The 55,716-nt window shown below is 64.4% G+C and carries 60 protein-coding genes and 1 tRNA gene (2 of these 61 running past the window's edge); 38 read left to right on the top strand and 23 right to left on the bottom strand.

Going from position 1 to position 55,716, the window contains the following annotated elements:
• The 6 genes from AC1DZT_RS05580 to AC1DZT_RS05555 all read left to right on the top strand — a co-directional run.
• Positions 1-868, top strand: partial view of a hypothetical protein gene (locus tag AC1DZT_RS05580; protein WP_478005623.1) — the 3' portion only. It extends 35 nt beyond the left edge of the window; only the last 868 of its 903 coding nucleotides appear in the window; its start codon lies beyond the left edge, outside the window; it ends in the stop codon at positions 866-868.
• 72 nt (positions 869-940) lie between these two features.
• A complete protein-coding gene (locus AC1DZT_RS05575) occupies positions 941-1,783 on the top strand; it encodes a flagellar motor protein MotB (protein WP_478005622.1) in 843 nt (280 codons plus the stop codon).
• A gap of 90 nt (positions 1,784-1,873) precedes the next feature.
• Entirely contained in the window at positions 1,874-3,178 is a 1,305-nt protein-coding gene (locus AC1DZT_RS05570; RefSeq protein ID WP_478005621.1) for a flagellar hook protein FlgE, read from the top strand.
• Between the two features lie 9 nt (positions 3,179-3,187).
• Complete coding sequence (flgK, locus tag AC1DZT_RS05565) at positions 3,188-4,645, top strand: flagellar hook-associated protein FlgK (protein WP_478005620.1); 1,458 nt, start codon at positions 3,188-3,190, stop codon at positions 4,643-4,645.
• A gap of 1 nt (position 4,646) precedes the next feature.
• Positions 4,647-5,654: a flagellin gene (locus AC1DZT_RS05560; protein ID WP_478005619.1), complete on the top strand. Its 1,008-nt coding sequence runs from the start codon at positions 4,647-4,649 to the stop codon at positions 5,652-5,654.
• Positions 5,654-6,754, top strand: a complete 1,101-nt coding sequence (locus AC1DZT_RS05555; RefSeq protein WP_478005912.1) for a flagellar basal body P-ring protein FlgI — start codon at positions 5,654-5,656, stop codon at positions 6,752-6,754. The genes AC1DZT_RS05560 and AC1DZT_RS05555 overlap by 1 nt, the downstream gene beginning before the upstream one ends.
• A gap of 67 nt (positions 6,755-6,821) precedes the next feature.
• Here the strand turns inward: AC1DZT_RS05555 and fliP are convergent, their stop codons facing one another.
• From fliP to fliF, 4 genes are read right to left on the bottom strand one after another with little or no spacing between them, the layout of a single operon-like run.
• Positions 6,822-7,547, bottom strand: a complete 726-nt coding sequence (gene fliP / locus AC1DZT_RS05550) for a flagellar type III secretion system pore protein FliP (protein ID WP_478005618.1) — start codon at positions 7,545-7,547, stop codon at positions 6,822-6,824.
• A complete protein-coding gene (locus tag AC1DZT_RS05545) occupies positions 7,544-7,813 on the bottom strand; it encodes a FliM/FliN family flagellar motor switch protein (protein WP_478005617.1) in 270 nt (89 codons plus the stop codon). Before AC1DZT_RS05545 ends, fliP begins: the two co-directional genes overlap by 4 nt.
• On the bottom strand, positions 7,806-8,405 hold the full coding sequence (locus AC1DZT_RS05540) for a FliH/SctL family protein (protein ID WP_478005616.1): 600 nt from the start codon (positions 8,403-8,405) through the stop codon (positions 7,806-7,808). Before AC1DZT_RS05540 ends, AC1DZT_RS05545 begins: the two co-directional genes overlap by 8 nt.
• On the bottom strand, positions 8,402-10,009 hold the full coding sequence (gene fliF, locus AC1DZT_RS05535) for a flagellar basal-body MS-ring/collar protein FliF (RefSeq protein WP_478005615.1): 1,608 nt from the start codon (positions 10,007-10,009) through the stop codon (positions 8,402-8,404). Before fliF ends, AC1DZT_RS05540 begins: the two co-directional genes overlap by 4 nt.
• 112 nt (positions 10,010-10,121) lie before the next feature.
• On the opposite strand from fliF, the gene AC1DZT_RS05530 reads away from it, so the two are divergent.
• The 10 genes from AC1DZT_RS05530 (at position 10,122) to AC1DZT_RS05485 (ending at position 19,765) form a co-directional block, all read left to right on the top strand.
• Positions 10,122-10,604: a flagellar basal body-associated FliL family protein gene (locus AC1DZT_RS05530; RefSeq protein ID WP_478005614.1), complete on the top strand. Its 483-nt coding sequence runs from the start codon at positions 10,122-10,124 to the stop codon at positions 10,602-10,604.
• A gap of 9 nt (positions 10,605-10,613) precedes the next feature.
• Positions 10,614-11,003, top strand: a complete 390-nt coding sequence (locus tag AC1DZT_RS05525) for a hypothetical protein (RefSeq protein WP_478005613.1) — start codon at positions 10,614-10,616, stop codon at positions 11,001-11,003.
• Positions 11,000-11,560, top strand: a complete 561-nt coding sequence (locus AC1DZT_RS05520) for a MotE family protein (protein WP_478005612.1) — start codon at positions 11,000-11,002, stop codon at positions 11,558-11,560. The genes AC1DZT_RS05525 and AC1DZT_RS05520 overlap by 4 nt, the downstream gene beginning before the upstream one ends.
• Before the next feature lie 64 nt (positions 11,561-11,624).
• Positions 11,625-12,497 (top strand): flagellar motor stator protein MotA, encoded by an 873-nt coding sequence (gene motA / locus AC1DZT_RS05515; RefSeq protein ID WP_478005611.1) that lies wholly within the window; start codon positions 11,625-11,627, stop codon positions 12,495-12,497.
• A complete protein-coding gene (locus tag AC1DZT_RS05510; protein ID WP_478005610.1) occupies positions 12,494-14,725 on the top strand; it encodes a hypothetical protein in 2,232 nt (743 codons plus the stop codon). Before motA ends, AC1DZT_RS05510 begins: the two co-directional genes overlap by 4 nt.
• A 79-nt stretch (positions 14,726-14,804) precedes the next feature.
• Entirely contained in the window at positions 14,805-15,494 is a 690-nt protein-coding gene (locus AC1DZT_RS05505; RefSeq protein ID WP_478005609.1) for a lytic transglycosylase domain-containing protein, read from the top strand.
• Positions 15,494-17,572 (top strand): flagellar biosynthesis protein FlhA, encoded by a 2,079-nt coding sequence (flhA, locus tag AC1DZT_RS05500; protein WP_478005608.1) that lies wholly within the window; start codon positions 15,494-15,496, stop codon positions 17,570-17,572. Before AC1DZT_RS05505 ends, flhA begins: the two co-directional genes overlap by 1 nt.
• Positions 17,569-18,345 (top strand): flagellar biosynthetic protein FliR, encoded by a 777-nt coding sequence (locus AC1DZT_RS05495; RefSeq protein ID WP_478005607.1) that lies wholly within the window; start codon positions 17,569-17,571, stop codon positions 18,343-18,345. The genes flhA and AC1DZT_RS05495 overlap by 4 nt, the downstream gene beginning before the upstream one ends.
• Positions 18,342-19,427 carry an EscU/YscU/HrcU family type III secretion system export apparatus switch protein gene (locus AC1DZT_RS05490; protein ID WP_478005606.1) on the top strand — a complete coding sequence of 362 codons (1,086 nt, stop codon included), beginning with the start codon at positions 18,342-18,344 and terminating at the stop codon, positions 19,425-19,427. The genes AC1DZT_RS05495 and AC1DZT_RS05490 overlap by 4 nt, the downstream gene beginning before the upstream one ends.
• Entirely contained in the window at positions 19,424-19,765 is a 342-nt protein-coding gene (locus AC1DZT_RS05485; RefSeq protein ID WP_478005605.1) for a hypothetical protein, read from the top strand. The genes AC1DZT_RS05490 and AC1DZT_RS05485 overlap by 4 nt, the downstream gene beginning before the upstream one ends.
• Here the strand turns inward: AC1DZT_RS05485 and AC1DZT_RS05480 are convergent.
• Genes AC1DZT_RS05480 through AC1DZT_RS05440 form a run of 9 tightly spaced genes read right to left on the bottom strand, consistent with a single transcriptional unit; the run spans position 19,753 to position 24,229 of the window.
• Positions 19,753-20,235, bottom strand: a complete 483-nt coding sequence (locus tag AC1DZT_RS05480) for a flagellar basal body-associated FliL family protein (RefSeq protein WP_478005604.1) — start codon at positions 20,233-20,235, stop codon at positions 19,753-19,755. The two genes, AC1DZT_RS05485 and AC1DZT_RS05480, sit on opposite strands and share 13 nt — an antisense overlap.
• Before the next feature lie 5 nt (positions 20,236-20,240).
• On the bottom strand, positions 20,241-20,957 hold the full coding sequence (gene flgH / locus AC1DZT_RS05475; RefSeq protein WP_478005603.1) for a flagellar basal body L-ring protein FlgH: 717 nt from the start codon (positions 20,955-20,957) through the stop codon (positions 20,241-20,243).
• A 5-nt stretch (positions 20,958-20,962) separates the two neighbouring features.
• On the bottom strand, positions 20,963-21,394 hold the full coding sequence (gene flgA / locus AC1DZT_RS05470) for a flagellar basal body P-ring formation chaperone FlgA (protein WP_478005602.1): 432 nt from the start codon (positions 21,392-21,394) through the stop codon (positions 20,963-20,965).
• Positions 21,394-22,179 (bottom strand): flagellar basal-body rod protein FlgG, encoded by a 786-nt coding sequence (flgG, locus tag AC1DZT_RS05465; RefSeq protein ID WP_478005601.1) that lies wholly within the window; start codon positions 22,177-22,179, stop codon positions 21,394-21,396. The genes flgA and flgG overlap by 1 nt, the downstream gene beginning before the upstream one ends.
• A gap of 9 nt (positions 22,180-22,188) precedes the next feature.
• Positions 22,189-22,899, bottom strand: coding sequence for a flagellar hook-basal body complex protein (locus AC1DZT_RS05460; protein WP_478005600.1), 711 nt, complete (start codon positions 22,897-22,899; stop codon positions 22,189-22,191).
• A 2-nt stretch (positions 22,900-22,901) separates the two neighbouring features.
• Positions 22,902-23,168, bottom strand: coding sequence for a flagellar biosynthetic protein FliQ (locus tag AC1DZT_RS05455; RefSeq protein WP_478005599.1), 267 nt, complete (start codon positions 23,166-23,168; stop codon positions 22,902-22,904).
• Complete coding sequence (gene fliE / locus AC1DZT_RS05450) at positions 23,165-23,455, bottom strand: flagellar hook-basal body complex protein FliE (protein ID WP_478005598.1); 291 nt, start codon at positions 23,453-23,455, stop codon at positions 23,165-23,167. Before fliE ends, AC1DZT_RS05455 begins: the two co-directional genes overlap by 4 nt.
• 6 nt (positions 23,456-23,461) lie before the next feature.
• Entirely contained in the window at positions 23,462-23,842 is a 381-nt protein-coding gene (flgC, locus tag AC1DZT_RS05445) for a flagellar basal body rod protein FlgC (RefSeq protein ID WP_478005597.1), read from the bottom strand.
• A 3-nt stretch (positions 23,843-23,845) separates the two neighbouring features.
• Positions 23,846-24,229: a FlgB family protein gene (locus AC1DZT_RS05440; RefSeq protein WP_478005596.1), complete on the bottom strand. Its 384-nt coding sequence runs from the start codon at positions 24,227-24,229 to the stop codon at positions 23,846-23,848.
• 85 nt (positions 24,230-24,314) lie between these two features.
• On the opposite strand from AC1DZT_RS05440, the gene AC1DZT_RS05435 reads away from it, so the two are divergent.
• Positions 24,315-25,622: a FliI/YscN family ATPase gene (locus AC1DZT_RS05435; protein ID WP_478005595.1), complete on the top strand. Its 1,308-nt coding sequence runs from the start codon at positions 24,315-24,317 to the stop codon at positions 25,620-25,622.
• Here the strand turns inward: AC1DZT_RS05435 and AC1DZT_RS05430 are convergent, their stop codons facing one another.
• From AC1DZT_RS05430 to AC1DZT_RS05405, 6 genes are all read right to left on the bottom strand, one after another.
• Positions 25,623-26,426 (bottom strand): DUF1217 domain-containing protein, encoded by an 804-nt coding sequence (locus tag AC1DZT_RS05430; protein WP_478005594.1) that lies wholly within the window; start codon positions 26,424-26,426, stop codon positions 25,623-25,625.
• Positions 26,423-26,827, bottom strand: a complete 405-nt coding sequence (flbT, locus tag AC1DZT_RS05425; RefSeq protein WP_478005593.1) for a flagellar biosynthesis repressor FlbT — start codon at positions 26,825-26,827, stop codon at positions 26,423-26,425. Before flbT ends, AC1DZT_RS05430 begins: the two co-directional genes overlap by 4 nt.
• Positions 26,824-27,204: a flagellar biosynthesis regulator FlaF gene (gene flaF, locus AC1DZT_RS05420; RefSeq protein WP_478005592.1), complete on the bottom strand. Its 381-nt coding sequence runs from the start codon at positions 27,202-27,204 to the stop codon at positions 26,824-26,826. The genes flbT and flaF overlap by 4 nt, the downstream gene beginning before the upstream one ends.
• Positions 27,205-27,278: 74 nt before the next feature.
• On the bottom strand, positions 27,279-28,484 hold the full coding sequence (locus AC1DZT_RS05415; protein WP_478005591.1) for a flagellin N-terminal helical domain-containing protein: 1,206 nt from the start codon (positions 28,482-28,484) through the stop codon (positions 27,279-27,281).
• A gap of 202 nt (positions 28,485-28,686) precedes the next feature.
• Complete coding sequence (locus AC1DZT_RS05410) at positions 28,687-29,019, bottom strand: hypothetical protein (RefSeq protein WP_478005590.1); 333 nt, start codon at positions 29,017-29,019, stop codon at positions 28,687-28,689.
• Complete coding sequence (locus tag AC1DZT_RS05405) at positions 29,006-29,431, bottom strand: rod-binding protein (protein WP_478005589.1); 426 nt, start codon at positions 29,429-29,431, stop codon at positions 29,006-29,008. The genes AC1DZT_RS05410 and AC1DZT_RS05405 overlap by 14 nt, the downstream gene beginning before the upstream one ends.
• A 3,147-nt stretch (positions 29,432-32,578) precedes the next feature.
• Here AC1DZT_RS05405 and fliK point away from each other — a divergent pair.
• From fliK to AC1DZT_RS05345, 12 genes are all read left to right on the top strand, one after another.
• On the top strand, positions 32,579-32,977 hold the full coding sequence (gene fliK, locus AC1DZT_RS05400) for a flagellar hook-length control protein FliK (protein WP_478005588.1): 399 nt from the start codon (positions 32,579-32,581) through the stop codon (positions 32,975-32,977).
• Positions 32,978-32,988: 11 nt separating this feature from the next.
• A complete protein-coding gene (locus AC1DZT_RS05395; protein ID WP_478005587.1) occupies positions 32,989-33,654 on the top strand; it encodes a flagellar hook capping FlgD N-terminal domain-containing protein in 666 nt (221 codons plus the stop codon).
• Positions 33,655-33,750: 96 nt separating this feature from the next.
• On the top strand, positions 33,751-34,731 hold the full coding sequence (locus AC1DZT_RS05390) for an XdhC family protein (protein ID WP_478005585.1): 981 nt from the start codon (positions 33,751-33,753) through the stop codon (positions 34,729-34,731).
• Positions 34,732-34,760: 29 nt separating this feature from the next.
• A complete protein-coding gene (locus AC1DZT_RS05385; protein ID WP_478005584.1) occupies positions 34,761-36,665 on the top strand; it encodes a glycosyltransferase family 2 protein in 1,905 nt (634 codons plus the stop codon).
• Positions 36,658-37,185, top strand: a complete 528-nt coding sequence (locus AC1DZT_RS05380) for a hypothetical protein (RefSeq protein ID WP_478005583.1) — start codon at positions 36,658-36,660, stop codon at positions 37,183-37,185. The genes AC1DZT_RS05385 and AC1DZT_RS05380 overlap by 8 nt, the downstream gene beginning before the upstream one ends.
• A gap of 153 nt (positions 37,186-37,338) precedes the next feature.
• Positions 37,339-37,953: a ribonuclease D gene (locus tag AC1DZT_RS05375; RefSeq protein ID WP_478005582.1), complete on the top strand. Its 615-nt coding sequence runs from the start codon at positions 37,339-37,341 to the stop codon at positions 37,951-37,953.
• Positions 37,934-38,908, top strand: coding sequence for a KpsF/GutQ family sugar-phosphate isomerase (locus AC1DZT_RS05370; protein WP_478005581.1), 975 nt, complete (start codon positions 37,934-37,936; stop codon positions 38,906-38,908). Before AC1DZT_RS05375 ends, AC1DZT_RS05370 begins: the two co-directional genes overlap by 20 nt.
• On the top strand, positions 38,908-39,525 hold the full coding sequence (gene lptC, locus AC1DZT_RS05365; RefSeq protein WP_478005580.1) for an LPS export ABC transporter periplasmic protein LptC: 618 nt from the start codon (positions 38,908-38,910) through the stop codon (positions 39,523-39,525). Before AC1DZT_RS05370 ends, lptC begins: the two co-directional genes overlap by 1 nt.
• Positions 39,525-40,019, top strand: coding sequence for a lipopolysaccharide transport periplasmic protein LptA (lptA, locus tag AC1DZT_RS05360; RefSeq protein ID WP_478005579.1), 495 nt, complete (start codon positions 39,525-39,527; stop codon positions 40,017-40,019). Before lptC ends, lptA begins: the two co-directional genes overlap by 1 nt.
• Positions 40,019-40,771, top strand: a complete 753-nt coding sequence (lptB, locus tag AC1DZT_RS05355; protein ID WP_478005578.1) for an LPS export ABC transporter ATP-binding protein — start codon at positions 40,019-40,021, stop codon at positions 40,769-40,771. Before lptA ends, lptB begins: the two co-directional genes overlap by 1 nt.
• A gap of 218 nt (positions 40,772-40,989) precedes the next feature.
• Complete coding sequence (hpf, locus tag AC1DZT_RS05350) at positions 40,990-41,565, top strand: ribosome hibernation-promoting factor, HPF/YfiA family (RefSeq protein ID WP_478005577.1); 576 nt, start codon at positions 40,990-40,992, stop codon at positions 41,563-41,565.
• A 39-nt stretch (positions 41,566-41,604) separates the two neighbouring features.
• Positions 41,605-42,069, top strand: a complete 465-nt coding sequence (locus AC1DZT_RS05345; protein ID WP_478005576.1) for a PTS sugar transporter subunit IIA — start codon at positions 41,605-41,607, stop codon at positions 42,067-42,069.
• Positions 42,070-42,108: 39 nt separating this feature from the next.
• Here the strand turns inward: AC1DZT_RS05345 and ubiB are convergent, their stop codons facing one another.
• Entirely contained in the window at positions 42,109-43,641 is a 1,533-nt protein-coding gene (gene ubiB / locus AC1DZT_RS05340) for a 2-polyprenylphenol 6-hydroxylase (protein WP_478005575.1), read from the bottom strand.
• The gene (ubiE, locus tag AC1DZT_RS05335) at positions 43,641-44,387 is read right to left on the bottom strand and encodes a bifunctional demethylmenaquinone methyltransferase/2-methoxy-6-polyprenyl-1,4-benzoquinol methylase UbiE (RefSeq protein ID WP_478005574.1); all 747 of its coding nucleotides are present in this window, start codon (positions 44,385-44,387) and stop codon (positions 43,641-43,643) included. Before ubiE ends, ubiB begins: the two co-directional genes overlap by 1 nt.
• 90 nt (positions 44,388-44,477) lie before the next feature.
• Between ubiE and mutM the strand changes: the two genes are divergently transcribed.
• From mutM to gyrB, 8 genes are all read left to right on the top strand, one after another.
• Positions 44,478-45,323 carry a bifunctional DNA-formamidopyrimidine glycosylase/DNA-(apurinic or apyrimidinic site) lyase gene (gene mutM, locus AC1DZT_RS05330; protein ID WP_478005573.1) on the top strand — a complete coding sequence of 282 codons (846 nt, stop codon included), beginning with the start codon at positions 44,478-44,480 and terminating at the stop codon, positions 45,321-45,323.
• Between the two features lie 3 nt (positions 45,324-45,326).
• Complete coding sequence (locus AC1DZT_RS05325; protein WP_478005572.1) at positions 45,327-46,097, top strand: enoyl-CoA hydratase-related protein; 771 nt, start codon at positions 45,327-45,329, stop codon at positions 46,095-46,097.
• Positions 46,098-46,181: 84 nt separating this feature from the next.
• On the top strand, positions 46,182-46,460 hold the full coding sequence (rpsT, locus tag AC1DZT_RS05320) for a 30S ribosomal protein S20 (protein WP_477998811.1): 279 nt from the start codon (positions 46,182-46,184) through the stop codon (positions 46,458-46,460).
• A gap of 522 nt (positions 46,461-46,982) precedes the next feature.
• Positions 46,983-48,353 carry a chromosomal replication initiator protein DnaA gene (gene dnaA, locus AC1DZT_RS05315; RefSeq protein ID WP_478005571.1) on the top strand — a complete coding sequence of 457 codons (1,371 nt, stop codon included), beginning with the start codon at positions 46,983-46,985 and terminating at the stop codon, positions 48,351-48,353.
• 152 nt (positions 48,354-48,505) lie between these two features.
• On the top strand, positions 48,506-49,624 hold the full coding sequence (gene dnaN / locus AC1DZT_RS05310) for a DNA polymerase III subunit beta (RefSeq protein ID WP_478005570.1): 1,119 nt from the start codon (positions 48,506-48,508) through the stop codon (positions 49,622-49,624).
• Between the two features lie 66 nt (positions 49,625-49,690).
• Positions 49,691-50,779, top strand: coding sequence for a DNA replication/repair protein RecF (recF, locus tag AC1DZT_RS05305; protein ID WP_478005569.1), 1,089 nt, complete (start codon positions 49,691-49,693; stop codon positions 50,777-50,779).
• Positions 50,780-50,869: 90 nt separating this feature from the next.
• Complete coding sequence (locus AC1DZT_RS05300) at positions 50,870-51,493, top strand: LysE family translocator (RefSeq protein ID WP_478005568.1); 624 nt, start codon at positions 50,870-50,872, stop codon at positions 51,491-51,493.
• Between the two features lie 80 nt (positions 51,494-51,573).
• Positions 51,574-54,024 carry a DNA topoisomerase (ATP-hydrolyzing) subunit B gene (gene gyrB / locus AC1DZT_RS05295; RefSeq protein WP_478005567.1) on the top strand — a complete coding sequence of 817 codons (2,451 nt, stop codon included), beginning with the start codon at positions 51,574-51,576 and terminating at the stop codon, positions 54,022-54,024.
• A 40-nt stretch (positions 54,025-54,064) separates the two neighbouring features.
• On the opposite strand, the gene AC1DZT_RS05290 is transcribed toward gyrB, so the two are convergent.
• Positions 54,065-54,140: transfer RNA gene (locus AC1DZT_RS05290), tRNA-Arg, on the bottom strand.
• A gap of 261 nt (positions 54,141-54,401) precedes the next feature.
• Here AC1DZT_RS05290 and AC1DZT_RS05285 point away from each other — a divergent pair.
• Positions 54,402-55,436: a LacI family DNA-binding transcriptional regulator gene (locus tag AC1DZT_RS05285; protein ID WP_478005566.1), complete on the top strand. Its 1,035-nt coding sequence runs from the start codon at positions 54,402-54,404 to the stop codon at positions 55,434-55,436.
• A gap of 5 nt (positions 55,437-55,441) precedes the next feature.
• Here the strand turns inward: AC1DZT_RS05285 and mtaB are convergent, their stop codons facing one another.
• Positions 55,442-55,716, bottom strand: the end of a protein-coding gene (gene mtaB, locus AC1DZT_RS05280; protein WP_478005911.1) for a tRNA (N(6)-L-threonylcarbamoyladenosine(37)-C(2))-methylthiotransferase MtaB. 994 nt of this gene lie beyond the right edge of the window; 275 of the gene's 1,269 nt are visible here — the last part of the coding sequence; the start codon falls outside the window, past its right edge — the gene reads right to left on this strand; it ends in the stop codon at positions 55,442-55,444.

The raw sequence follows: 55,716 nt of genomic DNA, 5'->3' as shown, positions 1-55,716 counted from the left end.
GGTTGCCTTTTTCGCGCCCTGCGAAGCGGCGGGACTTGCCGCAGGAACGCTTGCGCTGCACCTTGGGGTGACGAGGGCTTCGGCGGAAAGCCTGCTTGTCGGTGGCGGTGGCGTCGTCGTGGCGCGCAGCCGGGCGGCCTCGGTCCGGGCGGCCCTGCCGGTGCTGGCCGCCCTCGGGGTGCAGATGGCGCTGCGGCCGGCGCATCAGGCGGTGGAGCCGGAGATCTGCGATCTGTCGCTGCATCTGAAGGCCGGTCTGACGCCCGCTGCGGCCGGGATCGCGCGTCTGGATCTGACGCTTCCCCTGCAGGATCTGAAAAATCACGGGCCCTCGGGATGGCTGATCGAGGGCCTGCCCCGCCCCCGGGCCGAAGAGATGGCCGCGGTCCTGCGCAGCATTCCCGGCGCCTTGGTGACCGTGGCGGCGCAGATCGGCGCCCGCTATGACCTTTTTGCCGCGGGCACGGTCATCGGGCCGGCGATGACGGCGCTACGCCAGCACCTTGCCATGCTGGGCTGTGTGGCACATGGCCCCTCGCGCGCGCTGGCGACGGGTCTGGACCGGCGCACGCTCAACCACATCCTGGGGCGCTTCGTGCATCTGGGTCTGGTCGGCGTGAACCAGGCTTTCCAGCGGTATCAACTGGTTCTGACCGGCTCCGGCAGCCTGACGCCGACCGAACTGCGCGATTTCCTGACGACCCGCGGCGCTTGCTGGACTGCCGCCTGCGAAGCCATCGCATCGGGGCAAGGCTGGCGGATCGAGGGTGGCCTGTCGCGCGCCGCGGCACGGCAATTCCTGTCGGATTACGCCATGATCGGCCTTCCCGCCCGCGCCGATCTGATGGGCCTGCAAGAATACCGCTAAAATGCAGATGCTTAAGCCCGGATTCACCCTGCGCATCTAAGGTCGGCCTTGGGTGTTAAGTGGGGTGAATGGATGGCCGGGCAAACCAATGCCGCGCCAGTCATCATCAAGCGCAAGAAGGTTGTCGGCGGGGGTGGCCACCACGGGGGTGCGTGGAAGGTTGCCTATGCAGACTTTGTGACGGCCATGATGGCCTTCTTCATGCTGATGTGGCTTTTGGGTGCAACGACGGAAAAGCAGCGCAAGGGCATTGCGGATTACTTCAATCCGACAATTCCGATCAACCGCATTTCGGGCGGCGGGGACGGCGCCTTTGGCGGCGACTCGATCTTCACCGACCAGACCTCGGCGCGCAACGGCACCGGGCAGTCGGCCGCCACGCCGGGCGAGGCGGACAAATCGGGCGGCGTCGGCGGCGATGCCGCGGGCGAGGACAGTGCCGCCCAGGCCGATCAGCTCAAGCGCCTGCAAAGCTTGCTGGAGGGCAAGGGCGGCGAAAGCCAGACCATGCAGAGCCTGCTCAGCCATGTCGTGACCAAAGTCACCGATGAGGGGCTCGTCGTCGAAATCTTCGATCTGGAGGGCACCCCGCTCTTCGATCAGGACACGGCCGGCCCGACCGAAACCCTGCGTTCCATCGCCTCGCTGTTGTCGGATGTTCTGGTTCAGACGAAAAACAAGATCTCGGTGGAGGGCTATGTCCGTTCCTATCCGGTCATGCTGGCGCGCAACCCGGTCTGGGATCTGTCGGCCTCGCGGGCGCAGGTGGTGCGCCAACTGCTTGAAAACGCTGGCATGCCGGATGAGAGGATCGTGCGCGTCACCGGCCATGCCGACCGCAAGCCCGCCACCGCAGACCCCTCGGCCCTGCGCAACAACCGGATCGAGGTGATCCTTTTGCGAAAGAATCGCTGACGCAAGCTTTGGATTTTATCTGTTAGCCGAATCTTAAGTCGAAGCGGTCAGCTTGTGCCTATCAGGTCGAGCTGCAGAAAGGCGCTATCGATGACGATTTCCTCTTCGCTGAATGCGGGGGTGGCAGGGTTGAATGCGAATGCCAACCGTCTGGCAACCATTTCGGACAATATCGCAAACTCCTCCACCTATGGGTATAAAAGGGCACAGTCCGATTTCTACTCCGTCGTCGTGCATGGCGACCTGAGTACGGCCTATTCGGCCGGTGGCGTGCGGTCCACCAGCTATCGGCTGATCGACGAACACGGGCCGCTGATCGGCACCTCCAACGCCACCGACCTTGCCATCGACGGGCGCGGCTTCATGGCCGTGACCACGATCGACGCGGTCAACAGCGGTACGGCGAATCTCCCCATCTCTCTGGCGACGACAGGGTCATTCAAGGCCGATGCCAATGGTGTCCTGCGCAATTCGACCGGCCAGGTCCTGATGGGCTGGCCTGCCAATCCGGACGGGACTCTCGGCAATTACCCGCGCGACACGATGAAGGCGATGATCCCGGTCAAGCTCGACACCAACCAATATGTGTCGAACCCGACGACGAAGATGACCCTCGGCGCGAACCTGCCCGCCACGGCGACCCAGGCCGGGGCCAATGGCCTGACATACGAAATGTCGGTGCAATATACCGGCAACCTCGGAACGCAGGAGACGTTGCATTACGTCTTCACGCCCACGGTGCCGGCCAGCGGGGCCTCCAACACCTGGAACATGACCATCGCCGATTCGGCCTCGGACGATGCGATCATCGGGGAATACACGATCACCTTCGACAGCAGCCAGTCGGCCGGCGGCACGCTCGCCTCGGTCACGACCATCACCGGCGCCGATTATGACCCTTCGACGGGTGTCATCCCCCTCGCGGTCGGTGGCGGCAATGTCGCGATGGATATCGGCGCCATCGGCGTCACCGGCGGCATGACCCAGCTTTCCGAAAGCTTCGCCCCGATCGGCAAGGCCACCAACGGCACCCCGGTTGCGCGCCTGGTGGGGGTGGAGATTGACGACAATGGCTATCTGCACGCCAACTATGACCAGGGCTTTTCCAAGGTGATCTACCAGATCCCGGTGGTGGATGTGCCCAACCCCAATGGCCTCGCCTCGCATTCCGATCAGACCTACCAGGTTTCGGCGGATTCCGGCCCCTTCTACCTGTGGGATTCCGGCGACGGCCCGACCGGCAAGCTGGTCGGCTATTCGCAGGAACAATCCACCACCGATGTGACATCGGAGCTGACCAATCTGATCACCACGCAGCGGGCCTATTCCTCGAATGTGAAGGTGATCCAGACGGTGGACGAAATGCTGCAGGAAACCGCCAATCTCAAGCGATAGGAGGCTTAGGTGACGATTGCGGGCACCCTCTCCAGCGCCCTTTCGGGTCTGACGGCCGCCGCCAAGGCTGCCGAGCTGGTCTCCTCCAACATCGCGAATGCGAGCACGCCCGGCTATGCCCGGCGCGAGCTGCAGCTGACCTCGCGTGTGGTGGGATCGACGGGGCAGGGGGTCAAGATCGTGGGGGTCAGCCGTGCCGTCGATCTTCCGCTGATCGGCGACCGGCGTCTGGCCCAGGCAGAACAGGGCGGCGCCGATACCCGCACCGCCTTCTTTCAGCGGATCGAAACCTTGATGGGCACGCCGGACCAGGCCTTTTCGCTCAACGGCAGGATCGCCGCCTTCGACTCCGCCTTGACCGAGGCCGCCTCTCACCCCGAGTCCGAACCGCGGTTGAGCACGGTCGCCACCAGCGCCAAGGCGATCATCAGCAGCATCGCGGTGATCGGCAAGGACATCCAGGCCGCGCGCACCGCTGCCGATACCGAGATCGGCTCGCAGGTGGAAAAGCTGAACGCCGCCCTGCAACAGGCCTCCAAGCTGAATGTGCAGATTGTCAGGGCCTTTGGCACCGGTCAGGACACTTCGGCCCTGCAGGACCAGCGCCAACAGGCCATCGACCAGATCGCCGGCATGGTCCCCCTGAGGGAGATCCAGCAGAAGGACGGTTCGGTCTCGCTGTTCACCACCGGGGGCGGCGTCCTGCTGGATGGCATCCCCTCGGTCTTCGGTTTTCACACCACGGCGGCCATTTCACCCGCCATGACCTTGCAAGCGGGCGGCCTGTCGGGATTGACGCTGAACGGGAAGCCGACCGCCACTGCCGGCGAGTCTTCCGTCATCCTCGGCGGCTCCCTTGCCGCCAATTTCGCGGTTCGCGACGAGCTTGGGGTCCAGGCGCAGGCGCAGATCGACGGGGTCGCGCGCGATCTGGTCGAAAGGTTCCAGGACAGCACGGTCGATGCCAGCCTCGCGCCGGGCGATGCCGGGCTTTTCACCGATGCGGGCGCTGCCTTCGATCCGATCAACGAGGTGGGCCTGGCGCAAAGGCTGTCTCTCAACGCCGCGGTCGATCCGGCGCGCGGCGGCGCGCTCTGGCGTCTGCGCGATGGCCTGGGCGCCACCACACAGGGCTCGGTCGGCACCACCACGCTTCTGACCGCGCTGCGCGGGGCCCTGACGGCAGAGCGCACCCCGGTTTCGGGCGGCTTCATGGCCGGCGCACGCAGCTTTTCCGTCCTCGCCAGCAATCTCGTCTCGATCACCGCCTCCAGCAAGCTCTCGGCGCAAGGCAATTCCGCCTATGCCTCGGCCCGGCTGGACACCTTCACCTCGCTCGAGGCGCAGGGCGCCGTCGACACCGATCAGGAAATGCAATCGCTTTTGCAGATCGAGCAAAGCTACGCCGCCAATGCCAAGGTCATCAAAACCGTCGATGACATGATTCACACCTTGTTGGATTTGTAAGATGTCAAACCTCAGCATCGGCGATCTTGCGCAATCTCTGGTCTTCAGCCGTCAGGGCACGGGCCTCAAAACCGCCATGCAGCAGCTCTCGACCGAGGTGACCACCGGCCTCGTCTCGGACCAGACCGAGCGTTTGAAGGGCAATTACGTGCCCATCGCCGGGATCGAGGCGAGCCTGACCCAGCTTGACGCTTACCATACGGTGACCTCCGAAACCCAGGTGATCGCGGATCTGATGCAGACGACCCTGGGTACGATCGGCGATCAGACATCCTCGCTCGGCACCGCGCTTCTCGCCGGCGCGTCCAGCAATGCGCCGTTGCAAATCAACACCCTGGGCACCGATGCGGCGAACCGGCTGGCCACCGTCATGTCGGCCTTGAACGTCAAGATCGGTGAAAGGTCCCTTTTTTCCGGTCAGGCCACCGACAAGGCGGCGGTGGCCAGCGCCGACACGCTTCTGACCGCCTTGCAGGACGCGGTGACGGCCTCGGGCGCCATTTCCTCGGCGGATGTGGAGACGGCGGTCAATGCCTGGTTCGACGACCCCAACGGCTTTGTCGCGACGATCTACCAAGGCGGGGAGGCGCTTTTGCCGGTGCCGATCGGCCGGGATCAAACCGCGCAGATCGACGTGACCGCCCAGGACCCGGCGATCATCCAGACGTTGAAGGGATTCGCGATGGGGGCCCTGCTGTCCCGCGGCGTTCTGGCGGGCAGTGACGTGGCCCGCTCGGATCTGGCGCGGCGCGCGGGCGAAAAGCTCGCCGGGAGCCATTCCACCATCGTCCAACTCGCGGCGCGTCTGGGCACCACGGAAGCCACAATCCAGAACACGGCGACCCGCAATGATGCCGAGAAAGACGCCCTGCAGACGGCGCGACTGAACCTTCTGTCCGTCGACCCCTACGAGACGGCCACCAAACTTCAGCAGGTTCAGAGCCAGCTGGAGACGCTTTACACTTTGACCGCGCGCGCGTCGCGCCTCAGCCTGGTGAATTTCCTGTGATCCTGCGCGCCGCACTCCTTTCTGTCGCCAGCCTTTTCGCGCAAACCGCCAGTGCGGAGGCCATCCGCATCAAGGACCTGGTGGAATTCGACGGTGTGCGCGGCAATGACCTGGTCGGGTACGGCCTGGTCGTGGGTCTGAACGGCACCGGCGACGGGCTGCGCAACTCTCCCTTCACCGAAGAGATCATGTCCAACCTCTTGGAACGGCTTGGCGTCAATGTGACGGGCGAACAGTTTCAACCCAAGAACGTGGCGGCTGTCTTCGTGACGGCAACCTTGCCCCCGTTTTCCCGGGCTGGCGGCCGGATCGACGTGACCGTTTCGGCCATCGGGGACGCCAAGAGCCTGCTCGGCGGCACCCTGGTGATGACGCCGCTGAACGGTGCCGATGGGCAGATCTACGCCGTGGCTCAGGGGGCGATCATTGCCGGCGGCATCACGGCGCAGGGACAGGCCGCCAAGGTGACGCAAGGCGTTCCCACCGCAGGGACGATCCCCTCGGGCGCCCATGTCGAAAGAGAGGTCCAGTTCGACTTCAGCCAGATGCACTCGGTCCGGCTGGCATTGCGCGCGCCGGATTTCACCACGGCCTCCCGGATCGAGGCGGTGATCAACAAGGCCTTCGGGCGCAATGTCGCGCTGATGCAGGATGCCGGGACGGTGTCGCTCAACATCGATGCGACGCGGATGGACTCGCCGGCGCATGCCATTGCCAAACTTGAAAATTTGACGGTGGAGCCGCAGGGTCGTGCCCGCGTCGTCGTCGACCAGCGCAGCGGCACGATCGTGATGGATGACGATGTGCGCATCAGCCATGTCGCCATCGCGCAGGGCAATCTCACCCTGCGGGTCGATGAAATGCCCCAGGTCGTGCAACCCAACCCCTTTGCCGAGGGCGAGACCATCGTCGTGCCGCGCAGCAGTGTCGACATCCAGAATGCGCCGGGCACCGGCCTCGCCGAGGTGCAAGGGGGGACCAGTCTTTCGCAGGTCGTGGCCGGGCTCAACGCCCTGGGGGTGGCGCCACATGACATGATCGACATTCTGAAAAGCATCAATGCGGCCGGTGCGCTGCATGCCGAGTTCCTCGTCAACTGAAGCCAGCCCACAGACCCAAGGCCCCGCAATCCCGGCGGGGCCTTGGCATTCCGGAGGGCGGGGAAGATCAGCCGCCTGTGTAGCTGCGCACCAGGGCGCCGGAGACTAGGGTCCAGCCATTGGCAACCACGAAGAAGGCCAGTTTGAACGGCAGGGAGACGACCGCCGGCGGCACCATCATCATCCCCATCGACATCAGGATTGCGGCTGTTACCAAGTCGATGATCAGGAAGGGCAGGTAGATCAGAAAGCCGATCTGGAAGGCGCGGGAAATCTCCGACAGCATGAAGGAGGGCACCAGCAGCGAAAACGGCGCATCGGCGAGTTTTGCGGTCTCCCCCGGGCGCAAAGCCTCCAGCGCGGCGAAGGTCTCGGGACTCGTGCGCGCGGCCATGAAGCCGCGAAAGGGCGCCATGATCAGCGGGATCGCCTCTTGCACCTCGATCTGGCCCGAGGTCAGCGGCTGGACGCCTTTCGTCCAGGCCTCCATGAACACCGGGTCCATCACGAACCAGGTCAGGAACAGGGCGAGGCTGACGATCACCATGTTGGGCGGCGATTGCTGCAGGCCGAGCGCCTGGCGCAGGATGGACAGCACCGTGACGATGAAGGGAAAGCAGGTCACCATGACCGCCAGCCCCGGCACCAGGCTGAGCAGCGTGACCAGAAGGATGATCTCCACCGATCTGGTGGCGAGCGAGCCATTGTCGCCGAAGTTCAGCGAGACCGATTGCGCCGCGACCGGATGGGCGGCGAGCGCCAGAAGAACCGCCAGGCACAGGATGCGTGTCACAAACCGCCCCGCAGATTGGCGACCTCGGTCAGCCGCACCGCCAGCTGCCCGGCCTGGTCGCCTTCCAGCTCCTGCAACTCGCCGCGCGCGATCAGGCGGTCGCCGACGTAAAGCTCCACCGGGTCATCGACCCGGCGGTCCAGGGGCAGGATGGCATCCCGGCTGAGGCGCAGCAGATCCTTGACCAGGGGCCGCGCCTTGCCGACCGAAATCGTCACCTCGATCGGCACCTGGGCGAAAGGGTTGCTGTCTGTCGGGTCATCCATTGGGTCGGTCCTTTCCGGGAAGGTCGAAGAATCCGCGCACGGCGGCAGAGATATCGGCAGTCGCCTTGTCGAGATCGACCTGGGTTTCGACCGTGCCGAGGCGGATATAGACCTGGCCCTCGCCCAGCGTCGGCTCTTCCTCGATGGTCAGGGGCAATCCCGTCGCCTGATCCAGAAGCGCCTCCACGGCGGGACGGGCCGCCGGGTTCAGGACCAGCGTCACCGGCGCGTCACCCAGCGATTCCGCCAGCGGCATCAAGGTATCCAGCACGAAGGGCGCGAGGGTTTCGCGGGCGATCTCTGGCAAGAGCTGTCCCACGATCTGCAGCAGCAGCGGTTCCAGGGCCTTGAGCAAATGGCTGCGCGCCTCATGGTAGGTGAAGCTGAGCGCCTGTAGATTGCGCGCCAGATCGTCGCGGATCCGCGTCTGATCCCCGCTCATCGCGGCGCTGGCATCGTCCCAACCGGCCTTGTAGCCGGTCTCGTAGGCGGCGAGCTTCTCGTCCTCCAATGCGACACGGTCGAGGACGACGGTATGGGTCTTGGCGGGCTTGGGATCGGCGTCAAAGACTTCAAGTTTGAGTGGCATCATGCGGTCTCCTCGTCATGTTCCATCCAGGCTCTCAGAATTTCGATCGACTCGGCCTGACGCTCTTCGATCAGGCGGCGCAGGCGGGCGACGGGGTCGGTCTCCACGCCGGTCATCGCGGCCTCCTGTTCGGAGAAATCGGCGACCTGCGGGAAGATCCCGCCATCGTCGATCTCGCCGTTCAGCACCGTTTCCGCCGGCGCGCCGATGCCGCCCGGCAGGGCAAGCGGCGCCAAGGGGCTGGGCAGCTGTGCCGAGGATTGGCCGGCCGAGGCCAGGATCGGGCGGATCACGAAGAGCCCCAGGATCAAGGCGACGACGGCCAGAACTGCCAGTTGGATCAATGACATGACGTTGAAGGGGCCAAGCGCGTTCAACATTCCGGCTTCGGCGAGGACGCCCTCTGCCGCCTGCTGCTGAAAGGGCAGGGACTTCAGCGTCAACACATCGCCACGCCCGGTGTCGAGGCCCACGGCGGAGGCCACAAGCTCCTTCAAGGTTGCCAGTTCGGCGTCCGTCCTCGGTTGAAAGGTGACCGTCCCGTCGCTGCCGACCACCTTTTCCTGATCCACCAGAACCGCCACCGACAGTTTGGCCACGGCGCCCGGAATCTTGATCAGCTGGCGGTTCGTCTCGGAAACCTCGTAATTGACGCGCTCCGTCTTGTCGGAGCTTTGGCTCTGGTTGGAGCCACCTGCGCCCGCCGCACCCGAGGGCAGGTTGGAGGCGACGGTCACATTGCCATCGTTTCCGCTGGAGGTGCCGGATTTGTCCTGGGTCTCGCTCGAGATGGCGACCTTGCCCTGAGGGTCGAGGGTGCGCTGGTTGACCTCCTCACGGTCGGTGACGACATCGACATTCACTTCGACCACCGCCTTGCCGGGGCCGACCCTTGCGGCCAGCAGGCGTTCGACATTCTGCTTGATCTCCGCCGCCTTGGTGTCACCCATCGCATTGGGGCTTTCGGCATCGCGGTCCGAAGCGATCAGCCCGGCCACCGAATCGATCACCTCCACATCGTCGGGCTGCATGCCAGAGACGGCGCCTGCCACCAGATGGCGGATGGCGCGCGCCTGTTCGGCCGAAATCGGGCCCGCGCGTGTGCTGACGGTGACACTGGCCGTCGGGCGGTTCTTGTCCTGAAAGAGTTGCGAGGGCGCTTCGGCAATGTGCACCCGCGCGGATTTGATCTGCGGCATGGCCAGCAGGGTCCGCGCCAGCTCTCCCTCCTTCGCGCGCCAGTAGGCGGCATCGAACATCTGCGATGTCGTGCCAAATCCTGAGAGGGAATCAAGCAGTTCATAGCCCGTCCCTCCCGTTGCGGGCAGCCCCTGGGCGGCCAGGGTCATGCGCAGGCTGTCGCGCTGGGCCTGATCGACATAGATCGCATCGCCCCGGATCTCGTATTTGACGCCGGACTGATCCAGCGCGGTGACCACGGCACCGGCAGAGGCGGAATCCAGGCCGGAATAAAGCAGGGCCAGATTGGCCTGCCCGGCCAGCCGCGCCAGCCCCAGAATGGCAAGAAACATGGCCAGCGTCGCCCCGACGACGATGGCCCGCCGCCGGTTGCTCAAATTGGCCCAAAGCGAAAGCAGATTCTGCACGGTGGTCTCCGATCAGGGCTTCTGCCCCTCGGACCAGTTTGAAGAGTCGGTCTTAACAATCGGTTAGTAGGAATGGGTCTATCTTCACTCCATAGCGTGGATGGAGGTCCCTTTGGCCGAAGCCGAAGTGCCGCAGGATGCGGCCCCCAAGAAGAAGTCGAAACTGCCGCTGATCATCGGGCTGGTGCTGTTCCTTGTGCTGGGGGGCGGTGGGTTTTATGCCGTCTATTCCGGTCTGATCCTGGCGCCGGGGCACGAGGCCAAACCCAAGGAGGCCGAGGGTGGCGATACGGCAGAGATTGCCTTCGTCCCGGTCGAACCCGTCACGATTTCCCTGGGCAAGGCGGCCGAGAATCATCACCTGCGTTTCACCGCCCAGCTCGAGGTCGCGAAGGAAAAGCAGATCGAGGTGGAAGAACTCGCGCCGCGTATCCTTGATGTGCTGAACGGCTATCTCCGGGCGGTTGCGGTGTCCGAACTGGAGGATCCCGACGCGCTGGTGCGGCTGCGCTCGCAAATGCTGCGCCGCATCCAGATCGTGACCGGCGAGGGGCGTGTGCGTGACCTGCTCATCACTGAATTCGTGCTGGATTGAGAGGGCAAGATGAACCTGATTTCGGATATTCTCCTCGCTTCGGGTGCCTTCGGCGCCGCGATCTACTGTTATGTCTTATCGGCGCGTCTGAAGAAATTCACCACTCTGGAAACCGGCATGGGCGGTGCCATTGCCGTTCTGTCTGCCCAGGTCGATGACATGACAAAGGCGCTGGACAAGGCGCGCGGGGCGGCCACGGGCTCTGCGGCCAGCCTTGAAAGCCTGACGGTCAGGGCCGAGGCCGTGGCGACGCGGATCGAACTGCTGCTGGCCTCGATGCATGATCTGCCCGATCCCGCCCCGCCCCGCCCGCCGGCAGAGGGCGAAGACGAGGCAGACCGCAAATTGCGCTTCATCCGCCGACGACCGACCCGCAACGAGATGGAGGCGGCAGAATGAAGCCGCGCAGACCCAAGTCAGGGCGCAGCGTCCTGATGCTGCTCGCCGTGATTCTTGCTTCGGCGGGCGCCTTGCGGCTCGGCTCCGGCATCGGCGCGGCCTTGGCGAATTCGGCAGCCGAAACGCCGGCGGCCCCGATGAACTGCCCGACGCCGCCCGCGGCCCTTGCCGCGGCCCTGGCCGGGCGGGAGGCGCAGGTCAAATCGCAGGAAGCGGCGATGGCAGAGCGGATGTCGGCCCTGACCCTCGCCAACGAGGCCATCACCAAGCGGATGGGGGAACTTCAGGCCGCCGAAGAAGAGCTCAAGAAGACCCTCGCGATCGCCGATGGCGCCTCCGAGAAGGATCTGTCGCAGTTGACCGCCGTCTATGAGGCGATGAAGCCCGCCGATGCCGCAACCCTGTTCCAGACCATGGCGCCGGAATTTGCCGCCGGGTTTCTCGGGCGGATGCAGCCCGCCTCAGCCGCGGCGATCATGACCGGGATGAAGCCGGACAAGGCCTATCAGGTCTCGGTGCTGCTTGCGGGGCGGAATGCCCTGGCGCCGAAGAACTAGGCTCAGGGTTTCTTAACAGGATCATGTCATTGATGGCTTGGGCATATAAAGGTGGGATCAGGCCATGTTAGCGATTGTCGGTATCATCATGATCTTCGTCATGGTCTTCGGCGGCTATATCGAAGCCGGCGGCAAGATGGAGATCATTCTCGAGGCGCTGCCGCACGAGATGATCGTGATCGGCGGGGCGGCGATCGGTGCCTTTCTGCTGGGAAATGATCTCGCCACGGTCAAACAGGCCATGAAGGACCTTGGGAAGGTGTTCAAGGGCAGCAAATGGAAGCCCGGTGATTACCGCGACCTGCTGGCCTTGCTGTTCGACCTCGTCCGCATCGCGCGCTCCAACCCCGTCGCCCTGGAAGAGCATGTCGAGAATCCGGAAGGCTCATCGATCTTTGGGCGCTATCCGAAAATTCAACATGATCATGAGGTTGTGGAGCTGATCTGCGACACGCTGCGTGCCGCCTCGATGAACTATGACGACCCTCACCAGGTGGAAGAGGTTCTCGACAAGCGGATGGAAGAGGCGCATCACCATGCCTTGCACGGCAGCCACGCCTGGCAATCCATGGCCGACGCCATGCCTGCCATCGGGATCGTCGCCGCCGTTCTGGGGGTGATCAAGACCATGGGTTCGATCGATCAGCCCCCCGAAATTCTGGGCGGCATGATCGGCGGCGCCCTGGTCGGGACCTTCATGGGCGTCTTTCTGGCCTATGGCTTCATCGGCCCGATGGCCTCGCGGATCAAGGCCGTGGTGGATGAGGACAATTACTTCCACATGCTCATCCGTGAAGTGCTGATCGCCAATCTTCACCGCCACCCGCCGAATATCTGCATCGAGGTGGGCCGGCAGAACACGCCCCACCATGTCCGCCCGAGTTTTTCCGATGTCGAGGCGGTTCTGCGCGGGTTGAAACAGGACAATGCTGCATGACGTTATGGCATGTGCTGAGGGGGTTTCTGACTTTCACCCTGCTCGCCCTGGGGCTGCGGGCTGCCGAGGCCGGACCCGCTATCATCACGTCGGGCGAACATCCCGATTTCACGCGACTGGTGGTGCAATTCGACCGCCCTCTAGATTGGCAAATGGGGCGGACCCTTGACGGCTATGCTCTGCGGCTGAAGGAGGAGCGTCCGGCCTATGACATGACCAAGGCCTTCGATCTGATCGGAAAAAGCCGGCTGGCCGCCCTTTGGGTCGATAGCAAGACCGGCGATCTGCATCTGGGCATTGCCTGCAGTTGCTATGTCGTGCCTTTCGAGTTTCGCCCGGGCATCGTCGTCATTGATCTGCATGACGGGGCACCGCCGAAAGGCTCCTCCTTTGAACAGCCGATCGACAGCCCGGTCCCCGCTCCCGGGCCACCGGAAGAGCCCGTGCCCGCGGCGCCCGAGGCCATGGCAGCCTCGGCCTACAACTGGACGGATCTTGCCCTGCAGCGGGATGGCCTGGCGTCCGGCGACAACGCGCCGTCCAATCCGGCCAAGACCTATTTCCAATCCCCGCTTGTGGTGGATCACGCGCTGGAACCCTTGCGCCAGTCGCTGATCGAGGAGATGGCGCGCGGCGCCTCGCAGGGGATCGTCGATATGGAAAAGCCGAAGAAAGTGGCTGAAGAGCCTTCCGATCCGGGCGATCCTTCCGTGCAGATCCATCTGGGAGAGACGCCCGACCTGATGATCCACCAGAAAGGGGCAGAGCGTGCGCCGCTGACGGCAAAGGGCGCGCTGTGCATCACCGATGCGCAGTTGGATATCCCGGCCTGGGGCTCCAGCCGACCCATTGCAGAGCAGATCGGCCCGGAGCGCGAGGGCCTCACGGTGGAGTTCGACCAGCCCGAAGCGGATGCCGTCACCCGCGCTATCCGGTTTCAGCTTTACATGGGCTTCGGGGCAGAGGCGCGCAGTCTGGCCCGCGCCTTCCCCACCGCTTTGCCCGACAGGCCCGTCTGGGACAGCATGGCGCGTATCTTGGATGACGAGCCGGACCCCAGCCCGGTTTTTGCAGGAATGCAGGATTGCGACACTGCCGCGGCGCTCTGGGCCGCTCTTGGCGAGCCCGAGGCTTTGCCGATGAACGACGTGGGCAAGGCCGCAATCCTGCGCAATTTCTCGGCCCTGCCGGCGCATCTGCGGCGCCATCTCGGCCCGCGGCTGATCAATCGTTTTCTCGCGACAGAGGATATCCCTGTGGCTACCGGATTGCGCGATGCGATCCTGCGCGCGCCGGGCGATCCGGGGCCGGAAATCGTCCTGATGCAGGCGGCGATGGCGCGCGCGCTTGGGAGCCCCGCGGAAGCCGAACAGCATCTGGAACCCTTGGCGGCCGGGCCCGGCCCGTCCTCTTCGGATGCCCTGGTTGATCTGGTGGAACAAAGGGCAAAGCTGGGGCAATCCGTTGATTTTGAACAGGTCCAGGCCTTGGAAGAGGCCCTGAAGGAGAGAGAGGGCAGTGCCGAAGCCCCGCGGTATCGCTCCGCCCTCGTGCTGGCCCGCGCCGCCTCCGGGGATTTCGACAAGGCTTTCGCCGAGGCCGCTGAATCTCCGGATACTCTGCCGACCCTTTGGGCTTTGCTGGCGCAAGCCGGGCCGGATTCATCCCTGTTGAACCATGCCACGCTGTCCCCGGATCAGGACCCGCCGATGGAGGCGCGCTCTGCGGCCGCGACCATCGCAGCCCGCATGCTGGATCTTGGCCTTGCGGACCAGGCATCGGCATGGCTTCGCCTGGATCCCCAGGCGCCGAACCTCCTTGCCGCACGCATCGCGCTGGCACAGGGGCAAGCGCAAGAGGCGCTGTCACGCTTGCAAACCGACACCTCGCCCGCCGCCTTGAACGTGAAGGCCGCCGCGCTGCAAGCGATGAAGGATGAAAAGGGCGCCGCCGATGTCTATGCCCAACTGGGCATGCCAGAGGCGCAATGGGCAGCGGTGGGCCGGTCGCAAGCCTGGGATGTCCTGGCACATGAGGGGCCCGACCCCTGGAAAAACGTCGCCGCTGTCGTGGCGCCCGTGGCCGAGGACCCAGCGGCCGCCGGGCCAACGGGGGCGGACGGACCTTTGACCCGCAACAAGGCCCTGGTCGCGGAAAGTGCCGCGACCCGCGAAGCGATCTCTGCCTTGCTGGATGCGGTCAAATCGCCGGCGGCGGCTTCGCAATAGGGCCGTGCTTACCGATCAGTAAGGATTGGACGCTAGGCTCATGTCAGGCACGCAACAGGGGCCGGACAGGGTGAAACCCGTGATTCTCAGACCACTTTCCCGGATCGGCGATTTACTTCTGACGCTGGTCTCATGCGTCTGGGCGGACCTGGTCCTTGCCGCCGCCGACCCTTCGATGCTGTGCGATCGAGCGACCTCTCAGGCTTCGGCAACGACGGGCGTTCCCATCGATATCCTTCTGGCCATTTCGCGGGTCGAAACGGGCCGCCGTCGGGATGGCGCCCTGACGCCTTGGCCCTGGACGATCAATGCCGATGGCAAAGGCGCCTTTTACGACAGCGAAGCCGAGGCCATCGCTGCCGCCCAGATCCACGAGACCGACGGCACAGGCACCTTCGACATCGGATGCTTTCAGCTGAACATCCGTTGGCATGGCGAAGGCTTCTCGACCTATGAAGAGATGTTTGATCCGGTCAGGAATGCGACCTATGCCGCGAGGTTCCTGCAGTCGCTTTATCAGGAGAAAGGCAACTGGACGGATGCAGTGGCAGCATACCATTCGCGCACGCCGGACCTTGCCCAGGCCTATGTAGACCAGGTCAAAGCGGTTCTGCATTCGCCCGAAAAACCGCACATCGCCGCCATTTCCGAGGTGCGGCCACCGCGCGTCAACAATTTTCCCCTGCTGCAGGCCGGCGCTCTGGGGGGCATGGGCTCGATCGTTCCGGTGACCGGCGCGAGCGCCCCCCTGATCGGAGGCAATTCGTGATGGCGGGCTTCAAGATCGATGCCGCAACGCTGTTCCGTCCGACGATCCTTCTGGCGCTGGCCTTGATGGGCGTGATCCTGATGATGGTCCTGCCGGTGCCGGCGTGGGTCCTCGATATCGGGCTGGCCCTGTCCTTTGCCTTGGCGATCCTGATGCTGACGGTCACCCTTTTCATTGAACGGCCGCTGGAATTTTCCGCCTTTCCGACCATCCTTCTGGCCTCGCTCATGCTGCGGCTTTCGTTGAACGTATCCTCGACCAAGTTGATCATCGGGAAGGGTCATACCGGCACGGCCGCCGCAGGTCACGTCATTCAGGGCTTTGCCGAGTTCATCATGGGCGGCAACCTATTGTTGGGGTTGGTCATTTTCCTGGTCCTGCTGATCGTGAACTTCGTTGTGATCACAAAGGGCGCCGGGCGTATGGCAGAGGTGGGCGCCCGTTTTGCCCTGGATGGTATGCCGGGCAAGCAGCTTGCCATCGACGCCGACATGGCGGCCGGCGCCATCACCCATACCGAGGCCAAGGCCCGCCGCGAAAAAGAGCTGGCAGAGACCAACTTTTTCGGCTCGCTTGATGGCGCGTCGAAATTCGTCAAGGGTGATGCCGTGGCAGGCCTGATGATCACCGCGCTCAACATCGTCATGGGTCTGATCATGGGCGTCTTTGTCCACGGCATGCCCGTGTCGAAAGCCTTTGAAACCTATGCCATCCTCACCGTCGGCGATGGCCTGGTCAGCCAGATTCCGGCCGTGATCATCTCGGTCGGTGCAGCCCTTTTGCTGGCACGGGGCGGGGCAGTCGGGGCGACCGACATCTCCTTCTTTGCGCAGCTCGGTCGCTATCCCGGGGCCTTGGGGACGGTCGCCCTGCTGATGGCGCTGATCGCACTTGTGCCCGGCATGCCATTTTTCCCTTTCATGACAGGCGCTTGTGCGCTAATTGCCGCGGCATGGCGCGCCCATCGGCGCAACATGGCGCCTGCGAAAGAGGTTGAAACCCTCGCCGCGGCGCCGCCCCGGAAATCGATCGGCGATGTGCTCGACTTTGACGAGATCCATATCGAGTTTGCGCCCAACCTCGTGGCGATGGTCCTGGACCCGGCCACCGGACTGGACGCCCGCATCGCAAACATGCGCAATCATGTCGCCGCACAATTCGGTCTGATCCTGCCGGAAATCCGGCTGACCGATGAGGCAGCGCTGAACCCGGGCACCTATGCGATCCGCTTGCAGGGGGTTGAGAAGGTGCGCGACAAGCTGCTCCCAGACCGCGTGCTCGTTCTGTTGGGAGAGGGGATTTCCGCGCCGGATGGGATCGATGTCCGCGAGCCGGTCTATGGGGCCCCGGCGCGCTGGATCCTGCCGGACGCCCATGAAGATGCCGTCTTCGCCGGGCTGACGGTCGTCTCGCCACCCGAAGTCCTCGCCACGCATCTTTTGGAGGTGATCAAGGCCAATCTGGCGCGGCTTTTGTCGCTGCGCGGCTTGCGTCGCCTGATGGACGAATTCACCAAGGTCAGCGATCCCGCACGCGCCGATCAGAACAAGCGCCTGCTGGAGGAATTGGTGCCGGACAAGGTGCCGGTGGATACCCTGCTGACCGTCCTGCGCCTGCTGTTGGAGGAGCGCGTCTCGATCCGCAACCTGCCCTTGATCCTCGAGGCGGCGGCCGAGGCGCGGGGTCTCGGCACGCCGGAGGCAATTTGCGAACATGTCCGGCAGCGGCTCGGCTTCCAGCTGGTGGCCGAGTTGCGCCGTCCGGATGGTACGATCCCGCTGATCCAGCTGTCTCCGGAATGGGAGAAGACCTTCGCGACCCACCAGATCGAAGGCGACCGGGGGCAGCGGGACGTGGCGCTGCCGCCCGACCAATTCAGCAGGCTCGCCAATGGCTTGGCCGAGAAGCTGAACAAGGCCGCCGAAAGCGGCACCTTTCCGGCCCTTGTCACCTCAACCATGCGGCGGCGGTTCCTGCGCAACGTCATGGGGGCCAAGGGGCTTTCGGCGCCGGTCCTCTCCTATGAGGAAATCGGTGTGGAGGCGCGACCGGCGCTGGTGGGCGTGGTGCCGGTATGAACGACCTCATCACGCAGATGATGCAGGCCGCCGGCATCAGCGAGGCCTGGCTTTGGCAGGCGGTACTGGTGTTTCTGCGGGTCGGCGCCTGCGTCTTCCTGATGCCGGGGTTTGGCGAACAATCGGTGCCGCAAAGGGTGCGCCTCGTGCTGGCGTTGATGCTCACCGCCGTTGTCTTGCCGCCCGTATCCGCGCAGCTTGCAGGCTTGGAATCGATCCCGCGCGCCGCGGCGGTCGAGGTTCTCGCCGGTCTGGTCATCGGCATCGGTCTGCGCCTCTTCATCCTGGCCTTGCAGATGGCGGCCTCGATCGTGGCGCAGACGACATCGCTGTCCCAGCTTTTCGGGGGCACGACGCCGGAGCCGCAACCGGCCATCGGCAATCTCTTGACGATGGCAAGCCTCGCGCTCGCCTTCCGCGCCGGCCTGCATGTGAAAGCCGCCAGCCTGCTGATCCTGTCCTACGAGATGTTCCCGGCCGGCCGCCTGCCTGCCGTGGCGGATCTGGCCGACTGGGGCCTGCAGCGCGTGGAGCAGGCGACCGTTCTGGCCTTTGCCCTCGCGGCGCCCTTCGTGATCGCCTCGGTCGTCTACAACCTTGCGCTTGGCATCATCAACCGCGCCATGCCGCAGATGCCGGTCTCGCTCGTCGGCGCGCCGGTTCTGACGGCCGGCGCCTTGATCCTGATGGCGGTCATGGTGCCCCTGATGCTGATGGTCTGGGGGGAGGGGCTTGAGGCCTTTCTCGTCAATCCCCTCCGGCTGCAGCCATGAGTAGTGGCAGTGACGATGGCGAAAAGTCGCACGAGCCATCGCAGCGGCGGCTTGACGAGGCGCGAAAGCGCGGCGACGTGCCGCGCTCGGCAGACCTGCCGACCGCTGCCATCTATGGCGGAACGGCACTGGCCACCACGATCAGCGGAAGTTTCCTGCTCAACAGGTTTGGCAGCGCCGCCGTCACGATGATCGCGCAGTCCGACCAGCTCTCGCAAGCGATGGTCACCTCCGGACGGGCCCCGACCCTGGGATTGTTCGGCGCGTTCATGCTGCCGGTTCTGCCGATACTACTGATACCGATGGCGCTTGCCCTGGGGGCAATCGCGGTTCAGCGCGGATTTGTCATCGCCCCGGACCGGATCGTGCCGAAGTGGTCGCGGATCTCTCCCTTGGCGGCCCTTGATCACAAATTCGGGCGCGAGGGGCTCTTTGCCTTCGGCAAGAGCCTGGTGAAGCTGGTGACCGTTTGTGTGCTGCTCCTCGTTATCGTGCCGCACTATGCCGATGCCCTGATGATGAGCCCGCGCTTTTCGGCGGGGCAGACCGCGATGCTGCTGATGCGGATCCTCCTGCATTTCCTCTTCCTCGCCTTTCTGGCCACGCTGGTCTTCGGCGCGGCGGACTATGGCTGGCAATGGCTGCAGCACCGCAGGCGCAACATGATGACCCGGCAAGAGACGGTGGAAGAGCACAAGGACAGCGAGGGCGACCCCCACACCAAGGGGCAACGGCGGCAAAAGGGCCGCGAGATTGCCCTGACCCAGATGCTTCAGGATGTGGCCAAGGCCGATGTCATCGTCGTCAACCCGACCCATTACGCCGTAGCACTGAAATGGCGCCGCGGCGACAAGAGCGCACCAATCTGCCTGGCCAAGGGGGTCGACGACATCGCTGCACGCATCCGCGAAAAGGCCGCAGAGGCCGGCGTGCCGATCCATCGCGACCCGCCCACGGCCCGCGCGATCTATGCCAGCGTCGAGGTGGGCCAGCCGATCCGCCCCGAACATTACAAGCCTGTCGCCGCCGCGATCCGCTTTGCCGAGGCGATGCGGAAGCGGACGAAAGGAAGAAAGACATGAGCGACCGTGAAAAGCTGAAACGGCTGGGTGAGGTCAGCGCCCTGCTGCGGGATACCCGGATGATGGCGCTGGAAAAGGCAGCGAGGGCGCGGCAGAACAGCCTTGACCTTCTGGCCGACCTCGACCGGCCCGCCACTCCGACCGATCTGCCCCCGGTTCTGGCGGGCGAGGTTGCCATGCGCTACGCGCTTTGGGCCGATCAGCGCCGCAGCGAGATCAATCTGATCCTCGCCCGACAAACCGTGGAATGGGTCGAAGCCCGGCAGGAGGCTGCTCGGGCCTTCGGACGCGATCAGGTCTTGCAGAAGATCCGCCAGCGGCGGGGTCAGCTGTCCTGACGGATGATATCGGTGATCAGTACATCCTTGACCTTGTCGCCCAGGACGGTCTTTGCGGCCTCTTCCAGCGCCGCGCGCAAGACAACCAGGTTCGACCCATCAGTGTAGGAGCCGCTGAAGCCGCCGGAATTGGCGTGATCGAACATCACCTGCAGGAACAGGTCGCGCAGCTTCGGTTCGGCATTGTAGACATCGGTCGAGCTGTCCTTGGTCACTTCCAGACTGAGAGAGATGATCACCATGGCCGCGATCTTGCCCTTTTGCACGATCGGCACGATGAACTGGTTGGAAAGCTTCGCGTATTCGGGCGCATGCTCCGGATCGGGCGGCTCGGCTTTCGCGGCTTCCTCGGCCTTGGCAATTTCCGCTTCTGTCGGTGGCGGCGGGGCGGGGCGCAGAAAAAACCCGGCGCCCGCGCCGATCAGAAGCCCGACAAGTCCCAGCAGCAGGGGGAGGATCTTGCGGATCATGATGATCAGAAGGGCGAGATGCTGTCGACGACCTGCTGACCCCAGGCCGGTTGCTGGACATCGCTGATCTGCCCGCGCCCGCCATAAGAGATCTGGGCATCGGCGATCTTGTCATATGTGATTTCATTCTGGCGCGAGATGTCGTCGGGCCGCACATAGCCGCTCACCAGCAGATCGCGCATTTCATTGTTGACGCGCACCTGCTGTTGCCCCTCGATCCGCAGGACGCCATTGGGCAGCTCTTCCACCACGGTGGCGGCCAGCCGCAGCGTGACTTTTTCGTTGCGCGCGACATTCCCCGTGCCCGCGAAGGTCGAGGAGGAGTTGGTGGAGACCAGGCTGGCCGAGGTGGCACCATTGGGCAGGGCCGCATCCAGACGCTGCGGGATGCCGAACAGCGAGGGCATCCCCATCTTGGTGGTTCCCGTCCGGCTGCGGCCGGTGGAATCGTTGATCGTGGCCTGGTCGTTGATCTGCACGACCACGGTCAGAATATCGCCACGGGTGCTGGCGCGGTGATCGCCCAGCAGCGAATTGCGCTGCGCGGTCCAGAGCGAGGATTGCTCGGTCGGCCCGCGGTCATCGACGCTGGCCGGCAGCGAGGAATACATCGCGTTATGTTCGGTATTGCCCTCGAGGGGAGAGAACTCTGGCGCGCGGCCGACATGGTTGAGATTGCCGCAGCCTGCCAGAAAGACACATGGTATCAAATATTTGCGCATAAGGCTCAATCCTTGCTGTTTGGCCCGACGCTGACACTGCCATCGGGGGCGACAAGGCCCGAGATGGTCAGGCGCGAGGCCAGGTTCATGACGTGAATGAGGTCGCCTTCCGCCCCACGCTCCAGGGCGCGTCCGTCGGTGCGGATGGTCAGCCCGGCGTTGCGAAAGACCAGGGTGACCATCTGGTTGCGCTTGACCAAGGCCGGCGCGCCGATGTCGCCACCAAGGACGGGGCGGCCGGCGTAAAGCGTCACCTTGGCCTCTTGCCCGACAGCCTCCTGCGTGGTGGTGAGGGCGCCGGGGATCTCTGCATCGACGAGGGTAATATCCTCGGGCTGGATGACGGTCTGGGCCCGGATCGTGCGGGTGGCGATCACACTCTCGGCCAGGGCGGGCGAGGCGATCATCAGGCACAGAAGGACCAGAACGCGGCGCATCATTTCACCTGCGTCGTGGTGGACATCATCTCGTCCACGGCGGTGATGACCTTGGCGTTCAGTTCATAGCCGCGCTGGGCCTTGATCAGTTCGGTGATCTCGTGGACGGCGTCGACCGAGCTGTCCTCCAGATAGCCTTGCCGCAAAAGGCCGAAGCCCGCGCTGCCCGGTGTCCCCTCGATCGCGGGGCCCGAGGCCGGGCTTTCGAGGAAGAGGTTCGAACCCGTCGCCTCCAGCCCCTTTTCATTGGTGAAGGTGGCAAGGCTGAACTGCCCGAGCAGTGTGGGGTTAATCTGCCCCTCGAAATAGGCATAGACCTCGCCATTGGGGTTGATCGCGATGTTGGTGGCATCCGATGGGATCGTGATTCCCGGGTTCACCTGATAGCCGTCCGAGGTCACGATCAAGCCATCCGCCGTCCGCTTCAGCGCGCCATCGCGGGTATAGGCGATGGCACCGGAGGGCAGGGTGACCTCCAGGTAACCCTTGCCATCGACCGCCAGATCCAGATCGCCGCCGGTCTGCCCCAGCGTGCCCTGCTGCAGGATGACCGACACCGAGGAGGGCCGCACCCCCATGCCCATCTGCACGCCGGTCGGCAGCATGGTGCCGTTTTCGGACGAGATCGTGCCCGGTTTTTGCACCTGCTGGTACATCAGATCGGCGAAATCGGCGCGGCGGGCGTTGTAGCCGGTGGTCGACATGTTGGCGAGATTGTTGGAGACAACATCGACCTTCATCTGCTGGGCGCTCATCCCCGAGGCTGCGATCTGCAGGGCGTTCATGGCGTGCTCCTATCGGCCGAGGGTCTGGATGACGGTGCGGCTGCGGTCGTCCTCGCGGTCGAGAAAGCTTTGCCCCAGCTCATAGGCGCGCTGGACGCTGATCATGCTGGCGACCTCGGTCACCGGATCGACATTGCTGTCCTCGAGCGCGCCCTGGACGAGGCGGGCGCCATCGGCGGGCTCATAGCCGCTGGCGGAGAAGAGCGTGCCCTGCTGATGGGTCAGGGTCAGCGGATCGCTGGGCTTCCACAGGCCAAGCTTGGACAGCGGGGCGCCATCGGCCGACAGCGTGCCATCCTGGGCAAGGCCGATGTTGCGGGCATCGGGCGGAATGAAGATCGTGGAGCCTGACCCATCCAGCACCGGGTAGCCATCCGCCGTCTGCAAGGTGCCGTCAGCGCCCGGGGTGAAACTGCCGGCCCGGGTCAGCATCTGGCCCTGCGGTGTATCGACGAGGAAAAAGCCCTCGCCCTCCACCGCGAAATCGAGGCTGCCGCCCGTCGTGGTCAGCCCGGCCTGCTGCAGGTCCACCACCCGCGTGTTGCCAAAGCCGATGGACAGGGACGGGCCATCCCCCGTGCGCGCGACATATTCCGAAAACACCGTCCCCTCGCGCTTGAACCCCGTGGTGGTGGAGTTTGCGATGTTGTTGGCGATCGCCTCCATCTGGTGCAGAAGACCGGTCTGGCGCGAGAGGGTGACATAGCCCGAAGCGTCCATCTCTATCTCTCCGCGATCATCGGCACGATGGTGGCCGTGAAAAAGGTCAGCAAAGTCGAGGTCATGAAGCTCATCGAGACCCAGAAGACCAGAAGCATCGCGGCCACCTTGGGCACGAAGGTCAGGGTGTTTTCCTGCACCGAGGTCAGGGCCTGAAACAGGCCGATGACCAGGCCCACGACCAGCCCCACGGTCAGAAGCGGCATCGACATCTTCACCGTGATCCACAGGGCCTGGCGCAGGACGTCAAACAGGATCGTGTCGCTCATATCGGCATCCTCAGGATTTCCTGATAGGCCTCGACCACCTTGTCGCGCACGGTGGAGACCGTCTCGACGGCCAGCTGCGAATTGGCCAGCGCCTCGACCAGGGCATGCGGGTCGGCGCCACCGGTCATCGCCGATTTCGCCGTTTGCTCGCCTTTGGCAAGCGTATCCGCAAAGCTCTGGGCGAATTGGGCCAGCCCGCTTTGCGCTTTGTCCGGCTGCGGCGTCGGGGCCGCAGCCGTGCGCGCTTTTGCATAGATTTGCGCTGCGTAGGATGTTCTGACGTCCATTCTGGATTACCTTCGCAACAGGTCGAACAGGCCTTGGGTCATTGTCCGGGCCTGATCAAAGATTTTGAGGTTCGCCTCATAGCTGCGCTGCGCTTCGCGCGCGTCAGCGACTTCGACCACCAGATCGACATTCGAACCGTCATAGTGGCCGCTCGCATCGGCCAGCGGGTTTCCGGGGTCATAGACCTTGTCGAGCGGACTTCTGTCCAACACGACCGGGCCGGTTTCGACCGTTCCGCTGTCGATGTTTTCGTGAAAGGACACGAGCTTGCGGTGGTAACCGGGCGTGTCCACGTTCGAGATGTTTTCCGCGACATGGCGCAGCCGCGCGGATTGCGCCTCCATCCCGGAGGCGGAATAGGAGAGCGAGGAGATCAGGTCTGCCATGGCTTATTTCCGCCCCAGGCTGGCGCGCAGGATGTCGCGCGTGCTGCCGTAGACGGCCATCGCCATCTCGTGGTCCTGACGGACCGCGGCGGATTTGACCATTTCCCTTTCGATCGAGACGGTGTTGCCATCCGGCGAAGCCTCGCCCTTCGAGGGCTGGGGCACGGGCTGCTGAACGGTCATGGCAGAGGTGAAATGGCCCGGCCTCGTGGCGCGCATGCCGCCTTCGGCCGCGTTTTCATAGACCTGGGCAAAATCGGGAAGGTCCATCGCCTTGTAGCCGGGCGTATCCGCCTGGGCCACATTGCGTGCGATCAGGTCCAGCCGCGCTGCGGCATGTTCGGCCAGCGCTTCGGACATTTGTGTAAGGCTCAGACTTTCCAACATCTCGGGCTTCTCCCTCGACCTGCTTCATCAAGGCTTAACGGTGATTCCTTTAGAAAGGGTTTCGACAGAACAAAGGGAGAATCCCGTGGCTGGTGTTTTTGATGCCTTGGTATCCGAAATCTCAACGGTGACGCAGAAGGTCCGGCTCGGCCGCGTGTCGGCGATTGGCCGCGGCACGGTCATGGTGCGCGGGCTGGAGGATGTGGCGGCCCTGGGGGACCGGGTGGTGATCGGGGGCAAGCTGGGGGGCGAGGTCGTGGCCCTACGGGCCGAGGGCATCACCGTGCTGACCGATCACATGGCCGAGGGGCTTGCGATGGGGGCGCTGGTGCGGCTGGTCGGACAGACCGGCATTTCGCCGGACAATTCCTGGATCGGACGGGTGATCGATCCCTTTGGCAACCCCTTGGATGGCAAAGTTATTTTCAAGGGCAGTCGGCAGCGCCCGCTTCTGTCGCCAGCCCCCGCCGCCGCCACCAGACGCCGCTTGGGCGAGCGGCTGGAGACCAGCGTCGCCGTCTTTGACACCCTCTTGCCTCTGGTCCGGGGCCAGCGGATCGGGCTTTTTGCCGGCTCGGGCGTCGGCAAATCGACGCTCTTGGGAAAGTTCGCGCGCGGTGTGTCGACCGATGTGGTGGTTATCGCCCTGATCGGCGAACGCGGCCGGGAATTGCGGGAATTCGTGGAAAGGGTTCTCGGCCCGGAGGGGATGCGACGGGCAGTCGTGGTCACTGCCACCTCGGACCAGTCGGCGCTGGTGCGGCGGCGCTGCGCCTGGGCCGCGATGGCTGTGGCCGAGCATTTCCGCGATCAGGGAATGCATGTCCTTCTTCTGGCCGATTCCGTCACCCGTTTTGCCGAGGCGCATCGCGAAGTTGCCCTTGCCGGCGGGGAGGAGGCCAGCCTGCGCGGCTATCCCCCCTCCGTCGCGCCGGCGATCATGGCCTGGGCCGAAAGGGCCGGACCGGGGCCGGAGGGCATGGGGGATATCACGGCGGTCTTCTCGGTCCTCGTCGCGGGGTCCGACATGGAGGAGACGATTGCCGATATCCTGCGCGGCGTGCTCGACGGCCATGTCGTCATGGACCGCAAGATAGCCGAGCGGGGCAGGTATCCGGCGATCGACCTCCTGCGCTCGGTCTCGCGCAGCCTGCCCGAGGCTGCCGCGCCCGAGGAGAACGAGGTGATCTCGACCGCGCGCCGACTGCTCGGCGCCTATGACCGGGCCGAGCTGATGATCCAGGCCGGGCTTTACACCAAGGGTTCGGACCCCCTGATCGACACGGCGATCAAGGTCTGGCCCGCGCTGGATGCCTTTCTGGGTGAGGATGCCCCCGCAGAGGGGATTGCCGGCAGCTTTCAGCGTCTGCGCGCGGCCCTCGGTCGCCGGTGATCACGACCCCAAGGACCTTTGCTGCAACAGGGTCAGGGCAATCGAGGTGCTGCTGGTCTGGCTGATCAGCTGATCGGCCTGGCTGCGCAACAGGAAACGTTTGACCAGCTTGTCCATCTTGGTGCTGTCGGCAAACTGGCTGACCGTGCTGTCGCCGAAGATCACGCTCGCCTTGGTCTGAAAGATGCTCAGCTGCTGGTCGAGGTCCAGTGCGCTGACACTGGTCGGCAGGCCAAGCGCCTTTTGCATCACCGTCCGCAGGGGCGTGTTGCCAAGGATCGTGTACCATTTCACGTTTTCACTGCTGGTCTTGCCGGCAAGCCCGGTCAGTTCGCGCTGCGCGTTGAGCGCAAGGCGCAGGTCGTCATCCTGGTCGCCCACCGCAGTTTCAAAGGCGCGATCCTTGTAGGATTGCACGATGGTCGCGGCAAAATTGGCGGTTTTCGTCAATGGTACGGTCTGATCAAAGCCAAAGGCTGCCGAGAATTGCGCATAGCGCTTGTCCGCCAGCCGATTGGCCAAAACCGTCGTTTTCGTGGTGCCATCGGCGAGCACCTTCTTGATGAAGGCCTTGTTGTCGATGTCAGAATCGAGTCCGAAGGCCCCCAAAGCTACTTTCAGGAGCCTCCGGTCGCCGACAAGCTGGTCAGCGGTCGTGACAGTGCCGATTTTGGCGCGAAAATAATCTTCATCGCGGACAATCTCGGGTGATTTGTTGAAGGCGGTGGTCTGCGCCGTCATCGTGCGTTTCAGCAAGGCCCAGCCCGCATATCCAGACAGGGGCAGGACCGGTGCGTAGGTCATTTGGGCGCCGCGGCGAAAAGCCGTTCCTCGCGCGGCAGCAGGCTGCGCAGGGCCTTGAGCGCCTGGTAATGCTGATCCTCCAGCACGGCCTTGGTGGCGATGTTCAGCTGGGTCCGGCTGTCATGGTCGGTCAGGACCTGGCTCAGCTGTTCGATGCCGCGCAGCAGCTGCTGCTTGGTGTCCTGCGCCGTGGCATCGCCCGTCAGTACAAGCTGCGCCACATAACAGACCCGCTTGACCGGGGTGTTCGCTTCTTGCGGGTGGATCGCATCGCGCAGGCGCAGGATGTTGGCGTTCGGCGTCATGATGGCCAGCCGAGAGCGCTTGTCGCCGTTTTCCACCACTGCCCCGTTGATCAGCACCCGCTCATGAGGCCCGAGTTTCAGGACAAGTCCGCTCATGACCCGCCCCCGTCGCCACGCAGGCCGCGCATGACCGCCTTGTTGATGTCGACGAGGACCTCCACACTGGCGCGGCTGTCGAGAACCGATCGCGTATGGCCGGCGGTAAACTCGTAAAGATAGAACAGTTGCGCCCGCAAAGGCGCGGGCAAGCCGTTGCCCTGTTCGGCGACATCGGCGGCAAGCGCCGACCAGAGCTGCAGGTTTTCGGTCAAGGCCGTGGCGAGCATCGGGAAATCTTCCTTCCGCCGCGTCCAGGCCATGGCCAGTTTCTGGGTGCAGCGGGCGAGCAGATCGTATTCATGCGCGCGCGCTGTACGAACGGGGGCCTCGCGCTGGCCATAGGCCGCACGGGCGTTGCTGGTGGCAATGGTCAAAATGTGTCCTTCCGGGAAAATGCGTAGGGTTGCGCTGGCGGGACCGGGGGGCCTTGGCCCCCCGGTTCAGGCCATTACCGGAACAGGGACAGCAGCGCCTGCGGCTGCTGGTTGGCGATCGACAGGGCCTGCGTCGACAGCTGCTGCTGCACCTGCAGCGCCTGCAGACGGGCCGAGGCCTCTTCCATGTCGGCATCCACCAGCGAGCCGATGCCGGCCTTCATGGAATCGGTCAGTTTGCTGACGAAGTCTTTCTGCGTATCGACCCGTGTCTGCACCGAGCCGAAGGAGGCCGAGGCCGTGATGGAGGTCTGAAGCATGGTTTCAATACTCGCCAAAGCTGCGGTTGCGCCGGCGCCGGTCGAGACATCGATCGAGGACAGGGCCCCAAGCCCGCCCGCACCTGCGTTCTTGAACTGCGCCGCAACGGTCAAATCCGCCGAACTGGTGTTGGAAAAGTCCAGCTCGCCAGGATTGCCCGAGTCGTAGTCCACTGCGAGGCCGGAAATGCCCAAAGCCTCGATCGATTTCTTCAGGCCGACCGCCACCAGATCGGACGGCGCGGTGGAGGCCACGTCATCGGCGGTCACGGTATAGGTCGCGGTCTTGCCGCCGATGGCGATGGAGACGCTGTCGCCGGCCGCAAAGGCCGCGCCACTGTCGTCGATGATGATCTTGCCCGTGCCCGTGCTGGCGTCGATCGTGAAGCCGGCGGTGTCGGCATTGGTCGAAACGCCGTCCGACCCGGTCAGCACCGATTTGGCGCTGTAGCTGCCGATCGACAGATCCTGCGCCGTGACCGAGATCGACGAAGCTGTCACCGACGTGCCGCTGCGGTCCAGCGAGGACAGGATGTTCACGGTCGTCTGCGAACCGTCCACCAGGTTCAACCCGTTGAATTGCGCGCCCCCCACGACTGAACTGATCGTGCTGCGGAGCGCGACGATATCGGTCTGGATCTTGGCGCGGTCGACGTTGCTTTCCTGGGCGGCGACGATCTTTTCCTTCATGCTGGTCAGAAGCGAGGTGACGGTTTCCGACGCCTGGCGGGCCACCGCCACGGTCGAGGAGCCGAGTGCGAGACTGTCCGAGATCCCCTTGAAGCCCTGAACGTCGGCCTCCATCACCTTGGAAATGGCCCAAACGGCGGCGTTGTCCTTGGCGGTGGCGACCCTCTTGCCCGTAGAGATATCGGCGGTGGTTTTGGAGAGATTCATGCTGATCGACTTGATGGTCTGCAGTGCGACCATCGCGCTGTTGTTGGTGAGAATCGACGACATTTCCGTTTCCTTTGCGGTCAGCCGGCGCTTTGCGCACGGCTTGTTGCACCATCACCAATGATGGCAGTTGGGCTTTCTTTCCAATGCGACCGGAAGGCCCGGAACGCGCCACCCCACCTGGGATGCAAGGCCTATGAAACGGCGGAACATCTAAGAGATTGCTAATCGCCAAGCAGTCTATTCGCGGGATTTGATCTAATATCTAGTAACGGGCCGCCAGACCCCGCAGCTTCTGGTCCTCGTATTTGCGTCCCGAGCGGTCGTAGGTCGACATGCCATTCGAGACCGATTTGATCTCGGCAAGGCGGCGCATGGCGGCGCGAATCCCGCGTTGAATGGCGATCAGGGTCGCAGCATTGCGGTCCGCCTTCCGCCGGATCACCGCCAGCGCTTCGGCGTCCAGCTTTTGGCTCGGCTGGTCGAGCTCGCGGCTCAAGGCGGCGCCGAGTTCGGCCAGGATATTGTAATCCTTGCGCAAAAGGGCGGCGTGAAGCTCATCCAGCAGGGCTGCGGCGCGCGGTTCACTTGAGGCCATGATCGCGCCTCACCAAAGCATTGAAGATGTTCTGCGATAGCCCGATCCCGCCATGTTCGACCATGGCCTTCGCCTGCGCCTCGCGCAGGAAGGAGCTGAACTGATCTTCACCGATCCCGCCGGTGAACGCCCCCTTTTGCGAATCGAGGCCAGTGTAGGACAGCATTTCGGACAGGAAATTGGTTTCCAGTTCCTTCGCTTTTTTCATGAGTTGCGTCGCGCGCGCCGGGCTGACCGTGCTGGCGGAATTGATCGAAAGGGGGCTTTGCATCGGATTCTCCAATTGCAGCGTATTTTCCGAACTATCAGGCCAAGCAGTAAACAGCTGGTAACTTTTGCCGCAGAAAAATGCCGGGATAACGACAGAAGTCGGATTGATATGAACGCTACACCGCAGATACTGCCCTTTCAAAGTCTCGCCTCGCCGCGGGGGGCAACGCTGCTTGACCCGGCCGACCTCTCCGGGGCCTTCGCGGGGGTCATGGCCGATGGCGACAAAAACTTGGCCATCGCGCTGGGCAGCACGGTGCCAGAGCCGAAGGGGACAACGCCGATCATCGTGGCGCCCGCGGCGGACGGTATTTTTGAGGGCCCGAGCGCTGATGAAGGTCTTTTCGACATCCCGGTGAAAGCCCCGAACGAGGCAGAGATTGAACCTTTGCCGTTAGCGGCAGTTCAGGCTCTTGGCGCGTCGGACGCCCCAACGGCCTCGCTGCCTCACGCGGCGGAAAAGGGGAAGGCGGTTGCGCCTCACATCTGGCATGCGACGGCAGCGCAGCATTGGCATCTTGCCCAACCCGCCCTTGCGGATGCGCTTCCGGGGCAGACCGAGGGGCTTTTAACCCGAGAGACTGCAGAACAGCCAACCGAAACGGAAACTGCCCCGCCGGATGCGCCAGAGAAAGACCCGTCGGTTTCGCCGACTGACCTTGCCCCGCCGCCGCCTCCTGCTCCGATGGCTGGCGTCCGGGTTTTGCCGTCAGTTCCGCCACCTAACGCCGATCCGGCACCGTCGGCGGAGGTGGACTTGCCCGTTGAATCGGCGGGCGCTTGTTTCGCCCCGGTAGCCGCAGTTAGCTCAGAGTCTGCAGCCGCTGCAAAGTCTCTGCCGCAGATGGATGCAACCCATGCAGCCAGGAGCGCGGATCAGGTGACCCCGTCCGGACATGCCCAGACCCGCCCTGCCAGCGGTCCGGACAGGCCAGATGCCGCCGCCAACTTGGTCTCATCCGCCGCCCTATTCGTGGGGCTTAAGCATGGGGCACACCCGGCAGGTTCCTCCGGTGCTGAGCCCGTGGCGAAGGAAACGCGACCCGTGGAAACTAAAAATGTTTCCCCTCTGAACGAGGTTGGCCAGCCAGGAACAACGCGCGATGAGGCGCGGTCGAGCGGCACCCTTGGCATTGCAGTCGTGCAGAGTCAGAGCGGCAAGACCACTTCGTGCGGCTTCGCTGATCAGTCGCCTTCAATCTTGCCGCAAGCCGAAGCCAGGCTCATCCGGCAAGATCGCCAGCCCCTCCTCCCCACCTCGGAGGCTGCTAAATCGCCGGGAACTACAGTCGCGCGCTCTCAACCAAGCCCCGAAAGCACCCCACCGCTTCCAGGAGGTCCTTCGACCAGTCCCGAGAAGGGCGTTCAGAGACCGGAGGGAGAGATTGATACGACGCCTGTGCCGGTTTCGGCCATCGGGACAGAAAGGGACCTTCCCTCCCTCCCTGAATCTGCTCCCGTCTCGAACGCAGGGGCACTTCCGGTGGTGCGGGTCCTCTCAGACTCCGGCGCAAGGCGCGCTGTGTTGGGGGAAGGTCGCGCACCGTCCAATGCAAGTGATCGAAATCCTGCCCCGACGCGCGAAACGGTACATGCCGTGCCGCTGACCGTGGCGGCGATCGCGCCGGCGGAGGCGAGGGGCGTTGTGGATCAAGGTGTGACGAAGGAAATTACACCCATCGGCCCGGCGACCTCTTCGGAGGTCGAGAGAATGAGGCCAATTCTCAGGGATGAGAGGACGCACGTTGAACGCGCGTCACCGACGGTGGCCCCATCGCTCACCGGAAAGACCGAGGGGCATGAGGCGGAGGCAGAACGGCTGAAACTCCCGATCCGCAGTGGCATCGAACAGATCTCGGTCCGCGTCTTGACCGAGCCTGCACCACAGCCCGGGGTATCGGTTTCGCAAAGCTCAAGCCGCCCGCCCACCTTGGAGGCCAAAGGGGGGGAGCCTCCTGTCATCCTTCCGATTGCAGCTGCTGGGGAATCTGAGGCCTTGCCAGACAAGGCAAAAGTTGCGCCTTTACCGGTCTTGCCCACGCGAGTCGCCTTGCCAGCCGTTTCTGGAGCGGAACGTGCTGTGGTTCTCGCACGAGGGGTCGAGAAGGTCGAAGGGGCGCCTTTGGCGAAGTCGGGGGTGACCGACCAGCAAAGCGCTGTGTTTACGAACGATCGGCTTCCGCAAGAGTCGGGCCGAGCCATGACCGGCGCCCCACGCTCCGCTGGCATCGTGGCGACGGCGCTCGAAGGCTCTCTCGCGCCGCGCAAACCGGAGCCGCCGCCTCTCCGGGAGGCGGCACCGCCTGCGCAGCGCGCACCAGCTTATTTGGCGATGAACTCTGCCAAAGCCGCTGTCGTAGAGGCGCGCTCGGACGTCCCGAAGGTTCAGGCAAGGTTTCCCCTGCGCGAGCCGGAACAGCCGCTTCCCCAAGCAAGCGTCAGGCCCGCACCGCGTGCCGTGCTCGTTTCTGAAGTGACACCTGAAGACACCGTCACCTCGAAGACGCGTGCCGAGGGGTCGCGGGCGGAAGCAATGCTTAAGCCCCGCGAGACCCAGTTGCCACCGCAGGCAACCCTCCCGTCAGCACCACGCGCTGCGCCTGTTTGGGCTGCGACGCCTGCCGAGGTCGCCCCCGTGGAGGACCGTTCCCCGGCAATGCAGCCCGCAGCGGCGCCAGCGCCGCACGGATCAGAACGACCGGCGGTCCCGGCAAGCGCGCACTCCGCTGGGCGTGTTGCGACCTCTTCCACCAAGACTCCTGCCGCGGTCACGACCAAGGAAATACGCTCGGCTCCGCCCGAGGTCGTTGCTCACTTGGCGAAAGGTCCGGCCGGGCTGGCCCTGCCGGGCAGTGAGGCAACAACCCCGATGTCAGAGGTCGCGCAGAGGCCGGATGGTGCCTGGCACCTGCAAGGGACGGCTCCGCAACGGGAAAGGCCGCAGCCAACGGGTCGGGTGCGCGCGCCGGCGTCGTCCGCCATGCCGCAGCCGGTGGAGAACCCCCACGTCATGGCAAAGCCGCGAGCCGTTCCTTCGCAGGAACCGCCGCTGGCGCCTCGCCGGGCGCAGCCCGAGGTGGCGGCTGAGGCAGGCCGTGAACGCTTGTCCGACCCGCCGTCGCCGATAGCCTCCGCCCCCGCACCGGACAAGGCGCCGCAAGCGGGGCCGCCTCAGGTTGTGGGTCCACCGGCCTTGCCGCCACTTGCCCCGGCGATATCGACCGCCCATGCCCGCCATTCCGGCCCTTCAACCGCGAGCCTGGACGGCGGCGGAAAGACCGCGCACGCCTTGCCCACGGGGTTTTCCAGCGGGCTCGCCCATGCGGTGGCGGACAGCGGTCACAGCCGCGCCGAACTCATCCTTGATCCGGCCGAGCTGGGGCGCCTGCGCTTTGATATCCTGACCCAGGGCAGCCAGGTGCAGATCCATCTGAGCGCGGAACGCCCCGAGACGCTGGATCTGCTCCGGCGCCATTCGGAAGAATTGCGCCAGGAGTTTCAGGCCGCGGGCTTTGACACAGGCTCGCTCAACTTCGGACAGTGGAGCCAGAAGGGCCAGGACCGCGCCGCGCCGACCGCCCCCCTCGGGCCCGACACCGTTTCGGACGGTTTTCCGCTCCTCGATCTTCCCGCAACACCCGCCCCGCGGACCGGCCCGTCCGGCTCCGGTCTGGATCTTCGCCTCTGAAAGGACCGCACATGAGCGTTGCCGCCATTTCCGGCACCAACCCGCCCGCCAATGCCACATCGACGGCGGCGCAGAACAACGATAAGAATTATGAAACCTTCCTCAGGATGATGACGACCCAGATCAAGAACCAGGACCCGCTGAACCCGATGAGCGCCGATCAGCTCGCGGTGCAGCTGGCGACGTTTTCCGGGGTCGAACAGCAGACCAAGACCAACGATCTTCTGACCCAGATGATCTCGCAGAATGCCATCGGCGCGATGAGCCAGATGGTCAGCTGGGTGGGCAAGGATGCGCGTCTTGCCGCCCCGGCCTATTTCGACGGCGCCACGCCCGTGACCATTTCGCCCAGCCCCTCGTCGGATGCCGACAAGGCGGTGCTGGTGGTCAAGGATCAGGGCGGCCATGAAGTGGCGCGCACCCAGCTGCCGCTGGGCAGTGCGGATTACAAGTGGCAGGGGCTCGACGCCTCGGGCAATCCCTTGCCCAAGGGGCTCTATTCCCTGTCGCTGGAAAGCTATACCGGAGACAAGCTGGTGGAATCGACCGATGTCGAATATTATGGTCGGATCACGGAAATCCGAAGCACCCCCAACGGAATTTCCGCCATGCTGCCCGGCGGGGTGGAGGCTTTGATGTCGATCATCACGGCCGTCCGCGACCCCGCCGCAAGCTGAGGTCCCCGACCTGCGGCGATCTGTCCTTTGGCAAGAAAGCCACTGGTGCGCCCGGTCCCTTCGGGCCAATCTGAAGCGGGGGAGAATGGGTGTCCGATGATCGAATATGCCAGCAATCGTGTGCCGCTGAAGCGGCTTTCTGAAACCGGCGGCGTGCTTGCCGTGATCACGGAAGTCGTGGGCACCTCCTATCGCAACCTCGGCACCATGATGGCCTTCGGGCCGGAGGGGCAGCGGACCGGGTCGCTGTCCTCGGGCTGCATCGAGGATGACATTGCCGAACATGCCGCGACGGCGCTGAAAACCGGCGTCTCGCGGGTGCTGCGCTATGGCCAGGGTTCGCCCTTCTTCGACCTCAAGCTGCCCTGCGGCGGCGGGCTTTCGATCATTCTGATCCCCAATCCGGACCCGGCGCTGTTGCAGGCGGTTCTGGCACGCGGCGATGCGCGCCAGGATGCGGCGCTTGGCATCCGGCTGGAGGATGGCGCCCTGCGGCTGCTGCCCGAGGGGTCTGCACGGCCCGAGACGGGCGAACTCGTCGTGGTTCTGGAACCCGAGCTGCGCTTCTGGGTCTATGGCCACGGGATCGAGGCGATGTCGTTTGCCCTCATGGCGCAGGCGGCGGGCTATGACGTGACGCTGTTCGGCCAGGAGGGGCTGCAGGCGGATCTGTCGCGCATCGGGCCCTTGAACATCACCGTCGTCCCCAGTTTTCGTAGCTACACCTGCCCCGTTCCCGACCGGCGCACCGCGATCACCCTGTTCTTCCACGACCATGAAAACGAGGCGCGGCTTCTGGCCCAGTTCCTGCCGACCGACGCTTTTTTCATCGGCGCGCAGGGCAGCCTGAAGGCGCGGCAGCGGCTTTTGGCCGATCTGGTCGATATGGGCGTAAAAGAACAGCACATCGCGCGGCTTTGCCCGGATTTTGGGCTGATACCCTCCTGCCGTGACCCGCGCACCCTGGCCGTTTCGGTACTGGCCCATGTCTTGTCTATTGCAGGGACTTCGGCTGCGGATTATTCGAAGGGCAATTCCACATTTGGGCAGCGGGAGTCTCTGGTTCCAGCGTCCTGAGTTTTGCACTTTCGGGAGGCAGCGCTGCCATGACCACGCAGGGATTTTCCGAGACGGTCGAAAAGCTGTCGGCGGCTTTGGGCCGCTGGTCGGCCAAGACCGCACCCATTGCGAAAGGCGATGACGTCCGCCTGCAGGGGCTGGATCTGTCGAACAAGATCACCGGGCTGGACGATCTGTTCTTCGTCGAGGAGCAGGACCATTTCCGTCCGCGCCCAGGTGTCGGCATGCATTTTCTCAACCAGGAGATGATGAACACCGGCACGCTGCGCAACTCCTTCTATCCGCAGATCTTTTCGGCGCATTGCCAGAACATGGACTTCTCGCTGCATCTGCGTTTTCGCGGCAGGTTTCAGGTCCTGGTCTATCAAAGCCGCCTCGGCCATCCCCCGATGGCCCTGGCCGAGCGGATCGTCCATTCCGACGAGGTGACGGACGTTCAGGTGCCGCTGGGCGCGATCCAGTCGCTGCCGCGGGGGGCGCGGCTGTTCTGGGTGGCCCGCGCCCTGCATGACGGCTGCGAACTGGTCGACGCGACCTGGGAGGCCCATGCCCCCGCCGCGACCGAGGGGCGGATGGTGGTGCTGATCCGCACCTTCGGCCGGACCCGCGACGTCAGGAACCTGCTCGCCCAGTTTCAGGAACAGGCCAAGGATGGCGATTATGCCCGCGTCCTCGGCAACCTGTTCTTTCTGATCTACGATTCCTCGCCCGGCCTCGACGAGACGACCTATGCCGAGCTGAAGGAGGATGAACTCCTCAACACCTTCGTGATGACCGGCCCCAATCTGGGCGGCGGCGGCAACATGAGCCTGGAGCTTTTGACGCTGCAAAAGGCGGTTGCGGCCTCTGGCGTGACGATCAACGAGGTGCTGCTGACCGACGACGACCTGCAGGTCTCGCTCGAATCGCTGGCGCGCAACTGGGGGGCCACGCTGTTCCGCAAGGACAATGCCTTCCACACCCTGCCGGTGATCATGCAGTCCGAACCGCGCCGGATGTGGGAGGATGGCGGTTTCTGGGGCCGTTTCACCGCCGAAAGCCCGCGTGGCAAGCGCAGCGTGATCGCGCCGCGGCTGCTGCGGCACAGCCGGATCTTCCGCGCCTTCGACTTTCTCGATGACATGGCGCGCCTGCATCATGCCGAATATTCGACCTTCATCTTCCTTTCCATGCCCTATGGAAGGCTGGAGGAGATCGGTCTTCCGGCGGCGTTCTTCCTGCGCGGCGATGACATCGAATACAACCTGCGCCACGCGGCGGCGGGTGGGGTGACGGTCTCTAACCCGAACATGATGGCCTGGCACGAGCCGGCGCATTCCTATGCGCAGGAATATATGTCGATCGCGCATGGCGTGGTGATCAACATGGCCTATGGCCAGGACAAGCCCGACGACTTCACCGCCTTCTTCCACGCAAGGGCCGGGGCGCATCTGTCGGTGTCGGATGTGGCGGGCCTGTCGGTCTATGCCGAGGTTCTGGGCGATCTCGTCGCCGGGGACCGGCTGATGGTGCAGGGGTTCGCCGACCATTATCTGGCGATGATCGCGCGCTTCAAAAGCTTCGATGCCGCCTTTGCCACCATGCCGGATGAACTGGTCGAAACCCTGAGCGAGGCCTCGCGCCGCGCCGGCAAGGAGACCAGCGTGCTGCCTTTCCTCTACATGAAGGCGGTCGGCGGCGAGGTCGATTTGGACCGCGTGGTCCTGTGGAACCCCCATACCGAACGCCGCTGCATCTATGACCCGTCCGAGCCGCAGCGCCTTGCCGCCCTGTCGACCGTGGCGGCGCGGCTTTACGCGGCGCTCAGCACCTTCACCCAGCGCTTTGACGAGCTGCGCGCCCATTACCAGCAGCGTCTGAGCGAGACATCGACGCCGGCCTTCTGGCAAGAGGTGGCCAACAAGGCCACATTCGGGGTGTTGCATGATTGATCTGTCGAAAGACGCCCGCTATCGGCGCACCGCCCAGGACGAGCTGCAGCGGATCACCCAGCCGATCTATGTGAACGGGATCGAGATCGCGACGGGCACCTGGCTGTCGATGGCCTCGCTGGCCGACACGCCGAACGCCTTTCTGGACGGCAATGTCTATGCCTCGTCGATCAACCTGGCCCCCTCGCGGTTGCAGCCCTATACCGGCACACGCTGGCTGACCCGGCTGCATGCCGATGGCACCTGGTCCTTTCTGAACCAGGGCCAGCAGGAACAGGTTCTGGCCGGCTCGGCGGGGATCGTGACCCTGGGGCGGTTGCCCGCGGTTGGCGGCTTTGACCGGTTCAACGCCACCCGCTGGCTGATGTACCGCGACTTGACCGGCTTTCGCCTGCGGCCCTGCATGCCGGGCAGCGGCTGGCTTGGGGTGCGGGACGGAAGGGCGGTGCTGTCTGGGCCGAAAGACCCGGCCGACCGCTGGATCTACTGGGCCATCACGCCCTATGGGGCCGAGGAATAGGGCCCCGGGGCCATTGCCAGCCGACGCGCGGGCGGTCAATTCCCTTCCGGTCTGAAATCAGCTAAGCCGAGGGCGATGAACCCTGAAAACCGTGCCCAGGAGGGCGCGGTTTTGCACCTCTGCCGTCTGCCCCGTTTGTGATGGAACCCGACCTTGGCCAATTTCCTCTACCAGAATGACCTGCCCGACGACCTTGACCTCGGCTCTGTGGTCGCCATCGATACCGAGACCATGGGCCTTGACCCGCGCCGCGACCGGCTCTGCGTCGTGCAGCTGTCTTCGGGCAATGGTCATGCCCATCTGGTGCAGATCGCCCGCGGCCAGACCTCGGCCCCCAATCTGGTGCGGCTGCTGACTGACCCCAAGGTCTTGAAACTGTTCCATTTCGGCCGTTTCGACGTCGCGGCCCTGCAAAAGGCCTTCGGGGTGCGGACCGAGCCTGTCTGGTGCACCAAGATCGCGGCCAAGCTGATCCGGACCTTCACCGACCGGCACGGGCTGAAGTATCTGCTGAACGAGCTGGTGGGCGTTGATGTCTCCAAGGCGCAGCAGACCTCGGACTGGGGCGCGCCGGTGCTGACCGATGCGCAGAAGGACTATGCCGCCTCGGACGTCTTGTACCTGCACAAGCTGAAAGCCGCGCTCGAGGCGATTCTGATCCGCGAGGACCGGCTGGATCTGGCGCAGCGCTGCTTTGATTTCCTGCCGACCCGGGGGGAACTGGATCTTCTGGGCTGGGACGAACCCAATGACATCTTCCACCACTGACACCCTGCCGAAAGCGGCGCCGCTCGCCACCGCCCGCCGCGTCATCGCGCGCGAGGCCGAGGCGCTCGTCATGCTGGGCGCGGCGCTGGGCGACAGTTTCACGGCGGCGGTGGAGCTGATCATGGCGGTCAAGGGCCGGGTGATCGTCTCGGGCATGGGGAAATCCGGCCATATCGGGCGCAAGATCGCCGCCACCTTCGCCTCCACGGGCACTCCGGCGCAATTCGTCCACCCGGGCGAGGCGAGCCATGGCGACCTTGGCATGATCATGTCGGGCGATGTGGTGCTGGTCCTGTCGAACTCGGGCGAAACATCCGAGCTGGCCGATATCGTCGCCCATACCCGGCGCTTCGAGATCCCGCTGATCGGCGTCGCCTCGCGCCCCGGCTCGACCCTGTTGCGGGCGGCGGATGTGGCGATCCTTCTGCCCGACGCGCCCGAGGCCTGCGAGACGGGGATCGTGCCGACCACCTCGACCACGATGACCCTGGCGCTTGGCGATGCGCTGGCCATCGCGCTGATGGAGCATCGCGCCTTCACGCCCGAACATTTCCGCATCTTCCATCCCGGCGGCAAGCTTGGTGCCAAGCTGCTCAAGGTGCGCGACCTCATGCATAGCGAAATGCCGCTGATCGCCGGCGATCAGCCGATGAGCGAGGCGCTTCTGACCATCTCGCGCCACGGCTTCGGCGTGGTGGGGGTCGTGGGGCCGGATCAGGCGCTGCAGGGCATCATCACCGACGGCGACTTGCGCCGCCATATGGACGGGCTTCTGTCGCGCAAGGCGGAAGAGGTGATGACCCGCAACCCGCGTACCGTGACGCCGGATGCGCTGGCCGCCACGGCGCTGGCGGTGATGAACGACCGCAAGATCACCTGCCTCTTCGTCAAGGAGGGGCCGGCGCCGCTGGGCATCCTGCATATCCACGACCTTCTGCGCGCCGGAGTGGTGTGATGGCGGGGATCTGGGCCGACAATCTGCATTCGCGGGTCGTGTTCTGGCTCAAGATTCTGCTGCCGCTGACCGCTTTGGCGCTTCTGGCGACGCTGTTCCTGTTTGGCCGCGGCGTCAGCCCCGAGGATGCGATCCCCTATGCCAGCAGCGACATTGCCGACCGCGCCAAGGAGCCGCGGCTGACCGATGCCGCCTATTCCGGCATGACCCAGGACGGCTCTGCCCTGACGATCAAGGCCGCCGAGGCGCGGCCGGGGGTTGCGGGCTCTGACAATGCCGGGTCGGCGACCAAGATCTCCTCGCTGATCGAGATGCCGGACGGCGCTTCGGCGACGATGGCGGCGGGCGCGGGGCGGCTGGACGATGCGGCGCATCAGGCGATCCTGACCGGCGGCGTCGATCTGGTCTCATCGACCGGCTACCGGCTGCAATCGGACGGCATGCGGGTGGGGCTGGCAGAGACCGAGGTCACCAGCCTCGGGCCGGTGACCGGCACCGGGCCGGGGGTACGCATCGATGCCAAGGCCATGCATCTTGGCCTCGACCCGGCGGGCGGCTACCAATTGGATTTCACCGGGGGCGTGACCCTGATATACAAGCCTGACGGAGGAAATTGATGCTGCGCTCCCGGATCTTTGCCGCCCTTCTGATGGCGATGCCCCTGACGGCACAGGCCGCGGGCACCGATGTGGCCTTCGCGGGCCTGAAGACCGACACCTCCGAACCCGTCAAGGTCACCGCCGACCAGCTTTCGGTCAACCAGACCGATGGCAAGGCGGTGTTCAGCGGCAATGTCGTGGTGACCCAGGGCACCATGACGCTGGAGGCCGCCTCGGTGCAGATCGAATATGGCCCCGACAAGAAGACCATCGCCCGGCTTCTGGCCGAAGGCGGGGTCAAGCTTGCGGCGGGCACCGATGCCGCCTCGTCGCAGAAGGCCGAATATGCGCCCGAGACCGGCAATCTTCTGATGACCGGCGATGTGCTGATGACCCAGGGCGCCGCGGCGATCTCGGGCCAGAAGCTGACGCTGAGCCTCAAGACCGGGCTCGGCACGATGGATGGCCGCGTCACCACCACCTTCACGCCCCCTCCGGCAAAGAAAAACTGATGACCGATCCGATCGTGACGGCAGGGGCCGAAGGCTTGCAGGTGCGCAACATGCGCAAAAGCTACAAGAAGCGGCTGGTCATCCGCGATGTCTCGCTCGACCTCGCGCGGGGCGAGATCGTGGCCCTTCTGGGCCCGAACGGCAGCGGCAAGACCACGACCTTCTATGCCATCGCCGGGCTTCTGACCCCGGACACCGGGCAGGTTCTGATCGACGGGCGCGATGTGACCTCGCTGCCGATGTATCGCCGCGCCCGGATGGGCATCGGGTATCTGCCGCAGGAAATGTCGATCTTCCGCGGGCTGAGCGTCGAGGACAATATCCTCGCCGTGCTGGAGATCGCCGAGCCCGACCGCCACAAGCGGCGCGAGAAGCTCGAAGAGCTTCTGTCGGAGTTTTCGATCACCCATATCCGCGCCGCCCCCGCGCTGGCCCTGTCGGGCGGTGAACGGCGCCGGGTCGAAATTGCGCGCTGTCTGGCGGCCAACCCGCTGTACCTGTTGCTGGACGAGCCCTTCGCCGGGGTCGACCCGATCGCGGTGGCAGAAATCCGCCATCTGGTGCAAGACCTTAAGTCGCGCGGCATTGGCGTGCTGATCACCGATCACAACGTCCGCGACACGCTGGAAATCGTCGATCGCGCCTATATCCTGCATGACGGCAAGGTTCTGATGACCGGCACCGCGGATGAAATCGTGCGCGACGAGATGGTGCGCCGCGTCTACCTGGGCGAGAATTTCCGCATCATTTGAGAGGAGGCCACAGGGCAGTTGACAAGTGCCCTGTCGCATCCCCAAATGTGAGGGATGAGCGCACGTTTCGCCCTGCCTTGCTCTGCCGATGCGGTCCTGACACAGGGCACCGCCCGTGGGCGACGGTGCGCTTCATACCCCGAAAATCCGGCTTCTGCCCCCTCGGATCCCCCCTCGAAACCCGGGGATCCGCGGCTATTCAACGCTTAGGAGGAATCATGCGGTATCAAATCAGTGGCAAGCAAATCGACATCGGCGAGGCGCTGCAGACCCATGTGAAATCTGAACTCGGTGAAGTGATCGAGAAATACGCCCAGCGACCGACCGACGCCTCCATCGTGTTTTCCAAGGCCGGTTTTGAACATGTCTGCGAAGCGACGATTCACCTGTCCACCGGTCTGAGCGCCCAAGCCAAGGGCCATGCCGCTGAAATCTATGCCGCTTTCGAATCCTGCCGCGAGAAGATGGACAAGCAGATGCGGCGCTACAAGCGGCGTCTGCGCAACCACCACTCCAACCGCACGGAGCCGGTTGAATTCGGCATGGGGGCGGCCTATATCCTCGCGCCAACCGAAGAGCCGGAAGAAGCCGATACCACAGCCCTTCAGCCTGTCGTGATTGCCGAGATGGAGACGAAGATCCCTTCGATCACCGTCGGTGAGGCCGTCATGCAGCTGGAACTGGGCGGGCAGAAGTTTCTGATGTTCCGGAACGAGGGGCACGGCGGGGTCAATGTGGTTTATGTCCGTGAAGACGGCAACATCGGCTGGATCGACCCGAACAATGGCAAATGATCCCGGTCTTGTCCGGGGCGAGCAGGTAAGAACAGGCGCATGGAACTTTCAAAGCTGCTGATGCCCACCGCGGTGCGGGTGATTGGGCAATTGACCGGCAAAAAGCGGCTGTTTCAGGAACTGGGCGAGATTGCAGCCCAGGCCTATGGCCTGAACGCCTCGGTCGCGACCGATGGCCTGCAGGAACGCGAGAGCCTTGGCCCCACCGGTGTGGGCCATGGCATCGCCTTGCCCCATGCGCGGCTGGACGACATCGACCGGATCGTCGCCGTCTTTCTGCGGATGGAAAAGCCGCTGGATTATGACTCGGTCGACCGCCAGCCGGTCGATCTGGTCTTTGGCCTGTTTGCGCCGAAGGAATCCGGGGTCGAGCATCTGAAGGCGCTGGCGCTTGTGTCGCGCACGATGCGGGATTCCGGGATCTGCGCCAAGCTGCGCGCCAATACCGATCCCGCCAAGCTGCACGCCATCCTGACCGAAGCGCGGGCCTCGCAGGCGGCGTAAGGAAGATGGGCAGCATTGCCCATCCTACCGGCCAGCGGTCTACCTGATGACAACCCCGGCCCAGAGCCCGAGCGCCAGCACGGCCAGGGCCCCCAGCGCCGCCACGGCCACCGAAATGCCCTGCCGGGGTGGTGGGGGCTTTGGCCCGGCTGCCTGGGCGATCAGCATGTCTTCGACCAGACGCGGCAGTTTCGGCCCGAAGCGGGCCAGAACCTGCAGGGTCAGGGCGAGATCCTTGGCCAGCGCCAGCGGCCCGACATGGCTGCGGACGTAATCCGTCACCACCGGCTGGGCGACCTGCCAGATGTTGATATTGGCATCGAGGCTGCGCGCCACACCTTCGACCACAACCATGGTGCGCTGCAGAAGGATCAGCTCGGTCCGCGTTTCCATCCCGAAACGTTCCGTGACTTCAAAGAGATAGGACAGAAGCCGCGCCATCGAGATGCGGTTCGCCTCCATCCCGAAGATCGGCTCGCCCACGGCGCGGAGCGCAGAGGCAAAGGCCTCGACATCGCGGTCGGCGGGGACATAGCCGGCCTCGAAATGCACCTCGGCCACGCGGCGGTAGTTGCGCTGGATGAAGCCCATCAGGATCTCGGCATAGACCTTGCGGGTATAGGCGTCGATCCGGCCCATGATGCCGAAGTCATAGGCGATGATGTCGCCATTGGCCGCGACCTTCAGATTGCCCTGATGCATGTCGGCGTGAAAGAAGCCGTCGCGCAGGGCATGGCTGAGGAACAACTGCAGCACCCGCGCGCCAAGCGCCACCCGGTCATGCCCCGCCGCATCGAGTGCTGCATTGTCGGCGAGCGAGATCCCCTCGGCCCAATCCAGCGTCATCACCGTGCGGCCCGACAGCCGCCACAGCGGTTGCGGCACCTGAAAGCCCTTGTCGCCCGCGGTATTGGCGGTGAATTCCGAGGCGCTCGCCGCCTCCAGCCGCAGGTCAAGCTCGCCCAGCACCACGCCTTCGAAATGCGCGATCACATCCATCGGCCGCAGGCGGCGGGTGGAGGGGAGGAAAGCCTCCACCGTGCGGGCGGCGAAGTAGAAGGCATCGATATCGACGCGGAAGGCGCGCTCGATCCCCGGGCGCAGCACCTTGACCGCGACCAGACGGCCATCCTCGCGCAGGGCGGCCTTGTGGACCTGGGCGATGGAGGCCGCCGCCACCGGCTCGGAAAAGCTTTCGAACAGGGCTTCGAGCGGCGCGCCAAGTTCGGCCTCGACCATGGCCTTGGCCTGCTCGACGGGGAAGGGGGGCAGCTGGTCCTGCAGGTATTTCAGCTGCTGCGACATGTCCTCGCCGACGATATCGGGGCGGGTCGAGAGGATCTGGCCGAATTTGATATAGGCCGGGCCGAGGGCGGTCAGCGCCCGGGTCACCGGCGGCAGGGCGGGGTCGCCCTTGAGGCCCAGCCATTTGAAAGGCCAGGCCAGGGTCCGCGCCAGAATGCGCAGGGACATCGGCGCGCCGAAGCCTTCCAGCACGACATCCATCGCCCCGGTGCGCTCAAACGTCGCACCGGTGCGGATCAGGCGCAGAAGATTATGCGGTCCCCGCATCAGACCTTCCAGCCCGAATGCAAGGCGGCCACACCCAGCGTCAGGTTGCGGTATTTCACATTGGCAAAGCCGGCCTGGCGGATCATCCCGGCAAAGACCTCCTGCTCGGGGAATTTGCGGATCGATTCCACCAGGTATTGATAGCTGTCGCGGTCCCCCGTCACCAGCTTGCCCAGAGGCGGGATGACGTTGAAGGAATAGAGGTCATAGGCCTTCTGCAACATCTCGTTCGGGATCTGCGAAAACTCCAGCACCATCAGGCGGCCGCCGGGCCGCAGCACGCGGAAGGCCTCGTTCAACGCGTCCTGCACGCGGGTCACGTTCCTGATGCCGAAGCTGATGGTATAGACATCGAAAGTATTGTCGGGGAAGGGCAGGGCCATCGCATCGCCGACGATCCAGTCGAGCCGGTCCGACAGGCTTTCCGCCTCGGCGCGCTTGCGGCCCTCGATCAACATGGATTCGGTCATGTCCAGAACCGTCGCCGTGGCGGTGGGCGCGCGGCCGAGGAAGCGGAAGGCCACGTCACCGGTGCCGCCCGCCACATCCAGAAGCTTCTGCCCGGGGCGCGGCGCCAGCCAATCCATCATGGCGTCTTTCCACAACCGGTGGATGCCCACCGACATCAGGTCGTTCATGATGTCATATTTGCTGGCGACACGGGTGAAAACCCCATGGACCATCCCGGCCTTGTCGTCCTCATTCACGGTCTGGTAACCGAAATGCGTGGTGTTCTGGTCGCTCATCGGGGCTTGCCCTTCCTGCCTTGCCCGCACCTTATAGGCTGAGCGTCGCAGCGCCTCAACCCGCACCGATTTAGCCATGGGAAACCCGGGATGCCCGAACTGCCCGAAGTCGAAACCGTCCGGCGTGGCCTTCTGCCGGTGATGGAAGGGCAGGTGATCGAAACCGCCGCCGTCAACCGGCCTGACCTGCGCTTTCCCCTGCCGGAGCGGATGGCCGAACGACTTGGCGGCCAGACGGTGCTGAGCCTGCGGCGGCGGTCGAAATATATCCTGGCGGATCTCTCCTCGTCGGAGACGCTGCTCATCCATCTTGGCATGTCGGGGCGGATGCTGATTTCCGGCGCCGTGGTGGGAGAGTTTCACCATCCCCATCCGGTGCCGCAGAAGCATGACCATGTGGTCCTGCAGATGGGCAATGGCGCGCGGGTGACCTTCAACGACGCCCGCCGCTTTGGCGCGATGGACCTGATGCCGACCGAGGGCTGGACCGCGCACAAGCTGCTGGCGGGCCTTGGGCCCGAGCCTTTGGGCAACGCCTTCAACGAAACCTATCTTGCCGCTCGCCTGCAGGGGCGGGCCACGCCGATCAAATCCGCGCTGCTGGATCAGACCCTCGTCTCCGGCCTCGGCAATATCTATGTCTGCGAGGTGCTTTACCGCGCCCGGATCGCGCCCACCCGTCTGGCCCGCGATGTGACCCCGGCGGAGGTCGCCCTCCTTGTCCCGCTGATCCGCGAGGTTCTGACCGAGGCGATCGAGGCCGGCGGCTCCTCCCTCCGCGATTATCGTCAGGCCGATGGCGAGCTTGGGTATTTCCAGCACACCTTCCGCGTCTATGACCGCGAGGGTGAACCCTGCCTGACCTGCGGCACGCCTATTGCACGGCTTGTGCAATCGGGCCGCTCGTCGTTCTATTGCCCGAATTGTCAGAGGTGACCCATGCAGACCCTGCTTCTTGAAACCCACGGCCCCGTGCTTCTGATCCGCCTCAACCGGCCCGAGGCGCTGAACGCGCTGAACGCGACGCTGATGGCCGAACTGGCCCAGACCCTGACCGAGGCAGATGCCAACCCGGAGGTGCGCTGCATCGTCCTGACCGGCTCGGACAAGGCTTTCGCGGCGGGCGCCGACATCAAGCAGATGGCCGCTATGACCTATGCCGAGGTCGTCACCGCCGATCTCTTCGGGGTCGAGGCGCAGACCATCGCCAAGATCCGCAAGCCGATCATCGCCGCCGTCTCGGGCTATTGCCTCGGCGGGGGCTGCGAGCTGGCGATGCTGTGCGATTTCATCCTCGCCTCCGACACTGCCCGATTCGGCCAGCCCGAGGTCAATATCGGCGTTCTTGCCGGCATGGGGGGCACTCAAAGGCTGACCCGCGTGATCGGCAAGGCCAAGGCGATGGAGTTGAACCTGACCGGCCGGATGATGGATGCGGCAGAGGCCGAACGCGCGGGTCTGGTGGCGCGGATCATCCCGATGGCCGATCTTGTCACGGAAGCGTTGAAAACCGCGGCTACAATCGCCGCAAAGTCCCAGCTTGCCGTCAAGGCCGCGAAAGAATCGGTCAACCGCGCCTTTGAAACCTCGCTTGCCGAAGGTCTGCTGTTCGAACGCCGCCAGTTCCACGCGGCCTTCGCGACCGAGGATCAGAAGGAAGGCATGCAGGCTTTTATGGAGAAACGTGCCCCCGTCTTCCGGGACAAATGACGTTTGACGGTTGACTAAGCCCCGAGTCGCATCTATAGCCCCGGCTTCAGATCAATACCTACGCAAACGGACACCGATAACGATATGGCAAACACCGCCCAGTCCAAGAAGCGCGCCCGCCAATCCGTGGCACGCCAAGATGTGAACAAGGCGCGCCGCTCGCGGATCCGCACCTTCGTTCGTAAAGTTGAAGAAGCCCTGGCTTCTGGCGATCAGGCTGCAGCCGCCGCTGCGCTGAAAGCCGCTCAGCCCGAAGTGATGCGCGGCGTCACGAAAGGCGTTCTGCACAAGAACACCGTTGCGCGCAAAATCTCGCGCCTGAACCACCGCGTGAAGGTCCTCGGCGCCGCTGCTGCGGTCTGAGACCTTTCCGATTTGAATTGAAAAACGCATCCGACTCGGGTGCGTTTTTTGCATTTTGGGTCGCAAAATGCCGCAAAATCGGGGTGGCGTTGCTCTTTTGCCAGAGGCCTTGGATTCGGTTGAGCGCCGCCTCTGTCAAGCGAGAAGTTCGATTGCCCTGCCCCTTGCGGACTTGGTACGTTGAATAAGCGATTCACGTCGACTTGGGGGACAACAAGGAATCACGGACCGAATATCTGCGGGCGAGCGCTGCCAAGCTAAGCCGTTAAAGACAGAAAGTTGTTTGTGATCAACACCTTGGTATAATGCGGCGGGTTTCTCCCGTTGCAGTCTGGAAATGACAGCTGGTCCGCAGTCTTTTGGCGGCCGATGCTTTTTCAGTGTCCGAAGGCACGATTTTCCCGCCAGAGCCGAAAGCTCTGGTGCGGTTGCGTGTGGCCCCCAGGTCACGAGGAGTCGGGCAGGTAAACAGCAAAGGAAGGGTCACCGGCATCTGCGCTGGTCAGGCCCTGGACGGAACAGATGACGCAAGAGACTTGGGGACGTGCACGGGAAAATTTGGTCGCACGAGTCGGCCACAACAATTACACGACCTGGATCGAGCCTCTGAAACTCGCGGCGCTGCGCAACGGCGTGGCGCATTTTGAAGTGCCGAGCACGTTTTTCGGCAATTGGGTCTCGCGCAATTTTGCCGATCAGATTCTGAACCAGCTGCAGCAGAACGGCGCCGAAGTCAGCCGCGTGGAATTTGCCGTCGGCCGCGAGGGCGAGCCCAAGCCGGAAGCCAAGCCCGACGCCAAGAAAACCACCGCCCGCCCGCTGTCGCGCCCGACCCGTCCGGAGAATGAAGAACTGCCCGGCGCGCCGCTCGATTCGCGTTTCACCTTCGACAGCTTCGTCGTCGGCAAGCCGAACGAACTGGCCCATGCCGCCGCCCGCCGTGTCGCCGAAGGCGGCCCGGTCGCCTTCAACCCCCTGTTCCTTTATGGCGGCGTCGGCCTCGGCAAGACCCACCTGATGCATGCCATCGCGCATGAGCTGCAGGCCCGCCAACCCGAGCTTCGCGTGCTCTACCTGTCCGCCGAACAGTTCATGTACCGCTTCGTCCAGGCCCTGCGCGAACGCCAGATCATGGATTTCAAGGAGATTTTCCGCTCGGTCGATGTGCTGATGGTCGATGACGTGCAATTCATCGCCGGCAAGGATTCGACCCAGGAAGAGTTTTTCCACACCTTCAACGCGCTGGTCGATCAGAACAAGCAGATCGTGATTTCCGCCGACCGCGCCCCGGGCGAGATCAAGGATCTGGAAGAGCGCATCAAGTCGCGCCTGCAATGCGGCCTCGTCGTGGACCTGCACCCGACCGATTACGAACTGCGGTTAGGTATCCTGCAAACCAAGGCCGAACATTACCGCAGCCAGTACAAGGGCCTGCAGATCGCATCGGGCGTGCTGGAATTCCTCGCCCATCGCATCACCACCAACGTGCGTGTGCTGGAAGGCGCCCTGACCCGGCTTTTCGCCTTCGCCTCGCTGGTGGGCCGTGAAATCACCATGGATCTGGCGCAGGACTGCCTCGCCGACATCCTGCGCGCCTCGGACCGCAAGCTGACGATCGAAGAGATCCAGCGCAAGGTGGCCGAGCATTACAACATCCGCCTCTCCGACATGATCGGGCCGAAGCGCCTGCGCAACATCGCCCGGCCGCGTCAGGTCGCGATGTACCTGGCCAAGCAGCTGACTTCGCGCTCGCTTCCTGAAATCGGCCGCCGTTTTGGCGGGCGCGATCACACCACGATCATGCATGGCGTGAAGAAGATCGAGGAGCTGATGGCCACCGACAGCCAGCTTTCCGACGATCTGCAACTGCTCAAGCGCTTGCTGCAAAGCTGAAATGTGCCCGCTGGGGCCTTTCGGCCCCGCAGCTGATGCAAAACCAGCGCGGGTCGGGGCCACAGCCACGCTCAGGGCCTTGTGAATTGGCGGAAACCCGCTAGGTTCAAGGCCCCGCGCTTCAAGACGCGGCAAGACAAAGGGATGGGACGATGAAACTCTCGATCGAACGCGCGGCACTTCTGAAGGCCCTGGCCCAGGCGCAATCGGTGGTCGAGCGCCGCAACACGATCCCGATCCTGGCCAATGTGCTGATCGAGGCCGAGGGCAATACCGTGTCCTTCCGCGCCACCGATCTCGATATCGAAGTGGTCGATCGCGCCCCCGCCATGGTGGAGCGTTCGGGCGCCACGACCGTCTCGGCGGTGATGCTGCACGAGATCGTTCGCAAACTCCCCGATGGCGCCTTGGTCAGCCTGATCGATGATGCGGCGGCTGGCCGTCTGGCGATTGCGGCGGGCCGGTCGAATTTCAACCTCGCGACCCTGCCGCGCGAGGATTTCCCGGTCATGGCCAGCTCGGAATATGCCACCAACTTCACCGCCCCGGCGCCGGTGCTGCGGCGGCTGTTCGACAAGGCGAAATTCGCGATTTCGACCGAGGAAACAAGGTATTACCTGAACGGCGTCTATATGCATGTCGCCAAGTCCGCGGACGGCCCGGTGCTGCGCTGTGTGGCGACCGATGGCCATCGTCTGGCGCAGATCGACGCCGCCCTGCCGGAAAATGCCGCCGCGATGCCGGGCGTGATCGTGCCGCGCAAGACCGTGGGCGAGCTGCGCAAGCTGCTGGATGACGACGACGCGCAGATCGCGGTTTCGGTTTCCGAAACGAAAGTTCGCTTTGCCACGCCGGGCGTCACGCTGACCTCGAAAGTCATCGACGGCACCTTCCCCGACTATTCGCGCGTGATCCCGACCGGCAACACCCGCCGGCTGGAGGTCGATGCGGCCGAGTTCGCCAAGGCGGTGGACCGCGTGGCGACGGTGTCTTCGGAACGCTCGCGCGCGGTGAAGCTGACCTTGGAGGACGACCGGCTGATCCTGTCGGTCAACGCGCCTGATTCTGGCGCCGCCGAGGAGGAGCTGGCCGTCGCCTATGATGCCGAACGGCTGGAGATCGGCTTCAACGCCAAGTACCTTTTGGAGATTGCGGGCCAGGTCGATCGGGAAAATGCGGTCTTCCTGTTCAACTCCTCGGGCGATCCGACCCTGATGCGCGAAGGCAATGACATGTCGGCGACCTATGTCGTCATGCCGATGCGGGTCTGAGTCTGGCCGGGGGCGCTGCCCCCGGACTCCCCGGGATATTTGTGCAAGTATGAAAGGGGTGAGCCGGTGAGTGGTTTGGCCATTGCCGCCCTGACCCTGTCGCATTTCCGCAGCCATCGCGCCCTGCGGCTGGCCTTTGATGGCAGGCCGGTGGCGATCTCCGGGCCGAATGGGGCGGGCAAGACCAATATTCTGGAGGCGATCTCTCTTCTGTCGCCGGGGCGTGGCCTGCGGCGCGCCGCCAATGCCGAGATGGCGCGGCGGCCGGAGGCCCTGGGTTGGAAGGTCGCGGCCGAGGTGCGCGGGCTGGGCGGCTCCTCGCACAAGGTCGAGACCTGGGCCGAACGGGATGCCGGGCGCGAGGTGCGGATCGACGACAAGGCCGCGACCCAGACCACCCTGGGCCGCATCCTGCGCATCCTGTGGCTGGTGCCGGCGATGGACCGGCTGTGGATCGAGGCCGCCGAGGGGCGGCGGCGCTTTCTGGACCGCATGACGCTGAGCTTTGCGCCCGACCATGCGGAGGCCTCGCTGGCCTACGAAAAGGCGATGCGCGACCGCAACCGCTTGTTGAAGGAGGGGCAGAGCGACCCCTTCTGGTATGGGGCGCTCGAGGCGCGGATGGTGGAGGCGGCGGCCCAGATCACCGCAAACCGCCAGAGGGCGCTGGAGCGCCTGCTTGCGGCGCAGCAGGGGGCCGAGACGGCCTTTCCGCAGGCCGATCTGCGACTGGAGGGCGAAATGCCGGAGGACCTCGCCGAGGCGCTGGCGCAGGGGCGCAGGCGCGATATGGCCGCGGGCCGCACGCTGGCCGGGCCGCACCGGGTGGATCTGCGTGCGACCTACCGGGCCAAGGGGGTGGAGGCCGACCAATGTTCGACCGGCGAGCAGAAGGCCTTGCTGATCAGCCTGATACTCGCCAATGCGCGGGCGCTGGCGGCGGATCTGGGCCAGCCGCCGGTCCTGCTGTTCGATGAGGTGGCGGCGCATCTGGACGCCGGGCGCCGCGCCGCCCTTTATGACGAGATCTGCCTTCTGGGCGCGCAGGCCCTGATGACCGGGACCGAGCCCGGCCTGTTCGATGCCATGGGCGACCGGGCGCAGTATCTGACGGTGACCGAGGACGCGGGTGAAAGCGCCGTGCGACAGGGTTAACGAACGCCCGGAAGGGCGCGGGGGCTTGCCTTTTGCTGCGGCGTCATGGGAAACCCTTGCGACCACAATTTCCCCGGAAAGAGACGTTTGATGACGCTGACATTGGCCGAGCTTGGACTTTACGCGCTGGGATTGGCGGGGCTTTGGGCCGTGCCGGGGCCGGTCTGGGTGGCTTTGCTGGCGCGGGCCCTGTCGGGGGGCTTTGCGGCGGCCTGGCCGCTTGCGGTGGGGGTGACGCTGGGCGATTGCCTTTGGCCGCTGGTCGCGATCATGGGGATGAGCTGGGTCCTGTCGGTCTATGGCGATGCGCTGCACATCCTGCGCTGGGTGGCGGCGGCGACCTTTGCGGTGATGGGCGTGCTTTTGATCCTGAAATCCGGCGCGCTGATGTCGGCGGACAGCAAGCTGACGCGTCCGGGGCGGCTGGCCGGTTTCATGACCGGGGTGGCCGCGGTGATTGGCAACCCGAAGGCGATTCTCTTCTACATGACGGTTCTGCCCGGCTTTTTCGGCGACCTTTCCAAGCTGACCACCGCCGATACCGCGGCCATTCTGGCCATCTCGGTCACGGTCCCGCTGGCCGGAAACCTCGCCCTCGCCGGGTTTCTCGGCAAAGTCCGCGGCTTTCTGTCCAGCCCCGAGCGGGTGCAGATCCTCAACCGGATTTCCGGCACGCTTCTGATCCTTGTGGCCGTCGTAATTCCCTTCATCTGACCCCAAATCTTGTGCCCAAGTCGTGACATTCCCCCCCGCAATCGCTATAAGTTGCAGGCTTATCAAGGGGTGCAGTGCACATGGCTGAAGAGCCCAACAAGACCGAAAGCTACGGCGCAAGTTCCATCAAGGTTCTCAAGGGGTTAGATGCGGTTCGCAAACGCCCCGGCATGTATATCGGCGACACCGACGATGGCTCGGGTCTGCATCACATGGTCTATGAGGTCGTCGACAACGGCATCGACGAGGCCCTGGCCGGACATGCGACCGAAGTCAGCGTGAAAATTCACGCCGACGGCAGCGTTTCCGTGCGCGACAACGGGCGCGGCATCCCGGTCGACATGCATGAGGAAGAGGGCGTCTCAGCGGCCGAGGTCATCATGACCCAGCTGCACGCCGGCGGCAAATTCAACAACACCGACGAATCCGGCAATGCCTACAAGGTCTCCGGCGGTCTGCACGGGGTTGGCGTCTCGGTCGTGAACGCCCTGTCGGAATGGCTGGAGCTGACGGTCTGGCGCAACGACACCGAATACAACGCCCGGTTCGAGTTCGGCGATTGCACCGTCCACGTCCATCCCGTCGGCCCCGCACCGGGCCGCAAGGGCACCGAGGTGCGCTTTCTCGCCTCGGCCAAGACCAACCGGGCGGACGGCACCTTCTCGAACCTCGACTACCAGTTCAAGACGCTGGAGGTCCGCCTGCGCGAGCTGGCATTCCTGAACTCCGGTGTGAAAATCGTGCTGGAGGATGACCGCCCGGCCGAGCCGCTGCATGTCGAGATGCTGTACGAAGGCGGCGTGCGCGAGTTCGTCAAATACATCGACCGTTCCAAACAGCCCGTGATGCCCGAGCCGATCTACATGATCGGCGAGAAGAACGGCATCGGGGTCGAGGTCGCGATGTGGTGGAACGACAGCTACCATGAAAACGTCCTGCCGTTCACAAACAACATTCCGCAGCGCGATGGCGGCACGCACCTCGCCGGTTTCCGCGGCGCGCTGACCCGCACGATCAACGCCTATGCGCAGTCCTCGGGCATCGCGAAGAAGGAAAAGATCGACTTCACCGGCGATGACGCCCGCGAGGGGCTGACCTGCGTCCTGTCGGTCAAGGTGCCGGACCCGAAATTCTCCAGCCAGACCAAGGACAAGCTGGTTTCCTCCGAAGTGCGCCCGGCGGTGGAAAACCTCGTCAATGAAAAGCTCGGCGAATGGTTCGAGGAAAATCCCGGCCCCGCCCGCATCATCGTCGGCAAGATCATCGAGGCCGCCCTGGCGCGTGAGGCCGCCCGCAAGGCGCGCGACCTGACCCGGCGCAAGACCGCGCTGGACGTGGCGAGCCTGCCTGGCAAGCTTGCCGATTGCCAGGAACGCGATCCCGCCAAGTCCGAGATCTTCCTCGTCGAGGGCGACTCGGCCGGTGGCAGCGCCAAGCAGGGCCGCTCGCGCTCCAATCAGGCCGTCCTGCCCCTGCGCGGCAAGATCCTCAACGTAGAGCGTGCCCGCTTTGACCGGATGCTGGGCAGCCAGGAGATCGGCACCCTGATCACAGCACTTGGCACCGGCATTGGCCGTGACGAGTTCGACATCAAGAAGCTGCGCTACCACAAAGTCGTCATCATGACCGACGCCGACGTGGACGGCGCGCATATCCGGACGCTGCTGCTGACCTTCTTCTTCCGCCAGATGCCGGAGCTGATCGAGGGCGGTTACCTCTACATCGCGCAGCCGCCGCTTTACAAAGTGGCGCGTGGGAAATCAGAGGTTTACCTGAAGGATCAGGCCGCGCTGGACGATTACCTGATCGAGATGGGCGTTGAGGGCGCCATCCTGCGCCTCGCCTCGGGCGAGGAAATCGCCGGGGCCGACCTTGCCCGCGTCATCGAGGGCGCGCGCGCCTTCCGTCGTGTGCTGGACGCTTTCCCGACCCACTACCCCCGGGCCATCCTCGAGCAGGCCGCCCTGGCTGGCGCCTTCGACCCGGGCAGCATCGACGGCGATCTGCAGGCCGTGGCCGATCAGGTGGCGCGCCGCCTGAACCTCGTGGCCCCGGAGTTCGAGCGCGGCTGGAACGGCCGCATCACGCAGGACCACGGCATCCGCCTGTCGCGCATCCTGCGCGGGGTGGAGGAGTTGCGCACGCTGGATGGCGCCGTCCTGCGCTCGGGCGAGGCGCGGCGTCTCTCCGCCATCTCGCAGCGCGACCGTGAAGTTTACCGCGCGCCGGGCCGCCTTGTGCGCAAGGAACGCGACCAGCCGGTCTATGGTCCAGTCGATCTCTTGAAATCCGTCCTGGCCGAGGGCGAAAAGGGCCTGTCCCTGCAACGCTACAAGGGTCTGGGCGAGATGAATCCGGGGCAGCTCTGGGAAACCACGCTCGACCCCGAGGCGCGCACCCTTCTGCAGGTCAAGGTCGATGACCTGGCCGAGGCCGATGACATCTTCACCAAGCTGATGGGCGATGTGGTCGAACCGCGGCGCGATTTCATCCAGGCCAATGCGCTGAACGTCGAACATCTGGATATCTAGGCGAGGGGGCTTCGGCCCCCTTTTCCTTGCGGGAACAGTCTGGTGACCCCGGATGGATTCGAACCATCGACCTGCCGCTTAGGAGGCGGCCGCTCTATCCCCTGAGCTACGAGGCCTTACCCGGCAAAGCGGCCAGACCTGTCGGGCTTGTCGCCGAAAACGCCCCGCCATGCAACGCTTTTGGAAAAGAAAAGGGGGAGTGAATTTGGCCCACCACTCCCCCTCTGGGTCCGCCGCGTCCGAAGTGAGAGCTTGCAGGACGCAACAGATTCTATCAGGGCCTTTTTCAAGCCTTGTTAGCGGTAACATAGCGTGGAATCCGCTCTTGGACAAGCGAAACATTTGGCGCTAACATTCGTGAAAAGAAGGATACCACGGTGACCAAGGCTACTGCTCCCGAACCACGCCGCACTTTGACGCTCCGGGATGTTTCCGAGGCTTCGGGCGTCAGCGAGATGACGGTGAGCCGCGTCTTGCGCAACCGCGGCGACGTCTCGGATACCACGCGGGAGAGGGTGCTGCAGGCCGCCCGGATGCTGGGCTATGTGCCCAACAAGATCGCCGGCGCCCTGGCCAGCCAGCGGGTCAATCTTGTGGGGGTGATCATCCCCTCGCTGTCCAACATGGTCTTCCCCGAGGTGATGACCGGCATTTCCGAAATTCTCGACAACACGGGCCTGCAGCCGGTCGTCGGCGTGACCAACTACCTGCCGGACCGCGAGGAGAAGGTCCTGTACGAGATGCTGTCCTGGCGCCCCTCGGGGGTGATTCTCGCCGGGTTGGAGCATAGCGCCGCCTCGCGGGCCATGCTGGCGCAGGCGGGCATTCCGATCGTTGAGGTGATGGACATCGACGGTGCCGCCGTCGACAGCGCGGTCGGCATTTCGCACCGCCGCGCGGGTCGGCAGATGGCCGAGGCGATCATGGCCTCGGGCTACAAGCGGATCGCCTTTCTGGGGACGCAGATGCCCAATGATTTCCGCGCCAAGAAGCGGCTGGAAGGGTTTGAAGAGGCCCTGAAACGTGCCGGAATGACGCTGGTGGACCGCGAATATTACGACGGCGGCTCGGCGCTTCTGAAGGGGCGCGAGATGACGGCCTCGGTGTTGCGGCGCAATCCGGATGTGGATTTTCTCTATTATTCCAACGACATGATCGGGGCAGGCGGGCTTTTGTACTGTCTGGATCAGGGGATCGACGTGCCGGGCAAGGTTGGTCTTGCCGGGTTCAACGGGGTGGAATTGCTCGACGGTCTGCCGCGCCGGCTCGCCACGATGGACGCCTGCCGGCTCAAGATCGGGCGGCGGGCGGCGCAGATCATCGCGGCGCGTAACGAAAACCCCGACCTTGGCCCAGAGGTGGTGGAGCTTTTCCCGACCCTGCAGCCCGGCGACACGATCCGCCAAAGCTGAGGCGCTTACAGCGGCAGGCCCAGCAGTCGGCCCTCGGCATGGCCGGTGATCCGGGTGGTGACGATGGCGCCCTCGGTCTGGTCGCTGGCAAAGCTCACCTCGGTGAACTGCGCCGTGCGGCCGAGACGCGGGTTTTCGATCAGGACCTGGTGGGTCTGCCCCTGTTGCGCCTGCAGGTGCCGCAGCAGCGCCGAATCGCCCGCGGCCCGCAGACGTGCGGCGCGCGCCTTGATCTCCGGCCCCTTGACCTGCGGCATCCGGGCCGCAGGCGTGCCCTTGC

The sequence above is a fragment of the Rhodobacter sp. P1_C2 genome, from assembly GCF_056406375.1.
The sequence above is the reverse complement of the archived record's forward strand: the minus strand, read 5'-3'. Positions and strand labels throughout refer to the sequence as shown.

Coding starts and splice junctions, on each gene's coding strand:
- AC1DZT_RS05575 (WP_478005622.1), top strand. CDS start 941: ATGGCCGGGCAAACCAATGCCGCGCCAGTCATCATCAAGCGCAAGAAG.
- AC1DZT_RS05570 (WP_478005621.1), top strand. CDS start 1,874: ATGACGATTTCCTCTTCGCTGAATGCGGGGGTGGCAGGGTTGAATGCG.
- AC1DZT_RS05560 (WP_478005619.1), top strand. CDS start 4,647: ATGTCAAACCTCAGCATCGGCGATCTTGCGCAATCTCTGGTCTTCAGC.
- AC1DZT_RS05545 (WP_478005617.1), bottom strand. CDS start 7,813: ATGGATGACCCGACAGACAGCAACCCTTTCGCCCAGGTGCCGATCGAG.
- AC1DZT_RS05540 (WP_478005616.1), bottom strand. CDS start 8,405: ATGATGCCACTCAAACTTGAAGTCTTTGACGCCGATCCCAAGCCCGCC.
- AC1DZT_RS05525 (WP_478005613.1), top strand. CDS start 10,614: ATGAACCTGATTTCGGATATTCTCCTCGCTTCGGGTGCCTTCGGCGCC.
- AC1DZT_RS05520 (WP_478005612.1), top strand. CDS start 11,000: ATGAAGCCGCGCAGACCCAAGTCAGGGCGCAGCGTCCTGATGCTGCTC.
- motA (WP_478005611.1), top strand. CDS start 11,625: ATGTTAGCGATTGTCGGTATCATCATGATCTTCGTCATGGTCTTCGGC.
- AC1DZT_RS05510 (WP_478005610.1), top strand. CDS start 12,494: ATGACGTTATGGCATGTGCTGAGGGGGTTTCTGACTTTCACCCTGCTC.
- flhA (WP_478005608.1), top strand. CDS start 15,494: ATGGCGGGCTTCAAGATCGATGCCGCAACGCTGTTCCGTCCGACGATC.
- AC1DZT_RS05495 (WP_478005607.1), top strand. CDS start 17,569: ATGAACGACCTCATCACGCAGATGATGCAGGCCGCCGGCATCAGCGAG.
- AC1DZT_RS05490 (WP_478005606.1), top strand. CDS start 18,342: ATGAGTAGTGGCAGTGACGATGGCGAAAAGTCGCACGAGCCATCGCAG.
- AC1DZT_RS05485 (WP_478005605.1), top strand. CDS start 19,424: ATGAGCGACCGTGAAAAGCTGAAACGGCTGGGTGAGGTCAGCGCCCTG.
- AC1DZT_RS05480 (WP_478005604.1), bottom strand. CDS start 20,235: ATGATCCGCAAGATCCTCCCCCTGCTGCTGGGACTTGTCGGGCTTCTG.
- flgH (WP_478005603.1), bottom strand. CDS start 20,957: ATGCGCAAATATTTGATACCATGTGTCTTTCTGGCAGGCTGCGGCAAT.
- flgA (WP_478005602.1), bottom strand. CDS start 21,394: ATGCGCCGCGTTCTGGTCCTTCTGTGCCTGATGATCGCCTCGCCCGCC.
- flgG (WP_478005601.1), bottom strand. CDS start 22,179: ATGAACGCCCTGCAGATCGCAGCCTCGGGGATGAGCGCCCAGCAGATG.
- AC1DZT_RS05460 (WP_478005600.1), bottom strand. CDS start 22,899: ATGGACGCTTCGGGCTATGTCACCCTCTCGCGCCAGACCGGTCTTCTG.
- AC1DZT_RS05455 (WP_478005599.1), bottom strand. CDS start 23,168: ATGAGCGACACGATCCTGTTTGACGTCCTGCGCCAGGCCCTGTGGATC.
- fliE (WP_478005598.1), bottom strand. CDS start 23,455: ATGGACGTCAGAACATCCTACGCAGCGCAAATCTATGCAAAAGCGCGC.
- flgC (WP_478005597.1), bottom strand. CDS start 23,842: ATGGCAGACCTGATCTCCTCGCTCTCCTATTCCGCCTCCGGGATGGAG.
- AC1DZT_RS05440 (WP_478005596.1), bottom strand. CDS start 24,229: ATGTTGGAAAGTCTGAGCCTTACACAAATGTCCGAAGCGCTGGCCGAA.
- AC1DZT_RS05430 (WP_478005594.1), bottom strand. CDS start 26,426: ATGACCTACGCACCGGTCCTGCCCCTGTCTGGATATGCGGGCTGGGCC.
- flbT (WP_478005593.1), bottom strand. CDS start 26,827: ATGAGCGGACTTGTCCTGAAACTCGGGCCTCATGAGCGGGTGCTGATC.
- AC1DZT_RS05415 (WP_478005591.1), bottom strand. CDS start 28,484: ATGTCGTCGATTCTCACCAACAACAGCGCGATGGTCGCACTGCAGACC.
- AC1DZT_RS05410 (WP_478005590.1), bottom strand. CDS start 29,019: ATGGCCTCAAGTGAACCGCGCGCCGCAGCCCTGCTGGATGAGCTTCAC.
- AC1DZT_RS05395 (WP_478005587.1), top strand. CDS start 32,989: ATGAGCGTTGCCGCCATTTCCGGCACCAACCCGCCCGCCAATGCCACA.
- AC1DZT_RS05390 (WP_478005585.1), top strand. CDS start 33,751: ATGATCGAATATGCCAGCAATCGTGTGCCGCTGAAGCGGCTTTCTGAA.
- AC1DZT_RS05385 (WP_478005584.1), top strand. CDS start 34,761: ATGACCACGCAGGGATTTTCCGAGACGGTCGAAAAGCTGTCGGCGGCT.
- AC1DZT_RS05380 (WP_478005583.1), top strand. CDS start 36,658: ATGATTGATCTGTCGAAAGACGCCCGCTATCGGCGCACCGCCCAGGAC.
- AC1DZT_RS05370 (WP_478005581.1), top strand. CDS start 37,934: ATGACATCTTCCACCACTGACACCCTGCCGAAAGCGGCGCCGCTCGCC.
- lptC (WP_478005580.1), top strand. CDS start 38,908: ATGGCGGGGATCTGGGCCGACAATCTGCATTCGCGGGTCGTGTTCTGG.
- lptA (WP_478005579.1), top strand. CDS start 39,525: ATGCTGCGCTCCCGGATCTTTGCCGCCCTTCTGATGGCGATGCCCCTG.
- lptB (WP_478005578.1), top strand. CDS start 40,019: ATGACCGATCCGATCGTGACGGCAGGGGCCGAAGGCTTGCAGGTGCGC.
- hpf (WP_478005577.1), top strand. CDS start 40,990: ATGCGGTATCAAATCAGTGGCAAGCAAATCGACATCGGCGAGGCGCTG.
- AC1DZT_RS05345 (WP_478005576.1), top strand. CDS start 41,605: ATGGAACTTTCAAAGCTGCTGATGCCCACCGCGGTGCGGGTGATTGGG.
- ubiB (WP_478005575.1), bottom strand. CDS start 43,641: ATGCGGGGACCGCATAATCTTCTGCGCCTGATCCGCACCGGTGCGACG.
- ubiE (WP_478005574.1), bottom strand. CDS start 44,387: ATGAGCGACCAGAACACCACGCATTTCGGTTACCAGACCGTGAATGAG.
- mutM (WP_478005573.1), top strand. CDS start 44,478: ATGCCCGAACTGCCCGAAGTCGAAACCGTCCGGCGTGGCCTTCTGCCG.
- AC1DZT_RS05325 (WP_478005572.1), top strand. CDS start 45,327: ATGCAGACCCTGCTTCTTGAAACCCACGGCCCCGTGCTTCTGATCCGC.
- rpsT (WP_477998811.1), top strand. CDS start 46,182: ATGGCAAACACCGCCCAGTCCAAGAAGCGCGCCCGCCAATCCGTGGCA.
- dnaA (WP_478005571.1), top strand. CDS start 46,983: ATGACGCAAGAGACTTGGGGACGTGCACGGGAAAATTTGGTCGCACGA.
- dnaN (WP_478005570.1), top strand. CDS start 48,506: ATGAAACTCTCGATCGAACGCGCGGCACTTCTGAAGGCCCTGGCCCAG.
- AC1DZT_RS05300 (WP_478005568.1), top strand. CDS start 50,870: ATGACGCTGACATTGGCCGAGCTTGGACTTTACGCGCTGGGATTGGCG.
- gyrB (WP_478005567.1), top strand. CDS start 51,574: ATGGCTGAAGAGCCCAACAAGACCGAAAGCTACGGCGCAAGTTCCATC.